This window comes from Algoriphagus aquimarinus, from assembly GCF_900112005.1.
Lineage (GTDB): Bacteria > Bacteroidota > Bacteroidia > Cytophagales > Cyclobacteriaceae > Algoriphagus > Algoriphagus aquimarinus.
In genome coordinates this window covers 100,194-157,864 of the sequence record NZ_FOKK01000008.1, presented here as the reverse complement: position 1 = coordinate 157,864, position 57,671 = coordinate 100,194, and the positions used below count along the sequence as shown (strand labels likewise).

52 protein-coding genes (2 of these 52 cut by a window edge) are annotated in these 57,671 nt (G+C 40.1%); 21 read left to right on the top strand and 31 right to left on the bottom strand.

The genetic code is table 11. The annotated features are described in order from the left end of the window. Positions 1-505: the 5' portion of a HEAT repeat domain-containing protein gene (locus tag BM291_RS12285; protein WP_092897804.1), read on the bottom strand. Its footprint begins 23 nt before the window's first position; only the first 505 of its 528 coding nucleotides appear in the window; its start codon is at positions 503-505; its stop codon lies off the left edge, out of view. Between the two features lie 48 nt (positions 506-553). Here BM291_RS12285 and BM291_RS12280 point away from each other — a divergent pair, with 48 nt between their 5' ends. The 6 genes from BM291_RS12280 (at position 554) to BM291_RS12255 (ending at position 7,043) form a co-directional block, all read left to right on the top strand. Beyond that, complete coding sequence (locus BM291_RS12280) at positions 554-1,264, top strand: hypothetical protein (protein WP_092897802.1); 711 nt, start codon at positions 554-556, stop codon at positions 1,262-1,264. Between the two features lie 517 nt (positions 1,265-1,781). Beyond that, positions 1,782-3,221: an alpha-L-fucosidase gene (locus BM291_RS12275; RefSeq protein WP_092897800.1), complete on the top strand. Its 1,440-nt coding sequence runs from the start codon at positions 1,782-1,784 to the stop codon at positions 3,219-3,221. 32 nt (positions 3,222-3,253) lie between these two features. Beyond that, entirely contained in the window at positions 3,254-3,718 is a 465-nt protein-coding gene (locus tag BM291_RS12270; protein WP_245786855.1) for a GNAT family N-acetyltransferase, read from the top strand. A 126-nt stretch (positions 3,719-3,844) separates the two neighbouring features. Continuing rightward, complete coding sequence (locus BM291_RS12265; protein WP_217647314.1) at positions 3,845-4,696, top strand: alpha/beta hydrolase; 852 nt, start codon at positions 3,845-3,847, stop codon at positions 4,694-4,696. A 205-nt stretch (positions 4,697-4,901) separates the two neighbouring features. Further along, complete coding sequence (tyrS, locus tag BM291_RS12260) at positions 4,902-6,194, top strand: tyrosine--tRNA ligase (protein WP_092897796.1); 1,293 nt, start codon at positions 4,902-4,904, stop codon at positions 6,192-6,194. Positions 6,195-6,341: 147 nt separating this feature from the next. Continuing rightward, positions 6,342-7,043 (top strand): TetR/AcrR family transcriptional regulator, encoded by a 702-nt coding sequence (locus BM291_RS12255; RefSeq protein WP_092897794.1) that lies wholly within the window; start codon positions 6,342-6,344, stop codon positions 7,041-7,043. A gap of 117 nt (positions 7,044-7,160) precedes the next feature. Here the strand turns inward: BM291_RS12255 and BM291_RS12250 are convergent, their stop codons facing one another. Beyond that, positions 7,161-8,660, bottom strand: coding sequence for a peptide MFS transporter (locus tag BM291_RS12250; RefSeq protein ID WP_394333451.1), 1,500 nt, complete (start codon positions 8,658-8,660; stop codon positions 7,161-7,163). Positions 8,661-9,006: 346 nt separating this feature from the next. Here BM291_RS12250 and pckA point away from each other — a divergent pair, with 346 nt between their 5' ends. Continuing rightward, positions 9,007-10,605, top strand: coding sequence for a phosphoenolpyruvate carboxykinase (ATP) (pckA, locus tag BM291_RS12245; protein WP_092897792.1), 1,599 nt, complete (start codon positions 9,007-9,009; stop codon positions 10,603-10,605). Between the two features lie 144 nt (positions 10,606-10,749). On the opposite strand, the gene BM291_RS12240 is transcribed toward pckA, so the two are convergent. The 6 genes from BM291_RS12240 to BM291_RS22590 form a co-directional block, all read right to left on the bottom strand. Continuing rightward, a complete protein-coding gene (locus tag BM291_RS12240; RefSeq protein WP_092897790.1) occupies positions 10,750-10,980 on the bottom strand; it encodes an acyl carrier protein in 231 nt (76 codons plus the stop codon). 67 nt (positions 10,981-11,047) lie between these two features. Further along, positions 11,048-14,206: an efflux RND transporter permease subunit gene (locus tag BM291_RS12235; protein WP_092897788.1), complete on the bottom strand. Its 3,159-nt coding sequence runs from the start codon at positions 14,204-14,206 to the stop codon at positions 11,048-11,050. A gap of 3 nt (positions 14,207-14,209) precedes the next feature. Continuing rightward, positions 14,210-15,262 (bottom strand): efflux RND transporter periplasmic adaptor subunit, encoded by a 1,053-nt coding sequence (locus tag BM291_RS12230; RefSeq protein ID WP_092897786.1) that lies wholly within the window; start codon positions 15,260-15,262, stop codon positions 14,210-14,212. A gap of 129 nt (positions 15,263-15,391) precedes the next feature. Next, positions 15,392-16,759: a TolC family protein gene (locus BM291_RS12225; RefSeq protein ID WP_245786854.1), complete on the bottom strand. Its 1,368-nt coding sequence runs from the start codon at positions 16,757-16,759 to the stop codon at positions 15,392-15,394. A gap of 70 nt (positions 16,760-16,829) precedes the next feature. Further along, on the bottom strand, positions 16,830-17,291 hold the full coding sequence (locus tag BM291_RS12220; RefSeq protein WP_092897783.1) for a GbsR/MarR family transcriptional regulator: 462 nt from the start codon (positions 17,289-17,291) through the stop codon (positions 16,830-16,832). Between the two features lie 159 nt (positions 17,292-17,450). Beyond that, positions 17,451-17,723 carry a hypothetical protein gene (locus BM291_RS22590; RefSeq protein ID WP_175499694.1) on the bottom strand — a complete coding sequence of 91 codons (273 nt, stop codon included), beginning with the start codon at positions 17,721-17,723 and terminating at the stop codon, positions 17,451-17,453. A gap of 313 nt (positions 17,724-18,036) precedes the next feature. Between BM291_RS22590 and BM291_RS12210 the strand changes: the two genes are divergently transcribed. The 4 genes from BM291_RS12210 (at position 18,037) to BM291_RS12200 (ending at position 19,789) form a co-directional block, all read left to right on the top strand. Then, entirely contained in the window at positions 18,037-18,708 is a 672-nt protein-coding gene (locus BM291_RS12210) for a CAP domain-containing protein (protein ID WP_092897779.1), read from the top strand. Positions 18,709-18,835: 127 nt separating this feature from the next. Continuing rightward, positions 18,836-19,213, top strand: a complete 378-nt coding sequence (locus BM291_RS12205; protein WP_092897777.1) for a DUF937 domain-containing protein — start codon at positions 18,836-18,838, stop codon at positions 19,211-19,213. Continuing rightward, positions 19,214-19,342 (top strand): hypothetical protein, encoded by a 129-nt coding sequence (locus tag BM291_RS22415; RefSeq protein WP_262481219.1) that lies wholly within the window; start codon positions 19,214-19,216, stop codon positions 19,340-19,342. A gap of 129 nt (positions 19,343-19,471) precedes the next feature. Further along, complete coding sequence (locus BM291_RS12200; RefSeq protein WP_139229089.1) at positions 19,472-19,789, top strand: hypothetical protein; 318 nt, start codon at positions 19,472-19,474, stop codon at positions 19,787-19,789. A 69-nt stretch (positions 19,790-19,858) separates the two neighbouring features. On the opposite strand, the gene BM291_RS12195 is transcribed toward BM291_RS12200, so the two are convergent. The 9 genes from BM291_RS12195 to BM291_RS12155 all read right to left on the bottom strand — a co-directional run bounded on the left by BM291_RS12195 (position 19,859) and on the right by BM291_RS12155 (position 29,579). After that, positions 19,859-21,199, bottom strand: a complete 1,341-nt coding sequence (locus BM291_RS12195) for a Gfo/Idh/MocA family protein (RefSeq protein WP_092897773.1) — start codon at positions 21,197-21,199, stop codon at positions 19,859-19,861. Positions 21,200-21,335: 136 nt separating this feature from the next. Then, positions 21,336-22,103: a 3-keto-disaccharide hydrolase gene (locus BM291_RS12190; RefSeq protein WP_092897771.1), complete on the bottom strand. Its 768-nt coding sequence runs from the start codon at positions 22,101-22,103 to the stop codon at positions 21,336-21,338. 381 nt (positions 22,104-22,484) lie between these two features. Then, complete coding sequence (locus BM291_RS12185; RefSeq protein ID WP_139229088.1) at positions 22,485-22,955, bottom strand: copper resistance protein NlpE; 471 nt, start codon at positions 22,953-22,955, stop codon at positions 22,485-22,487. A gap of 86 nt (positions 22,956-23,041) precedes the next feature. Further along, entirely contained in the window at positions 23,042-23,467 is a 426-nt protein-coding gene (locus BM291_RS12180; RefSeq protein WP_092897767.1) for an energy transducer TonB, read from the bottom strand. Between the two features lie 90 nt (positions 23,468-23,557). Continuing rightward, entirely contained in the window at positions 23,558-24,337 is a 780-nt protein-coding gene (locus tag BM291_RS12175) for a hypothetical protein (protein WP_092897765.1), read from the bottom strand. 119 nt (positions 24,338-24,456) lie between these two features. Then, positions 24,457-25,728: a M56 family metallopeptidase gene (locus tag BM291_RS22275; protein ID WP_092897763.1), complete on the bottom strand. Its 1,272-nt coding sequence runs from the start codon at positions 25,726-25,728 to the stop codon at positions 24,457-24,459. Further along, a complete protein-coding gene (locus BM291_RS12165; protein WP_092897761.1) occupies positions 25,725-26,099 on the bottom strand; it encodes a BlaI/MecI/CopY family transcriptional regulator in 375 nt (124 codons plus the stop codon). The genes BM291_RS22275 and BM291_RS12165 overlap by 4 nt, the downstream gene beginning before the upstream one ends. Positions 26,100-26,338: 239 nt before the next feature. Beyond that, complete coding sequence (locus tag BM291_RS12160; RefSeq protein WP_092897758.1) at positions 26,339-27,175, bottom strand: DUF4249 family protein; 837 nt, start codon at positions 27,173-27,175, stop codon at positions 26,339-26,341. 1 nt (position 27,176) lies between these two features. Then, positions 27,177-29,579, bottom strand: coding sequence for a TonB-dependent receptor (locus tag BM291_RS12155; RefSeq protein WP_092897756.1), 2,403 nt, complete (start codon positions 29,577-29,579; stop codon positions 27,177-27,179). 142 nt (positions 29,580-29,721) lie between these two features. On the opposite strand from BM291_RS12155, the gene BM291_RS12150 reads away from it, so the two are divergent. The 9 genes from BM291_RS12150 to BM291_RS12110 all read left to right on the top strand — a co-directional run bounded on the left by BM291_RS12150 (position 29,722) and on the right by BM291_RS12110 (position 37,461). Further along, positions 29,722-30,687, top strand: a complete 966-nt coding sequence (locus BM291_RS12150) for a vWA domain-containing protein (protein ID WP_092897754.1) — start codon at positions 29,722-29,724, stop codon at positions 30,685-30,687. Next, complete coding sequence (locus tag BM291_RS12145; protein WP_092897752.1) at positions 30,688-31,332, top strand: hypothetical protein; 645 nt, start codon at positions 30,688-30,690, stop codon at positions 31,330-31,332. Continuing rightward, entirely contained in the window at positions 31,322-31,942 is a 621-nt protein-coding gene (locus BM291_RS12140; RefSeq protein WP_092897750.1) for a hypothetical protein, read from the top strand. The genes BM291_RS12145 and BM291_RS12140 overlap by 11 nt, the downstream gene beginning before the upstream one ends. Before the next feature lie 94 nt (positions 31,943-32,036). Further along, complete coding sequence (locus BM291_RS12135; protein WP_092897943.1) at positions 32,037-33,215, top strand: acetyl-CoA C-acyltransferase; 1,179 nt, start codon at positions 32,037-32,039, stop codon at positions 33,213-33,215. A gap of 56 nt (positions 33,216-33,271) precedes the next feature. Continuing rightward, complete coding sequence (locus BM291_RS12130) at positions 33,272-34,357, top strand: toxin-antitoxin system YwqK family antitoxin (protein WP_092897748.1); 1,086 nt, start codon at positions 33,272-33,274, stop codon at positions 34,355-34,357. Positions 34,358-34,416: 59 nt separating this feature from the next. Beyond that, positions 34,417-35,355: a phosphoribosylaminoimidazolesuccinocarboxamide synthase gene (locus BM291_RS12125; protein WP_092897746.1), complete on the top strand. Its 939-nt coding sequence runs from the start codon at positions 34,417-34,419 to the stop codon at positions 35,353-35,355. A 20-nt stretch (positions 35,356-35,375) separates the two neighbouring features. Continuing rightward, positions 35,376-35,759 (top strand): STAS domain-containing protein, encoded by a 384-nt coding sequence (locus BM291_RS12120; RefSeq protein WP_092897744.1) that lies wholly within the window; start codon positions 35,376-35,378, stop codon positions 35,757-35,759. After that, positions 35,756-36,673, top strand: coding sequence for a ribonuclease Z (locus tag BM291_RS12115; RefSeq protein ID WP_092897742.1), 918 nt, complete (start codon positions 35,756-35,758; stop codon positions 36,671-36,673). The genes BM291_RS12120 and BM291_RS12115 overlap by 4 nt, the downstream gene beginning before the upstream one ends. Further along, positions 36,670-37,461, top strand: coding sequence for a queuosine precursor transporter (locus BM291_RS12110; protein WP_092897740.1), 792 nt, complete (start codon positions 36,670-36,672; stop codon positions 37,459-37,461). The genes BM291_RS12115 and BM291_RS12110 overlap by 4 nt, the downstream gene beginning before the upstream one ends. 18 nt (positions 37,462-37,479) lie before the next feature. On the opposite strand, the gene BM291_RS12105 is transcribed toward BM291_RS12110, so the two are convergent. The 10 genes from BM291_RS12105 to BM291_RS12060 form a co-directional block, all read right to left on the bottom strand. Continuing rightward, positions 37,480-39,201: a sodium:solute symporter family protein gene (locus BM291_RS12105; RefSeq protein ID WP_092897738.1), complete on the bottom strand. Its 1,722-nt coding sequence runs from the start codon at positions 39,199-39,201 to the stop codon at positions 37,480-37,482. A gap of 103 nt (positions 39,202-39,304) precedes the next feature. Then, on the bottom strand, positions 39,305-41,761 hold the full coding sequence (locus tag BM291_RS12100) for a PIG-L family deacetylase (RefSeq protein ID WP_092897736.1): 2,457 nt from the start codon (positions 41,759-41,761) through the stop codon (positions 39,305-39,307). A gap of 82 nt (positions 41,762-41,843) precedes the next feature. Then, entirely contained in the window at positions 41,844-42,974 is a 1,131-nt protein-coding gene (locus BM291_RS12095) for an acyloxyacyl hydrolase (RefSeq protein ID WP_092897734.1), read from the bottom strand. A 173-nt stretch (positions 42,975-43,147) separates the two neighbouring features. Continuing rightward, positions 43,148-44,359 (bottom strand): tetratricopeptide repeat protein, encoded by a 1,212-nt coding sequence (locus BM291_RS12090; RefSeq protein WP_092897732.1) that lies wholly within the window; start codon positions 44,357-44,359, stop codon positions 43,148-43,150. 27 nt (positions 44,360-44,386) lie between these two features. Continuing rightward, positions 44,387-46,960, bottom strand: a complete 2,574-nt coding sequence (gene gyrA / locus BM291_RS12085) for a DNA gyrase subunit A (RefSeq protein WP_092897730.1) — start codon at positions 46,958-46,960, stop codon at positions 44,387-44,389. A 96-nt stretch (positions 46,961-47,056) separates the two neighbouring features. Next, complete coding sequence (locus tag BM291_RS12080) at positions 47,057-48,079, bottom strand: hypothetical protein (RefSeq protein WP_092897728.1); 1,023 nt, start codon at positions 48,077-48,079, stop codon at positions 47,057-47,059. Positions 48,080-48,173: 94 nt separating this feature from the next. Beyond that, positions 48,174-48,683 (bottom strand): hypothetical protein, encoded by a 510-nt coding sequence (locus tag BM291_RS12075; protein WP_092897726.1) that lies wholly within the window; start codon positions 48,681-48,683, stop codon positions 48,174-48,176. 113 nt (positions 48,684-48,796) lie between these two features. After that, positions 48,797-49,456: a ribulose-phosphate 3-epimerase gene (gene rpe / locus BM291_RS12070; RefSeq protein WP_092897724.1), complete on the bottom strand. Its 660-nt coding sequence runs from the start codon at positions 49,454-49,456 to the stop codon at positions 48,797-48,799. Between the two features lie 54 nt (positions 49,457-49,510). Next, positions 49,511-51,175: a S8 family serine peptidase gene (locus BM291_RS12065; protein WP_092897722.1), complete on the bottom strand. Its 1,665-nt coding sequence runs from the start codon at positions 51,173-51,175 to the stop codon at positions 49,511-49,513. Further along, positions 51,162-51,821 carry a hypothetical protein gene (locus tag BM291_RS12060; protein ID WP_245786853.1) on the bottom strand — a complete coding sequence of 220 codons (660 nt, stop codon included), beginning with the start codon at positions 51,819-51,821 and terminating at the stop codon, positions 51,162-51,164. Before BM291_RS12060 ends, BM291_RS12065 begins: the two co-directional genes overlap by 14 nt. Positions 51,822-51,949: 128 nt before the next feature. On the opposite strand from BM291_RS12060, the gene trpF reads away from it, so the two are divergent. Further along, the gene (trpF, locus tag BM291_RS12055; protein ID WP_092897720.1) at positions 51,950-52,570 is read left to right on the top strand and encodes a phosphoribosylanthranilate isomerase; all 621 of its coding nucleotides are present in this window, start codon (positions 51,950-51,952) and stop codon (positions 52,568-52,570) included. Between the two features lie 79 nt (positions 52,571-52,649). Here the strand turns inward: trpF and BM291_RS12050 are convergent, their stop codons facing one another. The 4 genes in view from BM291_RS12050 to BM291_RS12035 are tightly spaced (at most 56 nt apart) and all read right to left on the bottom strand, a layout consistent with a single transcriptional unit that may run on beyond the window. Next, a complete protein-coding gene (locus BM291_RS12050; RefSeq protein ID WP_092897718.1) occupies positions 52,650-53,603 on the bottom strand; it encodes an aldo/keto reductase in 954 nt (317 codons plus the stop codon). Between the two features lie 56 nt (positions 53,604-53,659). Beyond that, positions 53,660-55,066 carry an NAD-dependent epimerase/dehydratase family protein gene (locus tag BM291_RS12045; RefSeq protein WP_092897716.1) on the bottom strand — a complete coding sequence of 469 codons (1,407 nt, stop codon included), beginning with the start codon at positions 55,064-55,066 and terminating at the stop codon, positions 53,660-53,662. 54 nt (positions 55,067-55,120) lie between these two features. Further along, positions 55,121-56,491, bottom strand: coding sequence for a putative oxidoreductase C-terminal domain-containing protein (locus BM291_RS12040; protein WP_245786852.1), 1,371 nt, complete (start codon positions 56,489-56,491; stop codon positions 55,121-55,123). 12 nt (positions 56,492-56,503) lie between these two features. Beyond that, positions 56,504-57,671, bottom strand: partial view of a Gfo/Idh/MocA family protein gene (locus BM291_RS12035; RefSeq protein ID WP_092897714.1) — the 3' portion only. 203 nt of this gene lie beyond the right edge of the window; the window shows 1,168 of its 1,371 coding nt (coding positions 204-1,371); its start codon lies beyond the right edge, outside the window — the gene reads right to left on this strand; it ends in the stop codon at positions 56,504-56,506.

Below are 57,671 nucleotides of genomic sequence, written 5' to 3'. Positions count from 1 at the left end.
TAATTTCTGTTAAAATGGGTTCCACCTCAAGTTTTTTTACTTCCAAACTTCCTTCATCCTCGGGATTGTGCAAGTAGTGATTCCAGTGTTTTTCAGCCTTTCGTAGGGTACGCGGAGTCATATCAAATTCAACCTCATCCAGATACATCTTGGCAAGTGTTTGAGCTTTGAAATTACCGAAAAGGAAAACTCTAAAAATATCCACAAAACGAAGGCTCAAATCAAACTCTTCCAACACTTGAACAAATGCTCCTTGGTGTGCTCTATTTTTCTTGTCATTGATCGCCTCAAAAATCGCGTCGAGAGATTCCTCATTGAATGTAGATTGTGAAAGTGCTCGACAGGCCAGGTACGCAACTTCCCAGTTGTCGCCTTTCACTAGTTCGATCACTTTATCTCTTCCGCTTTCATCCAGATTTTTTCCCAGTTTGTCTGCAAAATAGAAAGCTTCCTTTTCTTTAGGATCGCTCATGCGCTTGATTAAGCCTTGGATTTCCTCGTCCATGATTTTTCGGTTTATTTGTGCAAATATAATCGAAAAGCCTCCCCCGCTATGATTTCCGGCAATCCAAAGTTAATTAGTCTTGAAAAGTACCAGTCCATTCTGGAAGTATCCGAAAAGAAAGGATTGCAGGGTACCTTCGAAGAGCCTAAGCATCAGTGGGTAATTTCTGATTCGGACGCTTGGCTTGCCAAAGTTTCACTTCCGTGGAATATGCAGACAAGTGCCTCCGGGATTTTATCTGTAAAGGATGATTTTCATCTTGCTTTGGTGATGATAAGAGCGGGAATTGCCGTTACTGGATACTTTCACAACGGTGAAATGTTAGATCACAAAGTATTCCGAGCCTATATGGTTCGCCAAAAGCAGGGAAAAAGTCAGATCAAATACCTGAAAACTAAAGGGAAATCAAGAGCTGGATCCAGACTGAGACTGGGAGAATCGGAACTGTTTTTTGAGGAAATCAACGAACGTCTACAGCAGTATAATAATGATTATGCTATTACCACTTGGGGGATCAGCTGTGGCAAAACCCTGTGGCCGTACTTCTTCGGAAGTAATATGCCTACTCCTTTTTCGAAGAATGCAGAAAACCTGATCAGCATCCCCTTCCATGTGCAGCAACCTGACTTTGCAACCTTGCAGGAAATCCACAAGAAGTTGAATGGGATTCATTTGACACTTTCTGAAAAAGGGCAAGAGATTTTTGATCAGCCAGATACCACAGAATCAAATAACCTTGATGATGAGGATGATTGGTGAGAGAATGGTTAATAGGCAATGGTCAAATTTCAAATTCAACGATCAAAAACCTTCATTCTCTTGCTGACTTTTGTGGTAGAGATTTTTTTCACCACATAGGAACAAAGAAATCAAAGTCTTAGAATGGGAATTAACCGCCTCTAATATATAATACCTATGTTTTCCAATGTGTCTATGTGGTTTGAAAATGATCAATGGGCAATTTTCAAATTCAATGATCAAAAACCTTCATTCTCTTGCTGACTTTTGTGGTAGAGATTTTTTTCACCACATAGGAACAAAGAAATCAAAGTCTTAGAATGGGAATTAACCGCCGCTATTTTTTAATACCTATGTTTCCTATGTGGCTATGTGGTTTGAAAATGATCAAGGAAATAGACTCACCTATACAAATTGAGTTTTAGTACCCTCTATTTAACCACTAGGCAATTCAAAGGATAAGAATTAGAATAGATTTCCCTTTTGACTCTTTGCTTTCCATTTTACCTTTAAGAATTCATTCACCTTTTCTTTTCTCATGTCCCAAAGATTCAATTGGCTACTCGTGATTGCACTTGTGATCACTTTTCAAGCCAACGCACAAAACACTCTCCATCCTACTTCATCCGAATACGAATACCCCACTGATCCCAAAGTTGCTGAGAAACTAGAGCAATGGAGAGATCAGAAATTTGGTATATTGATTCATTGGGGAATCTATGCAGTGCCCGGAATTGTAGAATCCTGGAGTATCAATAACGAGGTTTGGATTAATAGAAAAGATACCACTCAGAGCTATGAGGACTATAAGAAATGGTACTTTGGATTGAGTGAAAAGTTTAATCCACAGGGATTTGATCCGGATCAGTGGGCTGATGCTGCGGATAAAGCCGGAATGAAATACGTGGTCTTCACCACCAAGCACCACGATGGTTTCAATATGTTTGACACCCAATTTACTGACTATAAGATCTCTAATGGGCCATTTGCAAGTAATCCTAAAGCCGATGTAGCCAAATACGTCTTTGATGCATTTCGCAAAAAGGACATGATGATCGGAGCTTACTATTCCAAACCTGATTGGCATTCACAATATTACTGGTGGGACTACCGTTCTACACCAGATAGAAATGTCAACTATGACATCCGCAAGAATCCTTGGAGATGGAATCAATATGTACAGTTCACGCACAACCAACTCAATGAAATCACAAGCAATTACGGTAATATAGATATCCTTTGGCTAGACGGAGGTTGGGTAAGGCCAAAGTCTACTATCAATGATGAAGTTTTAAGTTGGGGAGCTCCTATCCCTGATTTCGATCAGGAAATCAATATGCCAAAGGTGGCTGAGACAGTTAGAGCAAATCAAGAAGGGATTTTGATTGTTGATCGTACAGTTCACGGGCCGTTTGAAAACTACCGAACTCCTGAGCAAGGAATTCCAGCAGAAATGTCTTCAGATCCTTGGGAAAGTTGTATCACGTTGGGCGGTGCTTGGGGATACGTACCCAATGATAAATTCAAACCTTCAAGAAAAGTCATTCACTTACTAATTGAGATTGTGGCCAAAGGCGGGAATTTATTGCTTGGAGTTGGACCAACTGCTGACGGGATTTTCCTACCTGAGCAAGTTTCTAGATTGGAAGAAATCGGGCAGTGGCTTGAAGTGAATGGAGCAGGAATCTACGATACCCGTGCAATAGAAAACTTCCAAGACGGCAAACTATATTTCACCCAAGGGAAAGCCAAAGAAATGTATGCGCTTATGCCTTTAGCAGAAAATGAAAAGCTTGAAGAAACAATCTCTTGGACGCTAAACCCTCCTAAAAAAGGAAGTAAAATCAGAATCTTAGGAGAGAATAACTCACTTAACTGGAAAACAGTGGATGGTAAAATAGTAGTTTCTCTTCCAAAGAACCTTCAGGATAAACTTTCCAATACTTCGGCTATCGTATTGACTTACGTTTCCGAATAAGGTCACTGAAAATCTTATAATTAAGCTATTTCATGTCTACTAAATCAATGGAACTGACCACAGTAATAAAATCTTTTGAAGAACTCAGCAATCATGAATTGTATGCCATTATAAGACTTCGTAATGAGGTCTTTGTAGTAGAGCAAGACTGTGTTTTTCAGGATGCTGACAACAAAGATCAATTAGCCTACCATGTCATGATCAAATGTGGTGATCTTCTAGCTGCTTATGCCAGAGTATTACCTGCTGGAGCCACTTTCGCAGAGGCTTCTATCGGACGTGTAGTGAGCGATAAACAAGCTCGAGGAACTGGTGCAGGAAGAAGGTTGATGAAAGATTCTATTTCCTTTGTTAAATCTGAATACGGATCCTGCACGATTAGAATTGGAGCTCAAACCTACCTGAACGAGTTCTATAAATCTCTTGGATTTGAGGACGCTGGAGAAAGGTATCTAGAGGATGGTATCGAGCATGTGGAGATGACAATGGAGGTTTAGTTTTCCCATACAGTCTAGCTAAGTATGTCTAGTGGCCCCCACTGTATATATTGTATTTAACTAGCTGATTGTTTAAAAGATAATGAGTTAAAGTACCTTGATATCTTTAAATTTTGACATAAAAATATGACTAGAATTACCTCAAAGTTTCTGATTGGTTTTACGCTTCTCTTTGCGACTAGTACGTTCTCATTTGCTCAAGAGCTGTTTTTATACAAAACAGTTGACACCACCGAGCTTTTTATGGAGGTACACTATCCTGAAAAAATGAATCCTTCAGAAGAATATCCAGCATTGGTTTTCTTTTTTGGCGGCGGCTGGAATTCAGGCAGCAGAGCGCAGTTTGAGCATCAAGCAGCATACTTCGCCAAAAGAGGATTAGTTTGTTTTTTGGTGGACTATCGAACCAAAAATGAGTATAAAACTTCTCCTTACGAATCAGTTTCAGATGCCAAATCGGCAATGAGGTATGTGCGTGAAAATGCAAGTAAATTTCATATTGCTCCAGATAAAATCATTGCTTCAGGAGGTTCTGCCGGTGCACATTTGGCAGCAGCTACGGGCTTGATCGAGGGATACAATGAACGTACTGACAACCTAGAAATCAGCCCTATTCCCAATGCCATGATACTTTTCAACCCGGTGATTGACAATGGTCCTGGAGGATATGGTTTCGAAAGAATTGGTGATCAGTACAAGGACTTTTCTCCTTTGCACAACATCAAAGCCGGTGCTCCTCCTACCCTGTTTTTGCTGGGTACCAAAGACAATCTTGTCCCAGTCGTGACTGCTCAGTATTATCAGATGGTCATGGAAAAAGTGGGAAGTCGATGTGAGTTGATACTTTACGAAGACCAACCTCATGGTTTTTTCAATTACACCAATTTTGAGTATTACAAAAAGACGGTTCAAGCATCGGATGATTTCCTTCAGTCTTTAGGCTATTTGCAAAAAGAGCCAAATGTGACTATAGAATAATTAGCTAAATCTATGTTGCAACAGCGTGACGAAAACCTAAAGTAAATTATTACCTGTAGTATAAGAACATGTGTAATTGACAGCATTTACACGAAGTGAATTTAATAGACGCTTTGAATCTCAAATAATCGCTAATGCTTTATCGCTTTCCTTCTTTCCTTTGGCAGACAAGACTATATTTGCACCTCGAAAAATCAACGATTAGATGAACTCATTCATAGAAGAATTACGCTGGAGAGGCATGCTTCAGGACATGACCCCGGATATAGAAGAACACCTCACTAAAGGAATGGCTTCTGCCTATCTAGGTTTTGATCCAACGGCTGATTCACTACATATTGGTCACTTAGTTGGAGTGATGACACTTTTACACTTCCAACGAGCTGGTCACAAGCCATTTGCTTTAGTAGGTGGTGCAACGGGGATGATCGGTGATCCTTCTTTCAAGTCGGCAGAACGTAATCTTTTGGACAAAACCACACTGGATCACAATATCTCTTGTATTCAGGATCAACTAGCCAAATTCCTTGATTTCGCTGGTTCTACTACAAACAAAGCCGAGTTAGTCAATAACTACGACTGGATGTCTGAGTTTAGCTTTTTGGACTTTATCAGAGACATAGGCAAGCACATCACTGTAAACTATATGATGTCCAAAGACTCTGTAAAAAGACGTCTAGAGGATGGAAATGGACTTTCTTTCACTGAATTCACCTATCAATTGATCCAGGGCTATGATTTCTATCATCTTTGGAAAAATGAGAATTGCTCTATACAGCTAGGAGGTTCTGATCAGTGGGGAAATATCGTCACAGGTACGGAATTGATCAGAAGAATGGGCGGCGGATCAGCTTATGCTTTGACTGTTCCTTTGATCACGAAGGCGGATGGCACCAAATTCGGTAAAACGGAAGGTGGCTCGGTTTGGCTAGATCCTGAGAAAACTTCACCTTATGCATTCTACCAGTTTTGGCTGAATGTATCTGATGAGGATGCTTCAAAATACATTCGAATTTTTACGATTTTAGACCAATCAACTATCGAGAATCTGGAGAAAGAACATGCTGAAGCTCCTCATCTACGTACTTTGCAGAAGGAAATAGCAAAGCAAATCACAATCATGGTTCATGGCGAATCGGATTTTGAAATGGCAGTAAAAGCTTCTGATATTCTGTTTGGAAAGTCATCTACTGAAGATTTGGCAGCTTTGGACGAGCGTACCTTTCTTCAGGTTTTTGAAGGAGTTCCTCAGGTTCAGATAGACAAAACTGAATACACTTCCTTAGGCTCAATTTTGGATCTTTTTGGAGAGATTACTCAGGGAGTTGTATTTGCTTCTAAAGGAGAAGCCAGAAAAATGATTCAAGGCGGAGGAGTAAGTATAAACAAAGAGAAGCTCAGTGATCCAAATGCAGCGATAAACTTGACTTTACTTCAAAATAAGTACCTACTGGTACAAAAAGGCAAGAAAAATTATTACATAGTGGAAGTGAAGTAAGTCAGTGATACTCATACGAAAAAAGGCTTTAGGAAATCCCTAAAGCCTTTTTTTATGAAATTAAGCTAAATATAAAGTGTGTAAATCTCAGTATTTGACCCAAGTTTAATATCTTTGATTTCAATTTTTGGAAAAAGAAAAAAACTCATGGCAGGAGAGAAAAATAAAGAAAAACTCATTTTAGATTCAGCTGTTTCATTATTCAAATCTAAAGGTTATTTGGCCACCAGAATGGAGGATGTAGCCAAATCTGCTGGGATAAGTAAAGGCCTCACCTACTTTTATTATAAAAACAAAGAGGATCTGTTTATGGCTTTGACCAAAAAAGCCTTCGACCAATTCAAGGATGAGTTCCGAGATGAATGGTCTAATAGAACTAAAGGAAAAAATGGATTGGACATGATTTCTGACCTTTTAGTAAAAGTCGTTGTTTTTGCGAAAGCAAATCAAGTCTATTACGATTCTATTCTTAATTTTCTAGACCTTCTTAAGAAATACAACAACCCAGAAACCCGTAAGTTAATAGATCCGAAAACCTTGGAATCTGTTCACTTTCAGAAACTCCTAGAGATCCATCACGAGCCTGCTAAAATCGGGATTATGATGGTAAGTCAGGGAATTAAGGACGGAAGTATTCGTGCTGAACTTCAGCCAGACATCACCTTTTATACTATCTGGAGTATGATCATCGGCTATGAGAAAATGCTGGGACCTATAGAATACGAAGGAAAGGACCTTAAAATCCACTCCGAAAACTGGGAGCCGGGATTCCTTCGATTGATGCAGGAAATGCTAAAAGGCACTATTCAGGCAGCCAAGAAAACCACCGTGCAAACAAGTCTTTTCTAAATTCTAATTGATTCTCCAGCATCTCAATTAGCAGATTCTACAAACAATAATGGCTGTCGATACTATATCGACAGCCATTATTGTTTGTAAGTATTGAGACTTGAAAATTTCTACTTATCAATGCACTTCTCCCATCATCCTTCTGATCAGAGGCTTCAGCAAGAATAGCAGTGCTGCAGATCCGAAGACCGTGTAAACGATCAACATGTATTGATCTGGCATTTGAGCAAGAGCTTCTTCAGTTCCGCCACTTGCCTCACCAGCAATCAGTCCAGCGATCAAATTACCTAGCGCTACTGACAAGAACCAGATACCCATCATTTGTCCTCCGTATCCTTTTGGCGCTAGCTTGGTTACCAAACTCAAACCTACTGGAGATAAGCTCAACTCGCCAAACGTATGTAGCATGTAGGTAATCAACAACCAGGTCGGGGCAGCCAAATCACCTGAAGCGGCAATTTTGGTAGCGAAATACATCACGAAAAAACCAATAGCTAGTAGTAAAAGTCCGAAGGTGAATTTCATTGGAGAACTTGGCTCCATGTTTCTTCTACCCAGCCAAACCCAAAGAGCTCCGAAGAAAGGAGCGAAAATGATGATGAAAAGTGAATTAACAGATTGGAAATAACTGGTAGGAATCTCCCAACCTAGTATGGTTCTATCTGTAAAACGATCAGCGAAGAGATTCAAAGTAGATCCTGCTTGCTCGAAACCCGACCAGAACATTGCAGAAAACAAGAAGAGTATAGCGATTACCCCCACTTTGTTTTTATCAGCTTTATTCAATCCTCCAAAGGCTATCACATAACCTAAGTAGCCAAAAGCAACCAGGGCAATGACTGTACCTGATGCACCTGCTATCGCTGATACATTGATAGGAATCACTCCCATAAATAGTACCCCAACTACAGCAACCAAACCAATTCCTAAATAGGTAACGATAGACTTAAGTTTCTTTTGACTAGACACCTCTTCTGCCGTCTCGAAAACTGGCACTTCTCCATGACCTTCTAATAAAGCACCTGATAGTTTATATTGAATCAATCCGAAAACCATACCTAAACCCGCAAGGCCAAAGCCAAGGTGCATATCATAAGTAGCTAGTGTACCACAAGCAATCGGAGCTATAAAGCCACCGATATTTATCCCCATATAGAAGATAGAGAAACCTGCGTCCCGCTTCGTACTTCCCTTTGGGTAAAGCTGTCCTACAATAGAGCTAATATTAGGTTTCAAAAGCCCTGTACCCAATACAATCAATATCAAACCTAGAAAGAAGGATGAAGTATCAAGCGTACTCAATTCAGGTTTGATCGAGTGATCACCTGTAATCAAAGCCATCACACCTGGGAGAGCCATAGTAAAGTGACCTATAGCGATAATTATCCCTCCGTACCAAACGGATTTTTTCAGTCCAAAAAGTCTATCAGCTAGCCATCCACCAGGCAAAGCCAGCAAATAAACTCCCATAGTATATAAGCCATAGATAGCACCAGAAGTCTGATCATCGAAGCCCAGTCCGCCTTCAGCTACTGCCATGGTCATAAATAATATGAGCAAGGCACGCATGCCATAGTAACTGAATCTTTCCCACATTTCTGTGAAAAATAGTGTCATCAGTCCTTTTGGATGGCCGAAAATAGTTGGCCCATCAAATTCAGGAGTAAGTTGTTTTTCCAAGGATAGTTTTATTTGGGTGAAATCAATTTTACAATGATAAACCTTTTTAGCCCTTGTTTCCAAAGTTAAAGCCGCTGAATTGTAGGCTAATCACTAAATAGTCCACTATTGTAAAACTGCGGGTAATTCAGTAGCAATTACATAAAAAATCGTTGCCAAATAAAAAGTTGTTTTTAACCTGCAATCGATTGTATTTAAAAATAAAGCACATTTTATTGTTTTATGTAGAGGGGATTTTACTAGTTTTGTGAAGACAATTTTCAGATTGTAAACCCAAATATGTATGCAGGAACTAGATCTGGACACCCAGACTTCTCCCCTGGCTTTTCTTAGCCCTACAGCTTTTAGAAAAGTTCACACCAATCTTCCACCAGCAGAACTGGTGGAAATTGCTTTAGCGCGAAATGAAGGAAAACTCACTTCTACTGGCGCTCTGATGGCTGACACCGGTAAATTCACCGGTAGGTCCCCAAAAGATCGGTACATCGTCTTAGACGATAAAACTAAAGACGCTGTCTGGTGGGGTGATATCAACATCCCTTTTGATACCGAGAAATTCCATTTGCTTCTGGAGAAAATGAAAGCATTTTTGGCTGACAAAGAACTTTTTGTCCGTGATGCTTATGCTGGAGCAGATGTGAATCATCGCCTCAAATTGAAAGTGATCAACACCAAGGCTTGGCATAATCTCTTTTGCCATAACATGTTCTTGAGGCCATCCGAGGATGAATTGAAAAATTTCGAACATGATTTCACGATCATATGTGCACCGGAATTTGAAGCTAATCCTGAAACTGATGGTACAAAAAACCCAAACTTTGCCATCTTAAATCTCAGCGAACGAATCATCCTGATCGGCGGAACGGGCTATGCAGGAGAAATGAAGAAAGGAATTTTCTCTGTTCTCAACTTCATCCTTCCTCATGAAAAAAATGTGCTCTCTATGCATTGCTCAGCAAATGTAGGAACACAAGGAGATACTGCGATCTTCTTTGGTCTTTCAGGCACGGGCAAAACAACACTATCAGCAGATCCAAAAAGAAATCTAGTTGGTGACGACGAGCATGGCTGGACAGAGAATGGTATTTTCAATTTCGAAGGAGGATGCTACGCAAAGGTCATTGATCTCAGTAAAGACAAGGAACCTGAAATTTGGGATGCTATCAAATTTGGTTCAATTGTAGAAAATACCCGATTCAAAGGAAATTCCAGAGAAATAGATTTTGCAAACAAGTCCGTCACTGAAAACACAAGAACGGCTTATCCTATAGATTTCATTTCTAATGCCTTGAATCCATCGATTGCAGGCATTCCTAAGAACATATTTTTTTTGACTGCAGATGCATTTGGGGTGATCCCTCCCATCTCTAAATTAAATAAAAGCCAGGCCATGTATCATTTCATTTCGGGTTACACAGCAAAAGTAGCGGGCACTGAAATGGGAGTCACTGAACCGAAATTAACATTTTCAGCTTGTTTTGGAGCGGCCTTCTTACCTCTTCATCCAACAGAATACGCTAGCCTGTTTGGTAAGAAAATGGAAGAGCATGACACTAATGTGTGGTTAATCAACACTGGCTGGACTGGGGGTTCTTATGGAGTAGGTTCTCGAATGAAACTAGCTTACACTAGAGCCATGATTACAGCTGCTCTTGAAGGGAAGTTAGATAAGGTCGACTACAAACAACATCCAGTTTTCGGAATGGATGTACCTCAGGATTGCCCAAATGTACCTTCGGAGATTCTTAACCCGAAAACTACTTGGGAGGATAAAGAGGGGTACGATAAACAAGCAAGAGAACTTTCAGCTGCATTTAAAAAGAACTTTGAGAAATTCAAGGACTTTGCTTCTGAAGATATTTTGATGGGAGCGCCACTTTAAAAAGATCTATAAATGAGATGATTGATTATATATAAAACGAATGATTTACAGATCATTATCTCTAATTATACTAAAAAAAAAGAGTCCCGCACGTGTGGGACTCTTTTCGATAGTACGAGCGAAAGATTTTCGCTCGTACATTAATTAACTCATCAACAATTCTATTATTTGAGCTGGTGCTTGCACCTCCTCAACCTTATCATCCGCGATCTGTTTTCTCAATTCGTATTCTAACTCGAAGATCAAACCGGAGACAAATACCTTATCCATTCTCAAATCGCTTTCGAAGGACGCGTACTTTCTTTTACCTGTCAGATCTATTCCATATTGTTGGAAGACCTTTGAGATTTTGCGTAAATCAGTATAATTTTTCATTGGGTATGTAGTTAAATAACCCTTGCTAATCGTGATGACCAGCAAGGGTCGTGTATTCTATTTTAATCTAAACGTAAGCGGCTGCTTCGGATTCAAACTCTTCAATATTTGTATCTTCAAGCTCTATTACCTTCTTTTCGCCCTTACCTATTTTCGCCATAAATCTGTCGAACAGATAATAAATCACAGGTACAACGATCAAGGTCAGGAACATGGAAGAAAGCAATCCACCGATGATCACCCAGGCTAAGCTGTTTTTCCACTCTGCTCCAGCACCGGTAGCCAAAGCAATCGGCATCATACCAATCACCATCGCTATCGTAGTCATCAGAATCGGACGGAATCGGATTTTCACAGACTTCTCAAGAGCAGCCTTCACCTCTACGCCTTCTTCTTTCAACTGATTCGTGAAATCGACCAAAAGAATCGCATTTTTGGCAACTAATCCCATCAACATAATCAGACCCATGATAGAGAATATACTGAGCGTTCCTTTAGTAAGCGCCAAGGCCAGCAATGCTCCAATCAGTGCCATAGGAAGTGAGAACATCACTACTAGCGGATAGACATAGGAATCATAAAGAGCAACCATGATCAAATAAATTAAGATAATCGAAGCCAATAAGGCTATGCCTAAAGAGCCAAAACCTTCTGCTTGATTTTTCATATCACCATCATAATTGATTTGAACCTGCTGAGGAAGGTCCATCGCTTCAATAGCTGCGGTCAATTCTGCACCTACCGTTCCCGATGGAACTCCAGCAACCTGAGAGGTGATTTTCACAGAAGAAACTCTATCTCTACGTTCCAACTTAGTTGGACCTTCAGACTGATTTACTGTTGCAAACTGCTCTAGCTTCACCAGTTTCCCACTTCTATTTAAGAACGTAAGGTTCTGAACATCTGAGATAGACTTTCTGTCAAACTCATTCAACTTCACCAAGATGTCATATTCGTAATCACCGTCCGTGTATTTAGAATCATCATTGCCATTGAACGCTACTTGAAGTGCTCCACCTACCATATCCATGGATAGTCCAAGCTCATTCATTTTGAAGCGATCTACTTCTACTCGGATCTCTGGGTTTCCATCTTCAAGTGAACTTTCGACTTTACGAGTACCTTTCAATCCCGCTAAAATCCCTTCAATTTTCTCAGAAACGATCTGAATAGAATCTTTGTCTGGACCAGAAACAATTACCTGTATCGGTGCATCATTGGCTGTACCCATGATCGAAATAGGAACGCCGGTATACTCTGCACCCGTGATATGCTCTTCCAGGTAGTTTTCTAGGTTTCTTGCATAGTCAGGACCAGACATAGATCTAAACTCAGGTTCTACCAATTTCACCAAAATCTCAGAAGTAAATGGAGAGGATTGAGAACCTGTGAACTGACCACTCGCCACACCTACCGTAGTAAATACTTCTGTGACTTCCGGTAGTGTTCTTAGGTAATCTTCCACCTCACGAGTTTTGAAGTTAGTCTGCTCTAACGTTGCATCTTTTGGAAGCTCTAGTCTAAGCAAGAATTCACCTCTATCTCCTTCAGAAACGAATTCTGAACCGATAAAACCTTTGATCACAAGGAAGAAAGAGGAAATAAATAGAACTACAGTAATTCCTAACAAAGCTGCCTTATGTGCAAAACCCCATTTCAAAATATCTATCATCCAATCAACAAAAGCATCCAAACCAGCTTCAAATCCATAGACAATTTTCCCAAAAAAGGAGTTTTTATCTAAATGTTCGAGCTTTGAAAATCTCGAAGTCAGTAGCGGAATCAAGGTGAATGCAACTAATAAACTGATCAAGGTAGCCGTAGCCACTGTAATACTAAACTGTGCCAAAATACCTCCAATCAATCCTCCTGTCATAGCTAGTGGCACGAATACCACGATAATAACCAAGGTGATAGATACTACAGTGGCACCGATTTCACGCACACCATCGTAGGATGCTTGAGCGATGGTTTTACCCATTTCCAGGTGACGATATATGTTTTCAATAACCACAATTGCATCATCGACAAGGATACCTACCACAAGGGAAAGGGCCAGTAATGACATCAAGTTCAGAGTAAAACCTGCCAAGAACATTACGGTGAATGTTGCCACAATAGATGCTGGAACTGCCACCATTACGATGATAGCATTTCGGATACTATGCAAGAACAATAGCATGATCAAAGCCACCAATACAATAGCAATTATCAAATCTGTAATCACATGATTTGCTGCCTCCAGAGTAAATTCAGATGTGTTTTGAGAAATCTGGAATGAAACTCCTTCTTTAGTATAGGTTTGTTCTAAAATATTAAGTTCCTTGACCAACACATCAGAAACCTCAACTGCATTCGCGTCAGACTGCTTTTGCACGGTAAGGCCAATGGCCGATTTACCGTTTAACCTGGTCAAAATATCTTCGTCCTTATAGGAATCTTCTACCTCTGCTACTTCTTTCAACTGGATTGGAGATTCATCCGTACGGTAGGCAATCACTAGGTTTTCTATATCCTGAATAGTCTGAAACTTTCCTGCAAGGCGTATCAAAACCTGCCCTTCATTGTCCTTCAATCGGCCAGTAGGGAAATCTAGGTTACTCGCATTGATTGTTTGCGCGACGCTGATTGGTGAAATACCGTAGCCGTCCAACTTGTTTCTATCCAAGTTTACTTTGATCTCACGTTCAGTACCGCCTAGCATATTCACTTGGGCAACACCTTTGATTTGAGCCAAAGAAGGCTGGATCTTATTTTTAATCAAATCATAGAACTCCGAAGGGTTCAGATCTGAATAAACCGCCAATTGCATAATAGGCAAATCATCCAGGTCAAACTTACCCAAACTTGGAGGATCAGCATCTTCAGGAAGATCTCCCAAGATAGCATTGATTTTACGCTGCGCATCTTGCATAGAATAATCTACATCAGCTCCAGCTTCCAGCTCAATAGTGATAATAGACACACTCTCCTGAGAGATAGAATTCATGGATTTGATGCCTTCGAGAGAAGCTACAGCATCCTCAATCTTTTTAGTCACGGATGTTTCCACCTCCGAAGGCGCTGCTCCAGGATAGACCGTAGAAATGGTAACCACATTGGTTTCCATTTTTGGTAAAAGCTCGTATGACAGTTGTGTATAGGAGAAAATCCCCATCAAAGTCAATACGGTAAACAGTACGACCACCATGGTCGACCGTTGTATGGATATTTTAGTGATTTGCATAGTTTACTGAACTTTGACTTTTGTCCCCTCTTTCACATTGATCAAACCTGAAGCGATCACTTCGTCACCGGCTTTTAGACCTTCCAAGATCTCTACAGATCCATCATCCAAAGGCTTGATTTTCACTTTCTGATAAACCGCTACTCCGTCTTTGATCAAGTAAACTCCTGGATCTTTTAAGCTTCCAGAGATAGATTTTCTGTCAATCTTCAGTACTTTTTCTTCCTGAGAAAATTCAAATTGAGCTGTCCCAAACATACCTGGCTTGATTTGATCTTGATTTTTGCTATTCATGATCAACTCTACTTCATATTTAAATGAAGCATCAGCCATATCGGAAATAAAATTCACCTTTCCGGTAAACTCCTGAGCAGAGATTGCATTCACACTTACCTCGATTTGATCACCTTTCTTTACTTTGGCGATTTCGCTTTCAGTCACATTCACCGCTAATTTCAATGGATTCTTATTGATGATATCTGCCAATGGCATTCCTGGACTAACGAGTGTTCCCAATTCGTAGTAGTCTTCGTTGATAAAGCCGGCAATAGGTGCCGTCACCTGCGTGTCGTCCAGTCTTTTCTTCAAAGCACCTAATTGAGCATCAGCAATTTTGAAAGCATTCTCATTTTCTTCCAATTGCTTCTTAGTGATCGCATCTGTTGACGCTAGGTTTTCAAAGCGTTTCAAGTCTTTCTCTGCTTGATCTCTATTCAGTTTCGCGATAGTATATTCAGAGCGGATTAGACGATCATCAATCTGCACCAGCAAATCTCCCTTACGTACATAATCTCCTTTTCTTCGTTGGATCTTTACAATCGCACCAGAAGTCTCAGACATGAGTTTCAATTCCTGAGATGGTTCAAAAACCCCGTTTGCTTGAAAATTCCTGTTGACAGTTTTCTCCTCCACTTTTTCCACAGTCACAGAAATATATTCGCTGGACTTCATGGCAAGCGTAGCAGCTTCATTCATTTCAGTCTTGTTGTTGTATAGCGTGAAAGCTACTGCTCCTACTCCTACCAGAAGTAAGGCTATGATGATTAACTTTTTCATGTGTTTATATATGTTTTTATGGTCACCCCGATTAATCGGGGCAGGCTATGGAATCTCGCATGGCTGATAACAATCCCAGTGTGGGGCGCCTGAGACGTGCTCGATTTCATTGTTGGTATGAGTTTTCGGTTACAATAAAAGATTAGAGATTTTTCCAGTTGAATTAAGAATCTCCAATTGAGCGATCCGAACCTGAATTATTTGATTGTTAAAGTTGGCTTTTGCTTGTCTCTGCGTAGTCTCAGCATCCAGCAAGTCCGTAAGTGGACTTAATCCCTCTTTGTAAAGCAAAGTTGTTTCGCTAAACACATCATCTGCGAGATCTAGATTGCTATCTAGAGAAGCTAGCGTATTCAGAGAATTGTAGTATTTGTTCAATGCATTTTTGTATTCCAATTCTGCCGCATCTTCTGCTTGAAGACGATCTAGGCTTAGCTGTTGAGCATTAACTTTTGATTGAGCAGCCTTGTATTTGGTTTGCATCCCATCAAAAATCGGAATCTGCAATTTTAAGCCGATTAAAAATCCCTGATACCAAACTTTATTCTGGCTTAGAAAATCAAAATTCTGAGAGAAAGCATTCTTGTTGAAATCAGCAAATCCAACCAACTGAGGCTGATGAGCCGCTTTGATGTTTTTGTATTCGTACTCATACAGCTGCTCTTGAACGCCCAAGACTTGGATATCCTTTCTATCAAATAGGTTGAATTCCTGAATTTGGAAATCTTTCACTTTCTCATCCATATCAGCTACTGATTGATCAAGATTAAGCTCAGTATCTATAGGAATACCCATTAATAGCTTCAAATAACCTTCTTGCTGAAAAATTGCAATCTCAAGGTTATCCAATTCACTTCGAATGGAAGTCAAATTCACCTTCACACGATTTAGATCCACTTTGCGCGCTAGATCATTGTCGTATTGAGATTGAAGAATTTTCTCAAGGCTTTGTAACTGGTCGATATTTGCCTGCAAATTTTCCTTCTGAAGTTCCAATTGAATCACCCCTAAGTAATTCAAAGAGATTTCGTGAATTACATCTTGTTCAGATTGCTCAGACAAAATTCTGTAAAACTCCTCCCCTGTTTTTGCTGCTTTCAAACCTATCAAATAGGAATTACTGAAAATCAACTGATTCAATTCAAAACCAGCTTTCAAAGACTGGGGAACACCTAAAGAAATCACCTGAAGTTCATTGGGGTCTCCTCCAAAAATCCCTCCTGGCACCGCCTGTGGGAATACATCCAAAAAGTTGTTGTACTGCCCATAAGCAGAAAACTGGGGAAGACCAGCTCCTCTGATTTCGTTTCTCTGATACTTCGCCTTCTCTTCATCAAGTATGGCTTTCTTCAGCGTTCGGTTGTTCTCCAAACCGATCTGTATACTCTCTTTCAATGTAAGCGTATCTGGAAGTGTAAATTCCGGCACTGTTTCCTGCCCCATTGCCATTATAGGAGCTATTAAGAAAAATGCATACGTTAAATACTTCTTTAACATGTCTGAATACTAGTTGGTTATAAAATATATAGTTGGTTCTGTTTTTTATGAACTAATTGTTCAAATTTTTTTATACTTGTTGTTTTTTAAATCGATCAAACAAGGCTGGAATTTCCTTTTTGAAAAAACCTAAGAAATCGGAGAAGTCTCTCATTCTACAATTAAATTCAGGATTTTTATTAGTTCTAACTTCCAACACTTCATCAATAAACTTTTGAATCTCCGCGATGTTTTCAAGCTCCTTCTCAAAGTCTTCTCTCCAATCACTCACCTTCATGGCAAAGTATCTTTTCCGGTCACCGGGACGGGTAGAATAAACACAGCGACCTTTGGCCTGAAGAAAAGTCAGAGCATTACTTACAGCGCTTTTACTTACACCAAGATTCTCTACGATTTCGTCAAACGAAACTTCGCCTTCCTCATGAACCAAAAGCAAGCCTATAATTCTCCCTACTAATGGCTGCATTCCCTTATGCTCATGGAATACACCAATTCTTTCGATCAGTTCCTTATGTTTTTCAGTTAAAATCATCTTCAAATAATTTGGGTTATGCTCTGACAACGGCACAAAGATAGCATAAGTTCAGTTAGTTCTGCAAATACAGAACCAATAAAAATTTCATTTATATAGAGCGCAGAGGTAATTCACTGAGTTAGAATTAGATAATCACCGATGAATCAATTTTCAATCCTATTCACTGGTGTTTGGAATACTAATTTTCTTTATTTCTGGAGTAGCCATGCCTTGTCTGGAGTAGCCATGCCTTGGCTGTGGGGTTGTAGAGGTGCTGTAAGTTTGGCGACTATTGGAGCAGGTGCATGCACCTACCCTTGTTGGCACAGTGAAGGAAGCTGCTTTAGGTGCAAGTTCCGAAGTGATCGCATTGAGGATTGCAGCAGGAGTGGTAAGGACCATTGTCTGACATATAAAAAATGGCATCACCAATCCACATCGAAAGTTCATCGTTTACAGAGTTGTTTGCAATATATTCGATTGATATCCTGCCAAATCAAAAAGCAAAATATCGGGAGCAGTACCACCTCTATACCTTTTCCAGTATGATAGATAGAATAAACAAAACCACTGCCTTCAAAATCAATTTAAATAATTGATACTAAGTAAGCTATACACCCCCATTTAAATCTCACTGGCACAATTCCGAAGATTATTTTTGTTCAAAATCATTCAAACAGTACAAATGGAATAAAATATTCCAGCCAATAATTCGTCTACTATTCAGATTATTTCTCCTGAAACCACTTAAGACATACGTATCTTGACTTTACGATTTCTCTCTATACTTCTATTTTTTATCTCTAATTCACTGGTAGCTCAAACCTGGATTCCTTCTGATTACAATCGCTTTACACCTGCCCAATTTTTCCAGCTTGCGGCGGTAAACCAAACCATCAATTACAAAAAACTAGACAGAGGTTTGTTGCAAGCAGCGATGTTCCACCTGACAAATGAGGAAAGAATCAAATATGGTCTTAAGCCATTCACTCATTCAGATGCTATGGAAAAGGTCGCCTCCGAACATGCCAATGACATGGTCAATTACAACTTCTATTCACATGTCAGCAGAGTAAAAGGCAAAAAAAACATAGGTGACCGATTTGCTCTTGAAGGACTTAATCGAATGCTTATAGGCGAAAACATCAGTTCAAGCATAGGCTTGCAATATCAGGATGGCAGGAAAATCAATATTCCACGCAGTGGCGGAATGTATACCTACGCCAATTCTACTCGGGAGGTGATACTTCCTCATACCTATTTGAGCTATGCACGTGAAGCGGTACAACTCTGGATGAATTCGCCTTCGCACAGGAAAAGTATTTTGAATCCGAATTTCGAGCAACTTGGATGTGGGTCTCAGGTCTTCAGCAATCGGGAATTTTTCAATGTCCCCTATTTAATGGGTGTGCAATGCTTTGGCAGCGAAAAATAACTGAGTTTTCAACAGAAACTTCCTAGACACATAGGGTAAGGAAGGCTCTTTACATATGATTTTTTGTATTTTTTGTTGGATTACCTCCTTTAAAAGGGGAAATTACCTGAAACAAAACAATAAAATTATGTTAGATCAATTGATGAAATTGGCAGATGGGCCGCTCCAAGAAATGCTGGCTGGTATGAATCAGAACCAATCTGGTGCCTCTGCAGAAATACTGAAAGACACCATCACTTCCAGCCTTCAAAAACAAGTTGCCTCGGGTAATATAAGTGCAATTCAAGAAATGTTCTCTGGTAAAGAGACTTCTCCTGGTGACTCCGTAATCAATAATCTACAAGGTGATGTATCTGAGAGCCTGATAGAAAAATTAGGAATATCTAAGGAGCAGGCCATGGGAATCGCTGCGGCGGCTTTACCAATGATTATGAATTTCTTTAACAAAAGAGTGAATGATGCTCCACAGGATAATAATGACATTATGTCGTCAGTTGTATCCTAGTTGCAGGGCGGTCAGGGAAACATTAATGCTGGTGATCTTCTGGGTTCATTGCTTGGTGGAAGCGGAGGAGGAAATGGTGGAATGGATTTAGGCGGCTTGATGAATATGGGCAAAGGACTATTCAAGTAGAACTCAAGACTATTATTTTCATAAGTTTCTCCCTACATCAACATGTTCAAAATCAAACTCCTTCTAAGCATTGCACTCTTAGCTGTTCTTGTAACAACTGTAAATGCACAGAGTATTAAACCCCAAAAAATGGATTTACCTGAGATGGATCTTTCGTCTCAAGTATTGGGAATTCTGAATGACACTAAGGGTCTGGATCTTAATTCGGATCAAAAGGATAAACTTAGTCAAGACAACTCAACTTTTGTAGACAATCTAATGAAGCTGAATAGCAGTGAGGCCTCTGAAGAAGACAAAAAAGCTGGATTTCTAAAGATGAAAAACAATAGATCCAAGTTACTAACTAGTCTACTTGGTAATGACCTTTTCAAAAAATACTCAAAACAGGTATTGAAATCTATCAGCCCGTTTAAGAGTAAACTAGGCCTGGCAGCCTTAGCTTTTTAAGTAAGCACAAATCTTAAAATCAAAAGCCGCAGCGATTTGGTCACTGCGGCTTTGCTATACAACTATAAATTAGATTTTAGGCAATTTCCATCCATTGTGATAATGAGCTTTCATTAGATCATTGGCAGCCGAAGATGTAAACTTATTTTTCTCTGCATTCCAATATACCTTCTCTCCAGTCTTGTATGCAATGTTACCCATCTGGGCGTTTATCGCTGCTATACTACCTGTTTGAATCGCGCAGTTCAGCAATTTAGGATCGTTGGCAGTCACCGCTTCCACAAAGTTTACAGCATGAAGATCTAAGGCATTTCCTACTCCTTTGGTATGAGGAACTTCGGCGACTTTATTTACTCGCTCGCCGTCTTTGCTTTCAGTTTCAGGGATTACTTTCCACCCCCCTCTATTCACCACCAGCGTAGCATTGTTGCCAATAAAGGCAATTCCTTCTGTAGTACCGTAGTTTCCACCATCAATACCAGTAGCATGCTCCCAAAGCATATTGAAACCTTCGTATTCATATACGGTCTGTAAGGTATCGGGTGTCTCTGATGCATCATCAGGATAAGCAAACTTACCTCCTGAGGCCATCACAGATTTGGGAGCACTTACACCCATTGCGAAAAGCGCAATATCGATTTCATGCACTCCCCAATCCGTCATCAATCCACCTGCATAGTCCCAAAACCATCTAAAATTGAAATGAAAACGGTTGGGATTGAATGGCCTTTCCGGTGCAGGACCTAGCCACATTTTATAATCTACTCCTGCTGGCGCTGGTCCATTTGGCAAAACAGGCACAGGTTTCATCCATCCTTGATATGCCCAACATTTGACCAAACGAATCTGTCCAAGTTTGCCCGATTTCACATAGTCGATAGCTTCCGCGTACTGAGATCCAGATCGCTGCCATTGTCCTACCTGAACAATTTTCCCGTAGCGTTCCTGAGCTTTCACCATCAGCTGGCATTCTTCAATCGTATTGGCAATTGGTTTTTCTACATACACATTTTTGCCTGCCGATACGGCATCGCACATGATCAGGCAATGCCAATGATCAGGCGTGCCTACAATCACAATATCGATATCAGGATCCTCCAGGAGCTTTCTATAATCTTTGTATTGCTTGGGGCGATTTCCCCGGAGTTTGAACACATCCTCCGTTCTCTGATCGAGTACGCTTTGATCAACATCCGCTAGCGCTACACAGTTTACCTGAGGCATTTTGAGATGTGCGTTCATATTGGACCAGCCCATTCCTTTACAGCCTATGAGGCCATAATTTAATTGATCTGAGGGTTTAATTTTTCGGGTAAACCTCCCGAAATCTGCGGCTGTGAGAATGTTAGGCATGCCCAACCCCGCTCCTAGCAACATGGTATTTTGGATAAATTTTCTTCTTGAGGACATAGTATTTTGGGTTGTTAAGTTGAAAAAAAGATGAATCGATCTCAAAGAAAAAAAGTAAGTAATTTTGGCAACAGATCACCTAACTACTTACTTTTCATTTATTTATAAAACGGATATTTTCCGATCTTATCTCGCATTATAGCTCTCTTACCCAGATATTTCTGAATCTAACAGGGTTACCGTGGTCTTGAAGCTTGATAGCCAATTTCTCAGGATGCGCCTTGTAATTTGGAATACCAATGTATTCGGTAGGGCCTTTTAGAATCACGTGATTTTGAACCAAAACACCATTCATCAGCAAAGTGACCGTAGCTGGAGAAGTCAAAATCCCATCCTTATTGAAACGAGGAGCTTTGAAGATGATGTCATAATAGTTCCACTCGCCAGCTGGTCTCAATGCCATTGCTAGTGGAGGATGCTGCTTGTAAATACTTCCAGCTTGGCCGTTTGTATATGTTTTGCTCTCGTAGCTATCCAATACCTGTACCTCGTAAATACCCATCAAGAAGAAACCTGAGTTACCTCTACCCTGGCCTTCGCCTACGATTTCGGTTGGCGCAGACCACTCTACGTGATATTGGGCATCGCCAAATGGCAACTTGGACTGTATATCACCTTTTCCTTTGGTAACTACCAATTCACCGTTTTCAATAGTCCAAGCCGCTGGACTTGAACCATCCTTTGCACTTACAAAACCATTCAGGCTAGTACCGTCAAAAAGCACTATCGCATCAGAAGGCGGGGCAGTATTGTGTGCTCCTGGAGTTACTTTCGGAGGAACTGGAGTGTAGAATTCCGTAGCCTCAGGCTTCATCGGAGGTGGAGTTTTCTCTTGGGCGTTTGCCAAAGAACTCATAGTCAATGCACCAGCTGTAAAAGCTAGTGTTAAGATTCTCATGTTCATAGGTTAGATTATTTAGGGAAAAGAACTTAGGAGGATAAATTACTCCAATTTACCTTCAATCAAAAAACCATTGATGGATTTTATGAAACCGAAGATAGATTCATTGGCTTTTCAGAAAAAAATCCAAACTTCTAAAAGTCATTAAAATGGGTTGCGGAATTACATTTTGAGCTGGTGCTCAAGATTCAAAAAATAAATCATTTTAGGTTTTATGTATATCCGCTTTTCTGCCAGTAAAGCAATTAAAGCATCCCAGAATTTGGTAAAGATTTGCATTTAGGCCAATTCGGTCACCGGTCTTCCGTCCTATAAAGCAAAGAAACTATGGCTACTGGCATCATTGCGGCTAATCAGATTAGGTTTTTACTAGTTCTAGTGTTCCTATCGAGTGTATGATAAGGTGATTTTACCAGATAATTCCCCACTAGGTGTGTCCATACTTACGTCATGGATGGTCACCAGTTCATTTTCAGTGACTTTGAGAAGGGTGTAATTCAACTCGTTCCCATTATTATCTAATAAGACCAAGTTATCGTCTTCCAACATCCATATACCAGATCCATTGTCATATTCGCCCACAAGTTTCTGGTAGGTCCCATCTTCATTAAGATTCAAAGTACTAGCCAAATGTCTTGCTAGTCCCCCGTCAATGGTAGCAACCAAGTCCGGTCCTGTACCTTTGACAAACATATGATCACTTCCTTTCCATTTGCCAACTAATTTTCCTTCCAGGCTTCCACCACAGGAAAACATACTGAACAATAAAATCAGCATGGAAATACTCAATAAAAAAGTAGGCTTGCCGTGACTTGATGGGTGATTTTGGTTTATTGATTGTATTCCTGAATGCATATGGCGAAACTAATTCATTTGCTTAGAAACAAAAAAAACATCCGAAGAAGCTCCAGATGTTTTTTCGACTAATTAAAACTTAACTTTTATAACTTAAACCTAACAGGAAGTCTCATTTTCACTTTGACTATTTCGCCGTCCTTTTTCCCAGGCGTCCATTTAGGCGACTCCTTTACCAGTCGCATCACTTCCTCATCACAGCCTCCGCCTATTCCTCTCAGAATTTCCACATTACTCACTTCTCCTTTTTCATCAACTACAAAAATGGCGATCACAGTCCCTTCTATTTTCCTTTCCCTCGCAGCTTCTGGGTACTTCAAGTTTTGGGACAAATAAGCATTCCACCCTTCATATCCACCTTTTGGCTTTGGCATTTCGTCTACTTCCATTAATACATCCTCTCCTTCAGTTTGAGCCTGCACAGATAGATTAGGCAGTACAGCGAAAAAGAGAAAAGTAATCAAGAATACTGGAATTACTTTAAACTGGAAATTGGGAATTGATAGTTTCATAGTTTATGGTTTAGGATATTTTTTCATTTCTCCATAAAAGACCCTTCAATGGATGTATGGAAAAACTTTGAATGGTTTTTGCAACAGGACTTATTCTTCAGTCAATATAAACGGTAAATTTTCTCTATTTCTTTCGTATTCAGCGATTAACATCTTCTTTAGATTTTCATTATTTCTCATCAACAGAAACATAGCTCCTTGGGCTCTTAGTAACTTTTCGTCCTTATCTATCCCAAGATTTACTTTATAAAGCTCCTTTATAGACTTCACAAATTCATCGTACATATTAAACTCTTCACTTTGGTAATGTTTTAATATGGAAGAAAAGCAAAATGCTTCTACAAATGGTTTTCTGTCGATCTCTGTTTTCTTAATATCATTTAGACCCACACAAACCTTTCCGGCATAATGCCCTTCATCGGTCACTCGCAAGATTGAAAAATACTTCACTGCTATATTTATCAAATTGTCCATGGACAAACTATCCCTTGCAGTTTTCTTATCAATTGTTTTACTGACTAATTCACTCATTACGGAGTTAAACAAACTGTCCTTCTCTAGATCTTTGAAATACGTGTTTCTCAAACTCAAACTATCCGGCAACTGTAATAGAGCTTCATAGTTAGAATTTGAGCTAAAGTTTGTCAATAAATAGTCTACAAATACCGTATTATTAGTTAATAACTGAGAGAAACAACTCTTTCCCTTAGTTTCAATTACGCGCTTTATCAAATAGTCATTCCCATTGTAAGTTGACTTCTGAATTGAAATGAAATCCTCGTAGTGATCTCTAATGTCACACTGATTTTGACCATATCCTTGAATAGTGAGAATGGTCGTTATAACCAGCATTAAGATTGATTTTTTCATTTCTCTATCGTCCTACTTATTTTCATGAAACGAATAATTTATTTTGAAACTGGAATTTCAATGGTATCAGGAAAATCATATGCTGGTTTCATGTGAGGTTTTAATACCTATAAGGCAACTCAACTTAGTTTAAATCTAATAGGCAATCTCATTCGCGTATTTACTGATACTCCTTTTTGAGAACCTGGAGTCCAATTCGGTGCATTTTCTATTGCTCTAACTGCTTCCTCATCAGCACCACCTCCAATTCCACGAAGTACTTCTACATCTGAAAGACTGCCATCAGAATTGACCGTAAACACTAGGATCACAGTTCCCTCAATTCCTAAAGTTCTGGCCTGCGCTGGATAAATTAAGGTTTCGCTTAGATAGGCATTCCATCCTGCCATCCCTCCTACAGGATCTGGTTGCTTTTCTACAACATCATAAATTGGCTCGCCGTCTTTACCATTTTCCATCACTCGTGCTGTTATGTCAGAAGGCCCTATTTTTACGACTTCCTTCACACCATTCATAGTCGGCCCTTCTATATCTTCTTCAGGCGTTATTTCGCAAGAAAATACGAAGAACAACGCCGCCAATACAGGAATAGCAAGCAGGAACCTACGCATTTCCCTTTTCTGGGATTGTGGTTTACTCATCATAATAATTCGTTTTTTGGTTTGAAATTGGTTGAAATTATTCATGAAATGCCAGCCCTGCCCTCCAGTGATCATCTGAAGCAATAGTCCGGAATATTCTCTTTTGGAATAAGTAGATGTCACGCCTTGATCCGCTTGATATTCATGCACTTCTCTAAGTGATCTTTCAAACTGGTAAATCAAAGGATTGAACCAAAAGATGATTTTAGCGAATTGGATCAACAACAGATCCCAGCTATGCTTCAAGCGTACATGAACTGACTCGTGTAGGACGATTTGTCTTTGTTCAGATCTGTCTGGATTGAAGTCAGGCAGCAAAATGTAACTGAAGAAGGAAGCCGGTATAAACTTAGGATGAACCGCTATCCAGTAATCCTGATAGCGCATCAATTTGGACTTGCCCAGCAAACGCTGCGAGGTGAAAAATCCCAAAATCAAATGCACAGTCATCACAACTACTCCCGCTAAGTAGGTGTAAAAAAGCATTTCCTGCCAAGTAAAGCTTACTGCTTCCTGAGCGACTTCTTTGCCTACCAGGAATTCAGGAAGAGTTATTTCTCCAGTACCCAATGAGGTGATTCCAAGCTTAAATGAAAGCATAGGAATGATGAATGAAAGCATCAACATACCTATCAAAATCACACGATTCAACGTGAAAAACGTCAATTCACTCAAAACGATTCGGTAAAAGAGCACCGTGATGGCAACACAAATACTTGCTTCAAGTAGATATATTAGGATAGCATTCATGACTCTGTGGGTTTGTCCATGTCATCTATCATCTTCTGTAAATCTTCAATTTCCTTGTCAGAAATCTTATTTTCCTTCACCATGAAAGAGAGGAAATTCCCCACCGAACCTTCGAAATAATGTTTAACCAATTGATTAACACTTCTCTTGCTGTAGTCAGCCTGTGAGATCAATGGGAAATATTGGTGCGTGGTGCCGTAAGCTTTGTGATCCAAATAGCCTTTCTTCTCAAGTAGCTTAATGGAAGACGCCAAGGTGGTATAAGGCGGCTTCGGATCTGGCAGTTCATCAAGAACATCTCGGACAAGCGCTTTTTCGAGTCTCCAAAAAATTCGCATGATCCTTTCTTCGTTGTTATTTAATTCGTCCATATCCCTAAGGTAAAAACGAATTTTTAATAATCCTACGAATATTTCGTATTACTACGATAAAAATAATAGATTAAAAAATAAATGAATGTCTTAACCAGATTATCCCCCAGAATTTAAGTCAAATAATTACCAGTAAGAAAACCGAAGTATCACGTAGCAATGGCTCTCACAAGTTCTAAATAACCTTAGTAAACTTATTAGCAGAAAAAACTAACTACGATGATTCTGCTATCAAACAATCAGTCATCCTTCCCTTCAATAGCTACTGATTCTGTCAAAATGGAAGCAACGCTAAAATACCCTAAGACATCAGAGGTTCCAGAAATCACCCTAATGTTTGTATCTGGATTTTGAGGTGGAGGACTAAAAAGCCCACCATCGTTATAAAGTAAACTTACTAACTGAGTGAAGTAATCGTAAGGCTCCTTATTCAATCTATATAGCTCCAGTCGCACCTTATCCCCTTCTGCAAAATCGTAGTTCAACTCCAGACCATTTTCAAAAAAAGTAAGCCCAAATGTGTCATCAAAAAGTAAGTAGTCATCACGATCATTCTTCAACGTATCATTTTCTATCACACGGATACGATAGTAATTGTTTTCTTGATAGGGGATTTTACCGTACACTTTAATATAGTATCCTTCATCTCGAAATAATCTCTCTTTTTCGTATTTATAAGTGAGGCTATCTACAATAGGCGGAGCAAGCATGTCTCCAGTTGCCGTAAATTGATTGTCCTTCCACTGAATAAACAACTGGTAACTCTCTCCTATTTCAGCCCTTTTAGTCGTTTCAACAGGTATATAGCTTAGGTTTCCTTGATTAAAACGAAATGGAATTACCTCTTTACTTCGTGTATTAATGATAAACACCTTTGCGTCTTTCACCACACTGATTTCCGTGTTGTCTAAATAATTTTGCGCTAGCGTAATCTTCACTTCATTATAGAATGGCCTATCTGACCAGATTGCCTCAATAACTGGAACAGTAGAATCAATTCTACCCAAAGGAAGGTTAACTTCTTCTTGACAGGAGAAACTAGCGATTGCTAAAAGTATAATGCAAATTCTCTTCATGTTAGAATTGGAAATTATAGGTAATCGATGGCAAGAAGGTAAAGAGGTAAGTCATGACAACTCCTTGTCTGGAAGTCACTATTGGCCCATCTTCAGCACCACTATATTTGATATTATCATTGTAGATCTCTCTGAATTCATACGCAAATGGATTCTTCCTACCGTACAGATTGTAAATACTAAAGTTCCAGCTGCCTTTCCATTTTCTTCCCTTGTCGGCATTTTTCCAAGTGACGGAAGCATCCATTCTATGGTAATCAGGGAATCTATCCTCATTCCTATACTTAGAATAAAGTGGGACTGATTGCAAATCAACATTATAAAGGCCAATCGGGAATGAAACCGCCTGTCCTGTAGTATAAATGAAGGTTAAACCTGCTGACCAAGAAGGAGAAAACTCATGGTTCAGCACCAAAGTCACATCATGCGGACGGTCATAGCGTGGGTTGTATTTCAATCCCTCAGAAACTCCAGGAGTTTTACGCCAAGATCGAGACCAGGTATAAGCCAGCCAACCTGTGGTCTTACCTACATTTTTGCGCAACATAAATTCCGTACCATACGCCCATCCATTTCCTTTGAGGATTTCGGTCTCTATTTTATCAGTAAATAGAATTTGAGCACCATTTCTCAAGTCAATGATATTCTTGAAATCCTTATAGTAACCTTCGACAGAAAATTCCCAACGGTTATTATCGAAATTGCGGAATAAGCCAAGCGAAATCTGATCAGCACGTATCGGCGGCACATATGTCCCAGCCAAAATCCATCGATCTATAGGTAATCCTGCAGAGCTATTTGAAGCGATCTGCACATATTGGAAATTGCGGTTGTAGGCTGCCTTAATAGAAAACTCATCATTGAATAAATATCGAAAAGCAACTCGCGGTTCTAGTCCTTGGTAAAATTGGATGTTTTCGAAACTCTTATAATTCACGGAATCTATAATAGATGAAGCGGGATCAGACACTCCTCCATCGTAAAGGTAATCTACCCCTTTCCCTATTTGATTATAGAATCCCCATCTCAATCCTACTTCCGTGCTCAATTTAGGAGTGATTTCATAGGTCATTCCTGCGAATAAACTATTCAGCACACCATTCTTCGGACTAGTCGCCAACGGATCAATATTGCTATTTTCAGATGGAACAAGTCTTATCGGGGCAAAATGATAAAACTGACTTTGAAATCCCCAATAAGTTTGCAAGGCATCACTTTTAAGTAGAGTCCATATCCCCTTCATTCCTGATTCGGAAAGGTTATTTTTCCACTCAAAGCCATTATCAGGATCATCAAATTCCACTCTGTAATTATACATGGAGTGATATCCTTCCAGATCGAAGAACAACTTATCAGAAATATTTCTGCTCCACTGAGCCGATGAAATCCAATTGGTCCAGCCCAAACCAAACTCATCATCAAGACCAAGAAAATCACTTCCTTGATAACTGGAAACGGTTAGTTTATCACGCTCACTCAATCTAAAAGACAGCTTCCCGCTCAAATCATGGAAATTAAGTTTGTTATTATTGATATCAGGATCATTGGAAAGCTTCAGAAACATATCTGCATAGGTTCTTCTACCAGATATAACAAAGGTCGATTTTTCTGAAAAAAGCGGTCCGTCCAAGGTCAATCGGGAAGATATCGTTCCTATTCCTCCCTCTCCATGAATCTGCTCATTGTTTCCTTCACGAAGTGAAACATCTATCAACGCTGAAAGCCTGCCACCGAATGAAGCAGGCATATTGCCTTTGTATAGCTCCACTTGATCCAATGCATCCGGATTGAAGACAGAGAAAAAACCAAAGAAATGAGAAGGATTGTAGATCGGTGCACCATCTAGTTGTACCAAATTCTGGTCAGCTGAACCACCACGCACAAATAGCCCCGTGGTTCCTTCTCCCGCAGTCTGCACACCTGGCAGCAGTTGTAAGCTTCTTAGCAGATCTACTTCACCAAACAAAGCAGGGATATTTTTAATAGTTGCAATAGGGACTGTTGCTTTTCCAGTCTCCATATTCCGAACGGACTGATCTGGATTTGTCTCCTGAATGATGATTTCATCAAGCGATAAATCTTCTGGTTTGAGAAAAAATCGCTGGGGTTTATCGAAATCTTTTGAAGTAATCACTCGGATGGAGGTTTCAAATCCTATAAAAGAAACTACCAGACGGGCGGGTAAAGTTTTAACACCTATTTGAAAAGTCCCATCGATTTCAGAGACTACCCCTGATGACACATCGTTTTCCCAATAAACACTAGCACCAGGCAGAGGAGATGAATTAGTTACATCAAGCACTTGCGCACTGAAAACCCTATTCTCCTGAGCTATAAGCTCTGAAAAAGGCAAAATGAAAAGGAAAATTAAAAGGAAATTACTTGGTTTGGCAGTTAACCTCATGCTACATAAATAAGGATTGTACCCCAAAACTAGACGCTTCACAATAATTAATGTTTGTTAATTATCAAGATCATTTCAAATTAGGGACACCTCTTATCGCATTCCCCCTTTTAAAGTAAGCTTTATTTTATAATTTCAGGTCATGATTTGGGCTTATCCGGACGTAAAACTCACCCTCTTGCTAGCCGGCATATTCGGTTTGCTGTATTTTATTTATCTATTTCGCTATTGGAAGATCAACCGAAGGCTGGAAGTAGAGAAGCGTAGGCTGTTCACTAAAATGGTCATCAGAACTACATATTTTGTACTATTTCTCATCGCTTTTGCAGGACCTTCTATTGGCACCTCATTGAAGGAAATCCAAGAAGAAGGCAAAGACATCTTCATCGCTGTGGATTTATCTCAGTCGATGAATGCGGCTGACATCGGTCCTAGTCGACTTCAACGCATAAAGTTTGAATTGAAAAACTTAACGAAAAGTTTTCCATCAGATAGAATAGGACTGATTATTTTCAGTTCAGAAGCTTTCATGCAATGTCCCCTCACCTTCGATCAAAGTGTGCTTCAATTGTACATAGATGGATTGAATACTGGCCTGGTTCCTAATTTTGGAACGGATCTCAATGGTCCATTAAGGATGGCTGAGGAAAGATTCCTGAATGATGAAAGTCAAGAGGTGAAGTCAAAAACCATTATTCTAATCTCGGATGGAGAAAATTTCGGTGATGATTTGGAGGATATTGGATCCAGATTAAACAATGAGGGAATAAAAGTATTTTCTCTTGGCGTCGGCACCACTGGTGGAAGTAGCATACCTAGAGGTAATGGCTTGGTGATCGATCCACAAACAGGTAAACCTGCGCAAACAGTTCTTGACCGTGCGCCACTTCAACAAATTGCTGCGGAGACAAATGGCCAATACTTTGAGATTTCTGATGAAGTTCAGGAAATCGGAGATTTAACTGCTGCGTTGGAACGTGTAGAAGGCGGAGTCACTGGATCAAGAGTTGTTGAAGCTTCCGCAAATAAGTATTTTTATTTTCTATTGGCTGGCTTAGTTCTTTCTTTGCTGGACATGATGTTACCGATCAAAACTATCAAACTATAAATGAGCTGGAGTAAGCTAACCTTAGCAGTTTTCCTTCTGATACCCGCATCTTGGACCCGAGTGTCTAGGTTGAATTCCGCAATTGATTTGGCAGGAGAAAGCTACGCCAAAGCTGAATACGAGCAATCTATTACCAATCATCAAGTTCTCATCGATGAATTTGGATATGCTTCCCCTGAGCTGGATTATAATCTTGGCCTCAGCAATCAGTATGCAGAAAAAGTAGATGAAGCCGTTGGCTACTACGATAAGGCATCTATAGCTCCGAACAAGATGCTTGCTTCCTTTGCATTTAATCAAGGAGGAGTACTTCTGGGAAATAAGAAAGAATACGAACCGGCACTGAGTAAATTCAAATCTGCTCTGATTCAAGACCCAAACAATGAAGTGGCCAGACACAATTATGAATTGCTGGCAAGATGGTTGCAACGTGACGAGGAACGTAAGAATGAAGATCAGAATAAACCCGAACCATCGGACTTTGCAAAGCGGAAAAAGGCAGAAGCTGATCGAATGGTGGAACAATTCCGCTTCAAAGATGCGTTGAACCTAATGAATGAAGCTAGGCTTCAAGATGAAACCGTTGATGCGTATAAAGATTTTATGACGAGTCTTCAAGAAATCACTGAAATCGATGAGAAATAAACTTCTAATACTACTAGGATTTGCTTTCACCATAAGCTTATCTACCGGTATAGCCCAAACCTCCGGTGAGTACTTTAACCGAGCTGCACGCTCCTACGTCAAAACTGAGAAAGATCAAGCATTGGCTACAGTTAAGGACGGTTTGACTAAATTCCCTTCGGATGCGAAACTTCAGGCTTTGAAAGAAAAGCTGGAAAAAGAACAGGAAGAGCAAGATAAACAGGATCAGGAAAAGCAAGACAAGCAAAATCAGGAGGAAAAACAACAGCAGGAAGATCAGAAAAGTCAAGGCGAGGATGGAGAGCAGCAAGAATCCAAGGAGGACGGCGACAAAACCAATGAAGATAAAGCCAAAGAATCCCAAGCTGGAGATCCATCCGATAAGAATGAGGACAAGCCAGGCGAAAATGCCAATGACCAGATGGATGCCAATCTAGCTGACAAACAAAAGGCAATGGAGGAATTCAAAGAGAAGCTAAAAGCCATGAACCTCACTCCTGAGCAAGCTGCGCAAATACTCGAAAGCATGAATGCAGCGGAACTTCGCTACATCCAACAAAACAAGAAAAAAGCCACCGAGAGACCAAAAAGAGGTATTCCTGATTGGTAAAATAATAAGACGGAAGCTGGAAGACAGGAGACGGAAGTTTCTTCGGTCTTCCGTCTTCTGTCTTCTGACTTTTAATCAAAACCCAAATATCATGATCAAAGAAGTATATATCGTTTCAGCCGTTAGAACTCCTTTGGGGAGTTTTGGAGGTAAATTAGCTGGACTTACAGCTGTAGAACTTGGGAGTACGGCCATCAAAGGTGCTCTAGCAAAAGCCGGAGTAAAGGCAGAGGAAGTTCAGGAAGTTTTTATGGGAAATGTAATTTCCGCTAACCTTGGACAAGCACCTGCCCGTCAAGCATCTATAGGAGCAGGGATTGGCTATAACGTTCCTTGTACCACAGTCAATAAAGTATGTGCATCCGGCATGAAAGCCGTTATGTTTGGCGCTCAGTCTATTATGCTAGGCATCAATGATGTAGTCGTAGCAGGTGGAATGGAGAGCATGTCAAACGTTCCTTTTTATGTACCTAAGGCTAGATTTGGCTACAAATATGGCAATGCAGAATTCGTAGATGGCTTGGTTAAAGACGGCCTTTTCGAAGTGTATTATAAATTCCCTATGGGGAATTGTGCAGACAATACGGCTAAGGAAATGAACATTTCCCGTGAGGATCAAGATGCATACGCTATTCAGTCTTATCAGCGCTCGGCCGATTCATGGGCTAAAGGATACTTCAAAGATGAAGTGGTACCTGTAGAGATTAAAGGCAGAAAAGGAGAAACAATCGTAATCGACGAGGATGAGGAATATAAGAATGTCATGTTTGACAAAATCCCTTCACTTCGCCCGGTATTTGATAAAGAAGGAACTGTGACTGCAGCAAATGCTTCTACTATGAATGACGGTGCTTCGGCTTTGGTTTTGGTGAGCAAGGAAAAAGCTGAGGAATTAGGATTGAAGCCTTTGGCGAAAATCAGAGGATTTGCAGATGCAGCCACTGATCCACTTTGGTTTACCACTGCTCCTGCCCTAGCTATTCCTAAAGCTATCAAGCATGCAGGATTAACTGCTGAGGATATCGATTTCTACGAGATCAACGAAGCCTTCGCTGCTGTTGCTTTAGCTAATCAGAAAGAATTAAATCTAGACAATGAAAAAGTAAACGTTTTCGGTGGTGCAGTTTCCTTAGGACACCCACTTGGAGCTTCCGGAGCTAGGATCATCAGTACCTTGAACTCTGTCTTGCATCAGAAGAATGGCAAGATCGGCGTAGCAGGAATATGTAATGGTGGTGGAGGTGCTTCAGCACTAGTAATTGAGAAAATGTAAATTCTTTATATCTTAAATGCCGCAAGACTAATTGTCTTGCGGTTTCTTTTTTACCCATGAACAAAATTCTTCTTCTTACAGCATTTAGCTTTCTAGCCAATTTTGCCATGGCTCAGGATACTATTCGCACCTTTCATGATGAGGAAGAAACCTTAATCAAGGAATTGTATTTCATGGTGAATGGCAAAGCCAATGGAGAAATCAAGCGATTTGATGAAGAAGGAAATCTCGTTCAAATAGGTCAACTGATAAACGATCAAAGAAATGGGGACTTTATAGATCTCGATGCTATCTCAGGAGATACCGTGAGAATCATTCCCTTTGTAAATAATAGTAGGTCTGGTATATCTAAAAGCTTTTATCCTGGTGGAACTCTTAAACAAACTTCTACCTACATGAATAATCAGATTGTAGGCGAAGTAATCACCTATTTTAAATCCGGACAAATAAGCGACAAAACCAACTTCCAGCATAACAAGCCAAATGGACTCAGCGAAACTTTCTATGAGTCTGGAAAGCAAGCTTCCAAAGTACACTTCTCTGAAGGCCGATACGATGGACTTTTTGAAGAATTCGCAGAAAATGGTCAACTTTTAATTTCAGCAACTTACTTAAATGGCGTTCTGGATGGAAGGGAAACTCAATATTATGAGGATGGGCAGGTATTATCTGTGATTGATTATTCCAAAGGAATTTTAGATGGAATCTATGAATTGAATTATCCAGATGGCTCGCCCGAGCGAAGAGGAAATTACAAGAAAGGATTTGAAGAAGGAGCCTTGCTGTCTTATCATCAGAATGGTGAACTTAGAGAAAGAGCCATTTTCAAAAAAGGAATTCCTACACAACCGACTGAGAAGTATTATGCTTCTACCAAACTTCAACAGAAAAAGACTTTTGATAAACAGGGAAGTCCAGTTTTAGAAATCAATTACTTTGAAAATGGTCAAGTTCATTTCGCCATCAATTACCTATACAACGAAGCTCAAGGCGACGTGCGGATTTATAGAGAAGATGGCACTTTGGAAGAAATAAGAAGGTTTAAGGACGGGAAAATGACCGGTAAACGAGAATTTTTTGATGAAAAAGAAACGCTCATCATCACAGAATTCTACGAAAAGGGTAACAAAATCAATAAATAATAGATCGTGCAGGGGAAGAAAGGAAAAGCTTTTTCTATTTTTGCCCAAACAATAAAAGGATGAGTAACGCAATCAAAGAAACCCATTTTCAATTCCCAGGACAGCAGGGATTTTACAAAGGTAAAGTTCGTGATGTCTATATGTTTGACAAAGAATTGGTTGTAGTCGCTTCCGACAGAATCTCAGCCTTCGACGTAGTTTTGCCTCGTCCGATTCCATACAAGGGACAAGTCTTGAATCAAATCGCTGCCAAATTCCTGGCTGCGACTTCAGACATAGTGCCTAACTGGGTGACTTCGATACCAGATCCAAACGTGACGATAGGTACGCGATGCGAGCCTTTCAAAGTGGAGATGGTTATTCGTGGATACATGTCAGGTCATGCGGCTAGAGAATACAAGGAAGGAAAGCGAAGCATTTGCGGGGTAGCGATGCCTGAGCATATGCGTGAAAACGATCCTTTTCCGATGCCAATCATCACTCCTACTACCAAAGCTGATCAAGGACACGACGAAGATATTTCTAGAGAAGAAATATTGAAGCAAGGAATCGTCAGTGAGGCTGACTACCTACAACTGGAAAAGTATACCAGAGCATTATTTCAAAAAGGTCAAGATATGGCTAATGAAATGGGCTTGATTTTGGTCGATACTAAATACGAATTTGGTAAAGTCGGCGATAAAATTCTTTTGATCGACGAAATTCATACTCCTGATTCTTCCCGCTATTTCTATGCAGATGGCTATGAAGAAAACCAGGCGAAAGGAATCGCACAGAAGCAACTTTCTAAGGAATTTGTGAGACAATGGTTAATTTCGAATGATTTTCAGGGCAAAGACGGACAATCTGTACCTGAAATGACAGATGAAATTGTAGAAAGCATCTCTGATCGCTATATTGAGCTATTCGAAAAAATTACTGGAGAATCTTTCCAAAAAGCAAACACAACAGAAATTGAGTCTAGAATTGAAAAAGCTATCCTTTCACATCTAGGTTAAAAGACCAACTTAATAACAATATGAAATATTCAATTGATAAAAAAGAGCAGTACGTCATCTTCACCCCACAAGAAGAGAAATTGGATTCATTGCTTGCTCCAGTTTTGAAATCTGAATTATTGACGATTCATGCTGAAGGCTTCGAAAATCTTGTTTTGGACATGAGCGAAGTGAAATATGTAGATTCCTCAGGACTAAGCGCATTACTAGTTGGAGATCGTGAATTCGGTAAAAATGGTGGTGTTTTCATCATCTCTGGTGTTCAGGATCACGTGATGAAATTGTTGAAAATCTCCATGTTGGATAAGAAACTGAACTTGGTTAGCTCTCTAGAGGAAGCAAGTGAAGCTATCTTCATGCATGCCATCGCAAGCGGAGAAGAGGAAGAAGAGGAGGAAGGTTGATACCCGACTTTGAAGTCACTATATTAGGAAACACGTCTTCCATCCCTGTGCATGGAAGGCATCATACTGCCCAAGTCGTTCGATTTGGGCAGGATTTTTTACTGATAGATTGTGGAGAAGCCATGCAGTTGCAAGCTCGTGCATTCAAAATCAAAGTATCCAAGATCAACTATGTTTTCATTTCTCATCTTCATGGAGATCATTACCTAGGATTAGTAGGCCTGCTTTCCAGCTATCACCTGGGAAAGCGAACGAGTCCGCTCACCATCTATGGTCCTCAGGGACTAGACGAAATCATAACCACACATTTTCGCTGGAGCAACACCAAATTGAGCTATCCACTCACTTTTGTTCAAACACATGATGATGGGATGATTCTACTTCTGGATGATCCCAGGTTTGAAGTTTATAGCTTCCCACTCAAGCATAGATTACCTACGACTGGATTTCTTATCAAGGAAAAACATGGACTTAGGAGTATGATCAAGGAGAAATTGCAGCAAAATGAAGTGCCTCTAGCTGCTATTCATTCTCTACGTCAGGGTATAGACTACAAAGACGAAAGCGGTAAACTTTACAAAGTAAAAGCTTTCACGCACCCACTTCCCCCTCTCCGCTCCTATGCTTACTGCTCCGATACGATTTACAATCCGGAACTAAAACAATTCATCCAAAATGCAGATTTACTCTATCATGAATCGACTTTTATGGAAGATAATGTAGAGCGAGCAGCAATCACTTTCCACAGTACGGCGAAGCAGGCTGCCGAGATAGCGAAAATGAGTCAAGTGAAGAAGCTACTGCTGGGACACTATTCCTCTCGATATGTAGATTTGGAGCCACTTTTAAATGAGGCAAAAACTGTTTTTGAAAATTCTATTTTAAGTGAAGAAGGCTCAACTTATTCTCTATGAACAAGTCCCAAAGCTCCAGAAAGACCAATCTGTTTATAATCCTGGGAAGCATCTTCTTGACCAATGCGATTTTGGCAGAAATCATAGGTGTGAAAATTTTCTCTGCAGAGAAGACACTCGGTTTTGACCCGGTTAACTGGACTTTTTTCGGAGAGTACTTATTAGACTTCAATCTTACCGCTGGTGCTGTAATCTGGCCTGTGGTGTTTATTACCACCGATATTATCAATGAGTATTTCGGGAAAAAAGGTGTCAAGAAAATGTCTTTTCTGACGGCCGGACTCATTGCTTATGCCTTCATTATTATTAGCGTAGTTACTGCTTTAACTCCTGCCGACTTCTGGCTGGACGTAAATGCTACAACACCCGACGGAGAGAGCTTTAATATCAGTTATGCCTTTAACACCATTTTCCGCCAGGGAATGGGAATCATCATTGGATCTCTCACGGCATTTTTAATCGGCCAGCTGATCGATGTTTATGTATTCCAAAAGCTAAGAGCTGTAACGGGAGAAGGTAAAATCTGGCTCAGAGCCACTGGGTCTACTTTGGTCAGTCAGTTTATCGATTCATTCGTAGTACTGGGAATTGCTTTTTACATTTTTGGAAATTGGAGCATCACCCAAATCATTGCGGTAGGCGTCATGAATTACATCTATAAAATGACCGTTGCTATCGCTCTCACTCCCCTACTCTATGTAGCTCACGGTATTATAGACAAGTATCTCGGAAAAGAACTCGCTGAAGAAATGATCGAGGAAGCCAGTGAGAATAAAGCTTTTTTATAGGAATTACTCAAGATCGATCTATTCAGGAGAAGTAGGTTTCCCAGGAATCACCAATTGAATCACAGCAGCAAAGAGCATTACCGCTAAGCATCCAATCGGATTGTACCAAAGAAATCCAATATCCCAAAGGTTACCATCAGCCAAGTCTCCATTACTGAAATGCACAAATAAAACCAGTGCTTGAGATAGCAAAGCAGCTATAAATACTGCTTGCCCTTTCACCCATTTCATAAAAAAGGCAACTAGGAAAATACCCAGAATGGTCCCATAAAATAGAGATCCGAGCAGGTTTACAGCCTGTATCAAATTCTCAAACAAAGACGCATAAGTAGCAAAGAGTATGGCTCCGAGTCCCCAGAATGCTGTAAATAACTTGGAAGATTTTAAGTAATGCTTATCACTCGCCTCTTTTTTGATAGATCGCTTATACAAATCAATGGTAGTCGTTGAACCAAGCGCATTGAGTTCAGAAGCTGTAGAAGACATCGCTGCAGAGAAGATCACTGCAAAGAGCAACCCTATGATTCCCTTGGGCAAATTATCCATTACAAAGCGCATAAATACGTAATCCGTATCTCGGGTTTCTGCCACAGGATCATTTGTTACGATCAAATCCTTCACTTCATCACGAATCGCCTTCTGCTCTGATTTTAAGATGGTTAATTTATCACGAATTTCAGTTTCTCTACCTAAATCCTCTTGCTCTATTGCATCAAGCATATCTAAATAGGATGCTTTACTTTTTTCAAAGTTCTCCGCATAATCCGCTTCCAAACCCTCGAACTCACCCGCGTATTCACTTTGGCGAAGCTTATCTGTTTGTACCGTATTAAATACTACCGGAGGCAAAAAGAATTGGTAAAACACAAAAACCATCACGCCAATAAATAAAATAATGAACTGCATTGGGATTTTCAAAAATCCGTTCATAATCAAACCCATTCTACTTTGGGAAAGAGTCTGACCAGAAAGATAGCGCTGCACCTGACTTTGATCTGTACCGAAATAAGAAAGGAAAAGAAAAACTGCTGCGGTCATTCCTGACCAGACATTATAACGATCAGAGATATCAAACTCGAAGTTGACCATATTCAACTTATCCATCTTTCCCGCGACATGCATAGCTTCCTGGAAGGAAATAGGAAGCATTTGAATAACGATTATGCCCGCCAAAATCATCCCACCCATCATCACAGCCATTTGCTGCTTTTGTGTGATAGAGACCGCTTCTGTGCCTCCTGAAACGGTATAAAGAATCACCACAGAACCGATCAGAATATTAGTAGCCGTTAGATTCCAACCAAGTAAGGTTGAAAGGATAATTGCTGGAGCATAAATTGTAATTCCTGCTGCTAAGCCTCGCTGTATGATAAAAAGCAAAGCTGCCAGAGTTCGGGTTTTGAGATCAAATCGATTCTCCAGAAACTCGTACGCCGTGTAGACTTTCAGCTTGTAATAAATCGGAATGAAAACCACCGAGATGATAATCATGGCAAGCGGTAACCCAAAATAGAACTGTATGAACCTCATACCATCCTCGTATGCTTGTCCAGGAGTACTTAGGAAAGTAATTGCCGAAGCCTGAGTTGCCATGATCGATAACCCTATAGACCACCAGTTCATTGAATTTTTACCACGTAGGTAAGAATCCAGACTCTTTGGCCCGTAAGTTTTGTAAATACCATAAGTGGCTATGAGCGCCAAAGTACCAAACAGTACTACCCAATCTAATGTACTCATGCGTAGGCTACTTTAAGCCAGTAAAATAAGGCTATCAAGATAAAAAGACATGCAATTAGCCCTGCATAAAGGTATTTCCAACGTATCTGTTTCTCCTCCAAAACTATTGCTCGATCAAGTTGATGAATAATTTAGTCGCACCAGGCACACCAGCCGGTAATTCTCTAAAGAATGAGATACCTGTATAGATGTAAGTTCCTTTTCCATACTTCGCATAGATCAAAGAACCATTCAATGGATCTTCACCTGGATCTTGAAATGTAAGTGGAGTAGAATATTCTGGGGCTATATCCGTTTCGAAATACAATCCTCTTTCCTGAATCCATCCATCAAAATCTGTATCTGTGATCTTATTTGGCCCAGCCAAAATCGGATGATTCCAGTCTGCCGTAAAAGGAGAATCTTCTACAGTCACTCGATCTCTACTAATATCAAATGGATAGGGCCCAAGTTTCTCTATCAATAATGGACGACTCACATTGTACTGCACCACTACCGTTCCACCGTTCTCTACATACGCCATAAGGTTCTGTTGGTTGGCTGCTAGTTCTGTATTAGTATTGTACGCTCTGATACCTACCACAATACTTTTGAATTGAGAAAGATTTGTTAAACTGAAATCAGAGACCTGAGTTACTTGATACCCAAGGGAAGAAAGTACAGCGGGTACGTCGTCTCCTGCCCCCATGATGTAGCCAATTTTTGCACCAGACACCTTCCAATCCTCCTGAATTAAATTCATGGAAGCAGGTGAAAAATACGTCAAATTAGGAATGTGTTTATAGGATATCCGATGGGTGATTTGATCATAAACCTTCTTATCAGCAGTGGTAAATTGAGCGACTACTTCCCGCTTTTCGTTCTTATTCAATTTGAACGATACACTGTATACTTTTTTCTTTTGGCTGATATTATCTTCTGTTCCTACAATTTCAAATTCAGATTTCTTAAGATTTTTAAATGTCAATTCTCCTTTCTTAATGTCACCACTGAAATTCACAGTCACAGTCACAATTGGATTTACACCTGAAATCAAAAATACGTTCTCATCAGAGACTTCAAGGTCAATTTCAGGGACTATGGTAAAAGGTTGCTTCACTTCTCCATCTACCTGATCATTGTATTTGTACTCTAAAGGAATGGAGACTTTGAAGGTCTGCAGATTAATTTTGAAAGTTAAATCGCCACCAACCTTCATATCATTGAAGGGCTTGCCAATCATATGCTGATCTTTTACATCATAGATCGCATCCACCACTGGGTTTTCAAGCCAGTAAGGCTGTGATAATGGAGCCTTTTCGGATATGTTAAACTCTACAGGAACTTGCAGTGGTTTGTTGTTATCTACGGTCTTACTATTTGCATGATAATCAATCCCATTAAGTTTCAAGGAAACATCTGAAATCAAAACAACTGAAGGATTGCTAAACACAAGATTTGCCTTGATTTTTTCTCCTGCAAAACCTAGCTCTTGATTTGTCACGAACTCCATGTTCAATCCTAAGACCTCAAAAATCAATTCATCTAGTTTCGCTTTCTTTTCCAAAACCCAAGAAGTTTTTGAATCAAGAGCTAATAACTTAGATCGAATCTCCATCAACGATTTCAGATTTACAGGGGGATTTTTAAAGTCAAATTTCTCAATTGCACTTTGGATCATTGACTCTATTTCAACACCTCCTGGAATCTCCTTCCAACGGTCAGGAATCCCTTCAAATGCAGATTTATCAAATGATTCCCCTTTGATGAATTGTAGATGATCTTCAGCTTTCCCTACACCGGCTGTAGCTCCAAAGCCCTGTGATTTATGCATGGTTCGACTGTTCGCAGCAATTTGGCTATAGGTTTCTCCTAAGAGGCTATTGAATCCGCCAACTTCGAAAACGGCATATTTCTCAGTTTCAGAAGCTTTAAACTCTCCTCCAAAATTATATGAGTTCCAAAAGATTCTTCGAGGCTGCCAAGTTTCCACATGTTTCAACTGCTCAGGGAATGCATTTGCATCTGCCGCCAATTCAAACGCTTCCTCAGCCAAAATAGCTGAAGTAGTGTGATGTCCATGATTACCTCCAGGTATGGTGTTGAACCTGGTAATGATTATGTCTGGTCTGAAATTCCTTACAACCCATACTACATCTGAAAGTACTTTTTGCTTATCCCAATTTTGCAGTGTTTCATCTGGATTCTTCGAGTAGCCAAAATCCATGGCTCTGGTAAAAAATTGCCTACCTCCATCTGTTTCGCGGGCACGAAGCAATTCTTGAGTTCGGATCTGTCCTAATTCAATCCCCAATTCCTTGCCTAGCAAATTCTGTCCACCATCGCCTCGAGTTAAACTCAAGTAAGCAACTTGTACATGCTCTCCATTTCCAAGAGCTGCAATCAAGCGAGTATTCTCATCGTCTGGATGGGCTGCGATGTAAAGAACTCTTTTGGTTTCCTTGAGCTGAAGAAGTTGGTGATATATTTCAGAAGAAGGAATTGTTTGGGAGAAACAGATCAAACTGATAAGCGAGAAGTAGAGAGCCGCTAAAGATCTGAGTAAAACAGGTTTGGTCATAAATGGGCGTAAATTATCTCTACAAGCTAGAACAAGCCTGATTGAAATTCAAATGTTTTTTGATCAAAGGGGCTATAATCCCTTAAGGATTAACAATTTTTCTCACTTTACCAGGAATAGTATAGCCTACAGTAAATTCAAAAAAGTCAGCTTTGGCTTTGTGTGCTTTGATCTGCACACCAGTAAACACATTATTATTCATTCTGTATCGCACTCCAATTCGCTCGTAAAAGCTAGTTATTTCCTGATTGTAATGCGCCCTGCTAACATAAACTCCAATTGCAATGGGCATATACAAATGTTCAGTCAGCTTCCATTCCCATGAGCCCACCACTGCAAAAGAATTATAGTCTAAAAAAGTAATGTTCTCGTCAGGATATCTCTCTTTAGCTCCGGCTCCATAAAACCAATCTACACCTATCCCTCCTCTATACTTATAAGAAAGCTCCCACAGGTAATTCGCACCCAAGCCACCTCTGAAATATGCTTTCTGTCCGAGATCATAGCTTTTAACTCCTGTGTATGCTGCTATATTCCAAAACCCCCTTTTCTCTAGAGACGGAAACTCAGGCTTTGGACCAGGATTGAATTCCTCCTTGTCAAGATACATTCGAAGTCCAATTGCAATAGGTATGAAATTGATTCCTGCGTTGGGCTTATTTATAGAGCCATTCGAATAATGCTTGGTACCCACGGAAGTGAAGGCTCCAAAGGAATTGGAAAATTGATACGATGCTTTTAATCCAAAATGAATATGTGCATTCACTGCAGTTCCAACAAAGCCATTAATTGGGTTGGTTTCAGCGTTATATGGATTCATATTAAACCCCAATCCGATTTGGGTGTAATAGCTAAAATTAAGTTTTCGATCAAACTTATTCTTACCAAAAGGAAATTCACCAAACCCATAAAGTCCCATAGGTCTGCCTATCTCAGCAAAATAATTCAGGGCAGATGTAAAGCCCACTCCATAGCTAGGGCACCTATTAACGTAATTGATGTATGTATTCCTACTGCTCCGCCAACCAAATCTGGCATCCACTCCTGAATAGGCAATTTTATTAATCAGTTCTTCTGCCCAGTCTTTTTGATTTCCAACAATAGGCCCTTGGTCGTAAGAAACTTCAATAAACTTCTTTGATTGCGCAGCAACTTGACAGGAGATTAATCCAAAAAACATACAAGTTAAAACGGCTACTTTCTGCAATCGCATAGTTGATTTGAATTTTCTGGAGGCAAAGATATAGATATTGTAAAAGCTAGCCTATCTATTTTGAAACTCGATCTACCTCAGCCCTTTAACTAATTTGGCTATAGGTTGGAAAGAACATAAAAAAGCCTCTGAAATTTAATTCAGAGGCCTTATTTCATACTATAAAGTAAGAATTACATATTTTCTTGCCAGTTGGCACCTTTCAATTCGATCAACATTTTGTTGTATTTATCTGCTTCAGCATCGTTTTTCAATCGAGCATGAACTCTAAATAGGATGGCCATCAAGTCAGCATTATCAGGTCTGATTTCCAATGCATTTTCGAAATATGGAACCGCCTCTTTGTAGTGAAGGTTTGCTTCCTCACCCATTGATTTGGATCTAGCTTCCCACTGTTCGTCAGAAAGTGAGTTCAATTCAGCAAGAATTTCTCTTGATTTCTCCAACAGTAGCGCACCAGTGTAATAGTTACCATCGTAGAAAGTAGGATCGGCAGCAACTGATTTTTTATAATCTTCAAGCGCACCATCAATATCTCCAGACTGCTCTTTCAAGTAACCTGATCTCAAAAGGATACCAGCATTATTTGGATCATTTTTTAGAGCCTCCTGGATAGAAGCCATAGCCTCGTCCATTTTGTTCAATTGAAGCAATAACTGGATCTCATACTCAGCAAGAATTTTATCTTCTGGATAATCTTCTCTACCAGCCATCACCATATCATAAGATGCTTCTGGATTTTGCTCTTCACCACTTAAGATTTGAACCATTAAGTAATAAACAGTCAATTTATTGTATTCAGGAACTTCAAGTAGATATCCGAAATGCTTCTTTGCTTCGTCAAACATACCTAGATCATTTGCAATGAAACCAGCATTGTAATGAATAGTAGTATCACTAAGGTCTATTTGGCCAGCTAAGTCAAAGAAATGGTAAGCCATCTCTTTATCATCTTCGTTATATCTTTCTCCACCTTTATCAAATGCTACATTTTTAAGTGTATTGATAGTGAAAGGTCTAAGGTTAACAGGAACACCTGGTAGATCCTCATCAAAGATATCTTTACCTACACCTTCTGCTTTGTTACTTCCACCCATTTCGAAAGCTTTCATAAAGGTAGCCAATGCAGCTTCTCCGATTTTAAGAGTTGATTCTGTATTGGTAGAATCAGAACCAAACATTTTGGTTTCGATCTGAGCTTTCAATAGATAGGTAGCAGGGTCACTTCCAGTTTCTGGATCGTTACTAGCAGCCTCCACATCGGTCATTGCAGCTGCAAGATCTCCAGATTTGAAGTTCTTCTCAGCGGAACGAACCACTTTTTTTTGTGCAAAAGCCAGAGTCGTTGCACCGATCAAGGCCATTGATAGAATTAGCTTCTTCATTTTAGCGTATTTTTCTTGTTTGGTTGGTTATTCGATTATTTCATTTGAATCATCTGAAGAATCTTCGGAATCATCAGTTGAAGGCTCATCAGTAGCTGCTTCAGAATTCTCATCCGTAACTATTGTTGCATCTTCCACTTCCTCCACTTCTTCTTCTTTTGATATTTTCTCTACGGATGAAATCTCATCATTTTCTCCGATTTTAATCAATCTTACTCCTTGAGTAGCTCTTCCCATGATGCGAAGTCCATCCACAGAAATACGAATGGTGATCCCTGATTTGTTGATGATCATCAAATCATCAGTTTCTACTACTTCTTTGATTGCAACTAACGTTCCGGTTTTCTCTGTGACGCTCATTGCTTTTACTCCTTTGCCTCCACGATTGGTGATTCTATATTCATCGAGACTAGAGCGCTTGCCGTAACCTTTTTCCGAAACTACGAGCAACGTTGCATTTTCTTCAGATGCACATACCATGCCAATAACATAATCGTTATCATCATTTAACTTGATAGCCTTCACCCCTGTAGCTGTACGTCCCATAGGTCTTACAGCTGTTTCGTTGAAGTGAATTGCTCTTCCTGATTTAGCAGCGATCACAATCTGCTGATTGCCATTGGTCATCTCTACTTTCACCAATTGATCATCTTCACGTATGTTCAACGCTATGATACCATTGGTTCTAGGACGGCTATATTGCTCTAGCGTAGTCTTCTTGATGATACCACGCTTAGTCACCATCACTAGGAAGTGGTTGTTCAGATAATCCTGATTATTCAAATCTGCAACCTGAATGATAGAACGTATCTTATCATCCTGCTCAATGCTAATCAAGTTCTGAATTGGCCTTCCTTTAGAAGTCTTTGATCCTTCAGGAATAGCGTAGGTTTTCAACCAGAACAATTTCGCTTTATCAGTAAATATCAACAGGTAATTATGCGTAGATGCAGTAAATAAATACTCTGTAAAATCATCTTGCTTGGTACTTACACCACGCGATCCTACTCCACCTCTACCTTGTGTTCTATATTCTGAAAGCGCAGTACGCTTCACATATCCTTCATGAGAAACCGTGATAATCACTTCCTCATTTGGAATCATATCTTCATAGCTGAAATCTTCAGCATTATGCTCTATTTCAGTTCTTCTATCATCAGCATAACGAGTTTTCATCTCTGCAAGCTCCTCTTTGATGATTTCCATTCTCTTATCTTCGCTGGCAAGAATTTCCTTGAGTTCTCCGATCAAAGCCATGATATCATCATACTCTTTGATGATCTTGTCGCGCTCCATTCCAGTCAATCGCTGTAGTCTCATATCGAGAATAGCTCTTGCTTGAATTTCACTCAATTCAAATCTCTCCATCAAGCTATTTCTAGCTGTCTCAGGATCTGCAGAACTTCTAATCAATGAAATCACTTCGTCCAAATGATCTAATGCGATCAAATAACCTTGGAGGATGTGAGCTCTTTTCTCCGCTTCTCTTAACTCATATTCAGTTCTACGAATCACTACCTCATGGCGGTGATTGACAAAGTGAACAATCATATCCTTCAGGTTCAGTGTATAAGGTCTACCTTTTACCAAGGCAACATTATTTACTGAGAATGAAGTTTGTAGCTGTGTATGCTTATAAAGATTATTAAGTACAACACTAGATATAGCGTCACGCTTCAATTCATAAACAATTCGCATTCCTGAGCGATCAGACTCATCACGAATTGCAGAGATTCCTTCGATTTTCTTTTCATTGATAAGCGCAGCAGTTTTCTCTACCATGCTCGCCTTATTCACCATATATGGAATCTCGGTGATGATAATCATCTCCTTACTACCACCATCTTTGACTTCCACATTGGCTTTGCCACGCATCACTACTCTACCACGGCCAGTTTCAAATGCAGCTTTCACTCCATTGTAACCGTAGATAATTCCTCCAGTAGGGAAATCAGGAGCAACGATATGCACCATCAATTCTTCGATAGTAATATCATTGTTATCGATGTAGGCTGCAATCCCGTCAATTACTTCTCCAAGATTGTGAGGCGCCATATTTGTTGCCATACCTACAGCAATACCAGATGCGCCATTCAAAAGAAGTGCAGGAATTTTTGCTGGCAATACAACTGGCTCCTTTAGGGAGTCATCAAAGTTGAATTGGAAATCTACTGTCTCCTTGTTGATATCCACCAAAAGCTCCTCAGCAATACGCTTCAGTCTAGCTTCGGTATAACGCATCGCTGCAGGATTATCTCCATCGACAGAACCAAAGTTACCCTGACCATCCACCAAAGGATATCTCAGAGACCAAGGCTGCGCCATACGAACCATCGTTTCGTAAACAGCAGAATCACCATGTGGGTGATACTTACCGAGTACCTCACCGACAATTCTGGCCGATTTCTTATGGGGCTTATTATGTAATACTCCCAGTTCCTGCATCCCAAAAAGGATTCTACGGTGTACTGGTTTTAGTCCGTCACGGACATCAGGAAGCGCTCTTGAAACAATAACCGACATCGAATAATCGATGTAGGCACCACGCATTTCCTCTTCAATGTTAATGGGTATGATGTTCTCGTTTTCTCCTTGAGCCATATAATGCTATTCACGGGGTCGATTAAGGCTGCAAGATAGTAAAAACAGACTGGTTTTGAAAAGAGATTACAAACACCAAAGTGGATAATCAGGACTTTAGTACCACTGTCCGACTTTCCTGTTCTGAAAATTGAAAATTCCGCTACCTCGAACCTCGATTCCGTTGTGCATATGCTTCATCACTACTCCACACCCACCAATTTTGCATCGCTTAGTACCAGGGAAGGTAACTGCCAACCCAACTTGCATTGCATATACTTTTTGATCAAGGTCTTGAACTTCCGAAAAATCTGATGCCGCATAGGTGAATTTGCGAAAATCCGCTCCTCCTTTTATAAAGACTTTGGTGTAGTCAGAGAAATCGCGTTCGATTCTAAGCCCAAGCCCATAGTAATTCTTATCAGACACAGCAAGTCTTGGCACATATGGATTAGGACCATCGTCAAGTGCAGCATCATAAGCATTCTTCAGTTTCAATTTTCCAAATTCTGCTTCAAAAACAAAGCTCCAAGGATAATTCTGTCTAGCTCTCTGCTTAAGTTCCGACATCATATATAGATTCGAAGAAGAGTAGTTTCTATACCTCCAATTCAAAAAAGCTCTTCTTCTATTAGCATCATATAGCACCAGTCCCACAGTACCATAGAGTTTGTTCACTTGGTAAGTAGCGCCTTCAAAATCAAACTGATAATCTCCCCCTTGCATCGGAGCAAGGTTTCCCCATTCTTGACCAAAGCCTCCACCTATAGTCAAAAGATTGAAAAGATTAATTCTCATTCCACCATTCCAGTTTGGGAATACCCAATCTCCACCTTTCATGTCTAGCGGATTTTCTTCAGAAATATCCAAAGGATCACCTTCCAAATTTTGATAGCGAGAAAAAGGGTAAAGAGCTGGAGTCTCTGAATAAAAGCTAGTACCAAATTGCTGGTAAGCACCACCTCCAGAAAGCTCTACACTGAACATCTCCAACACATTCCTAGCAACATTACCAAGGCCAGATTCACTTTTAGGATTTTTGGCTTTCTGGGATATCCCAAAAATATCATCATCCTGAGCAAACACGGCTGTGAGAACAAAACAAAGAATAATGGAAAGGGGTAGCTTTTTGAAATTCATACTTTTATAAACGAAGGCGTGAAACTCTTGGTGTGAAATTAAAAAAAAATGCCTCCCAATTGGGAGGCATCTTCATAATAACTTGAATTAAATCCTAATTTCCGTCTGTAGGCTCAGGAGTATCTTCTTTCTCAGCTTCTTGCTTAGCTTTCATTTCAGCAATCATGCTGTCTAATTTCTCTTTTACAGCTGGATCCTCTTTAGTTGCAGCCAATACTTTATTGTAAGTACCAGCACCCAAGATTTCGTCATCCATGATCAAGCCTGTTTTGTATTCTTTCAAAACACCCTGAAGAGAACCTTGAAATTCCTTTACTTCTTCAAAAGCAGCTTTTTCTTCTTCTGTAACTTTAGCTTCAGTCATTTTAGCCTCGTCACCCCAAGCAGCCTTGATTTCATTATATCTACCACCACCCTGGAAAATCTCATTTTCCAAAATCATAGCCTTCAATTCTTCTGTTTTTGTATTTACATAATTGTCAAATGTCACCTCTACATTTGCATATTTAGTCAAATCTTCATCTGTGACTTTCTCCTCATCTTGTGCGTAAGCAGCAAGTCCTAGGAACGCGAATAGCGCTCCAAACAACAATACTTTTTTCATAAACTATCTGATTTTAATTTCTGTATAATTCTCAATAAAAAACTCTAAAGCCAAAAATTCAAGTATTTAAGGTGCTTTTTAAGGTTTTTTATGATAAATGGTCAGAGTGAAGGTCAAACCAAGCGAATTGCTTTAAGCTCACTAATCGTCAGTACCGGATCATCGGAATTGAACACAAAGCTTCCTGCTACAAATACATCCGCTCCTGCCGCTAACAGCTTGGGAGCATTTTGAAGGTTCACTCCCCCATCTATTTCGATTTTTGTCTTAGTTCCTTTGGCAAGTATTAGATCCTTCAATCGAGAAACTTTCGAATAGGTATTTTCAATAAATTTCTGCCCGCCAAACCCAGGATTTACGGACATGATAATTACTTGATCAATATCCTGAATCACTTCTGATAATAATTCTACTGGTGTATGAGGATTGATCGCAACACCAGCTTTTACTCCGAGGTTGGAGATAGCCTGCAATGTGCGGTGCAAATGCGTACAAGCTTCATAATGGACTGAGATAACTGCCGCGCCTGCATTTTTAAAAGCTTCCAGGTAATTATCTGGATTCACGATCATCAGGTGTACATCCAGAGGTTTTTTCGCATGGCGATGGATTGCCTCTGTCACTGGAATGCCAAATGAAATATTCGGAACGAAGACTCCATCCATAATGTCCACATGAATGTAATCAGCCTCCGATGAATTCAGCATTTCTACTTCTCTTTGAAGATTTGAAAAATCAGCAGCTAGAATGGATGGGGCTATTAAAGGAGACATGCGTATGTTTTTGTTTTTGTAAAAAAGGTAAAATATTAGGCTGTGCCCAAATTCTTACTGCCTTATTAATTTGCTTCGCTTGATCAAAGTGGAGTCATGCATCTGAAGCACATATATCCCATGCTTGACTCCTTGTAAAAGAATCCTGAAAGGTTCTTGGGCAGTTGCTCTTTTAAGGGTTTCACTTTGTAAGGTTCGACCATTAAGATCAATAAGAGAGAATTCTGCACTCAGACTAGTGCCGAAATGGATATTCAACTCATCACCTACAATCGGGTTGGGATAAACTTTCCAGGAGACTACCTCTTCATTATCATCTACAGCCAGTATTTCTCCATAAAGCGCCGCTAGAAAATTTGGAATACCAAAACCTAACATATTATCTGGTTCGTCAGCTTGTGTTCCACTATTCAACAAACTTTCTATTAATTCATCCTTTGTCCACTCAGGTTTAGCTTCCCAAAGTCCTGCCGCCAAAGCTGAAATCTGAGGAGCAGAAAAGGATGTACCGTTGGAAAACCCAACCTCACCATTAGATCTGATCAATGCTGTACCATCTCCAAAAGCTGCCAAATCAGGCTTTATTCTCCCATCTCCTGTGGGCCCTCGGGAACTGAAACTAGAAACATTAAGCTCTTTATTAACAGATCCAATCGCTAGAATTCCTTTGGCGTCAGAAGGTGAATTTAATGTTGATTGGGATGGACCACTGTTTCCTGCGCTGTTTACTACAAGTATTCCTTTGCTCGCTGCGATACTCGCTCCTCTCGCAATAATAGTAGTCTCTCCGTCTAAATCTGCTATCGTGTAGTTCATCGCAGGATCATCGAAGTCCCAATACCCAAGAGAACTACTGATAATATCTGTACCAAGGCTATCTGCATATTCTGCGGCACGAACCCAGTTGTATTCTTCCACCCAATACTCCGTAGCAATCTCCTCTGTCATCGCAAGTATGTAAGTTGCATCAGGTGCTCCTGCCAGCATTTTCCCTGGTTCTTTGGAAGCGATGAGAGAGAGCACATTTGTGCCGTGCTGATTGTCAGAATACACATTCTGATTCCATGGTCTCACAAAATCTCTCGTTGCGATGATCTGTCCATTTGTTTGCAAATGAACCAAAGGACTTGCAGTATTGGCACCCGGAAATCCCGCGTCAAAAACTGCGATGGTCACACCTTTTCCGGTAAACCCTTCCTCATGCATTTTATCTATCCCAAGCAGTGAATTTTGGAAGTCGTATGTTTCTTCATTTGTTGCCAAAACTCGTGCGCTTTCGCTAGTTGGCATACGGAGTTTACTCTTGCCAGAAACATTACTATTTACTTCAATTTTAGCATTTGGATTGGGAACAAAGCCTCTACCCACCAACTCTACTCTATCCACAAAAGGCAAGGCTTCTAATTCTGCTACTCCAGCTTCATCTGTCACTAGCAAAGTAGCATTAAACCACTTGCTGGAATAAAGAATATAAGTTGACTTCTCGGAGACAGCATCCACATATTTTTGCGAAACAGGAAGATCCAAACTATCAGGAGCCACAGCTTCTCTACTTCTCCTATTCAATGCTTTTTGGCTTAGAAATTCCGATGGTTGGGAAAGGGAAAGACTTTCCTGAGGCTTAAACTTGTAAAAAACAGCATAACGATCCTGGGCAGCTACATTCCAAGAAAATGCTATTCCAATCAACAAACAGGTTAAAAATTTAATTCTTCCCATTTTCGATCAATTTCATATGAATTTTAAATCCTGAATCTATCAGCATATCTCCCAAACAATCATTTCTAGAACAGTAAGTCAATACCTCATCATACTTTTCTGTTAATCCCACACCTTTCTCATACACTTCGTAACGGATATCTCTATACGTCACCAGGTCATCACTCTCCTCCTGATTCACCCGAATAGAATTACCCGAACTGATAAGTTCAAATTCATCTTCTGATCCATTTCTATATATATATCCGTTCCAGACTACTCCATTTTTCGGTGGAAATACCAAGGAAACCAATGGTTGATTTTCTATGGTTCTCACCAAACCACGATCCCGCTGAATCAGAGTGTATTCCAAAACATTACTCCATGCTGAATTAGTAGAAGATTTAGAACGCTGCACTATATACACTGCTTCTCCTTCCTCATTAGTATAAATACTCCTGATCCGATCTTTATAAAAAAACAGCGTTTGTTCTGAGTCATTTTCACCAAAATGAGTAGTCTGATCTACCTCATAGATCCAAAATAAGCCAATTTCCAAAGGCTGGAAATCATAGCCCAAATCCACCTGCCCTTCTTCAATTTCCCGATCACATGCGGTGAAAAATATCAGTACTGCTAATACAAGTATGGATAGGAGTTTATTCATAGGGCCTTTCAATGACTAAAAATACTAGGATTTTCTCAATTATCAGGTAACGACGAATTGATACAGTTTCGAAATACTTTTTTCTAGCCAATCATCCTGATTATCTTAGCCGATTCAAAATTTGAACCATGGCTTTAAGCACTTTTGTAAAAATAAGCGGCATCACCAATCTCTCTGATGCTAGGTATTGCTCCGGAATGTATGTGGATTTATTGGGCTTTTCACTCGAAGGAGAATCAGAAAAATTCATCACCCCTACTCAATTTAATGAAATAACAGGATGGGTTTCCGGTCTTGAATTTGTTGGAGAATTCGTCACCTACCAAGTATCCGAAGTTCAGGAAACACTGATCAATTACCCAAGTGTAAAATGGATCGAACACGATAGAATCGAGCCTCTTGTTGAGTTTGAAGGCAAAGGATATGGTTTGATCTATAAGATGGATTTGCAAGAAGTCAGACACATAGAACAGGAAGTGGCTGAGAAACTCAATGAATCCGGAATCATTTTTCATATCACCTCAGACCGTGAAGAGTTAGATGAAGAGGACTTAAAAGCTATTAAGCTAATCAGCGGGCACTGCAGAGTCATTTTGGGTGTAGGAATAACAGCTCAGAATGTTCTAGAGTTAATAGAAAAGTTAGACCTCTATGGTATCTCTCTTACCGGTGGAGATGAAATCAAACCAGGACTGAAAGACTTTGATGAACTTGCGGATATTTTGGAAGCACTAGAGGTCGAGGATTAAGCACTCATAATATATAAAAAGTAAGAAGGCTATTGGAATTGATCCAATAGCCTTTTTTGATGTCGTTTTACTCTGAAAACTATTCTTGATCGAACAAATCTGAAGGTTCGTAAGGACTGTTATCTCCGGTAAAGAAAGAGCCATCAATAAATCGGTGATTAATTCCAATATCGCGTAATTGCATCATATCGTGCTCATCTAGCTTCACTTCAGTAGCTGCCAAGTTGCCAATAATTCGCTCTTGGTTTACCGACTTTGGAATCACTGCAATATCTCTGGCAATAGACCAAGCAATAAGAACCTGACCTGCTCCTACTTTATGCTTATTTGCAATCTCCTTAACTACTGGATCTACCAACAACTTCGGATCGTTTTCATGTTTTTCAGCTCTAGAATCAGGGGATCCCAAAGGTGAATATGCCGTCATTAATATTCCATGTTCAGCACAAAATTCAACCAATCCTCTTTGAGGAAGATAAGGTTGCATTTCTACTTGATTCATTTCCGGCTTTTGGCCACCTACCTCAAACAATTCATTGAGCTTGTTCTGGTTGAAATTGGAAACACCAATATGCTTTGCAAGGCCCTTTTCTTTTAAGTCCTGCATACCTTTCCAAGTTTCAGAAATAGACACTTCATCATAGGTATAAAAGTCCTCTCTGCTGTTTGGAAATCCAACTTCTGCCTTAAAAGCTATCGGCCAGTGAATCAAATACAAATCCACATAATCCAATCTCAAATCAGCAAGGGATTTCTCCAAAGCTGGAAGAACCTGGTCTTTCTTATGGGAATTATTCCAAAGCTTGGAAGTCACAAAAAGCTCCTCCCGCTTCACTAGTCCTTCAGAAATAGCCTTTGCGATGCCTTCTCCTACTTCATTTTCATTCTGATAAACTGCCGCACAATCTATATGTCTATAGCCAGCCTCAATAGCCCAGTAAACGGCCTGACTAACTTCTCCAGTCTTACTTTTCCAAGTCCCTAATCCTACAATCGGAAGTTTATCTCCGTCTTTAAAGCTTAAGTATTTCATATATTTAAAATTTAGATTTTTGGTGTGAGTTCCTATTAAATGGCATAAGGCGGTGCTTAGTTCACTCGACTCTCCAAATATTTCTTAAATCTATTCATTACCCAAAGGTGAATTTTCGCCTGTGTATTCACATAGATAAGCCAAGGTAATCTCGGAACAAACTCATGGATGGCTGAAATAATATACCTATTGTCCAATACTCCACGAAACTCCAACCAACCATGATCGAATCGCTGTACAAGCCAACCTCCGGAAATGTAAAATAACTGACGGTTTTCCTCACTTCTATCAGGAATAAGGGTCAGTTGCAGCATTGGCTTTTTGCTCCAAAGCAGATAAAAAACAATTTCTCCACTTTCCTTCATTTTTCCATTGATCCAAAACTTGAAAAAAGTAGGAAGCCAGATGTTGTATCGATGTGCGACCCAAGTTGCAGAGTCTCCATGAGGATTTGGCATGCGCTGAATACTTCGAACTGTATTTTTTATTTTATCCAAGGGATGGAAACTTGGCAATTGAAGGGCAACATCTGAGCTGAGTGCTTCTCGCACCGACTCCTCATAAGTAAGGTAAGCTATAGGCTTTTCTCGAAATTTCAGCTCTTCGGATACAGTCAAAGTATGCTTGAGACTCTCTACCAAAGGAGAAACCAATTGAGGAGGTGCTTCACCAAAAAAACCAACCCAAAGCTTAGAAAGCCCTAAAGAGAAGACTGGAACAGAAAACACTAAACGCTTCTTCCCTAGCTCAACGGCTGTCACTTCCAGCATTTTTCTGTAAGAAATAACATCTGGACTACCAATTTCAATTGCTTTTCCAAACACATTTTCATTACCAACACAGGTATCGATAATGTCCAAGGTATCTCGAAGCGAAATAGGCTGAGTTAAAGATTCTGTCCATTGCGGACACATGAGAACTGGTAGATTTTTTACCAAATTCTTGATCATATCAAACGAGGATCCACCAGGCCCTACGATGATAGAAGCACGAATAGCAGTAAGCTTGGCAGATCTAGCACCTAAAGTTTGCTCTACTTCCAACCTGCTTTTCAAATGTCGGGAAAGGTTTTCTCCAGATTCTTTGGGCAAAAGTCCACCTAGGTAAATAATCTGCTTTACCTTATTTAGATGTGCGGCTCTACTAAAATTATCAGCCAAAAGTAAATCTGTGTCCTCAAAACTCCCTTGGTTCAAACGAGTAGAAGCATTCATAGAATGTACCAAATAGATTGCTACATCCACTCCTTTCAAAACCTCAACCGTACTTGATATGGAATACAGTTCTACCTGCTTCCAAGTCACTTCAGGATAGGGATTATCCTTGACCTTGCTTCTACTTAAAGCAATGATATTGTATTTGTGGCGAAAATGGTGGATAAACCATCTACCCACATATCCCCCTGCACCTGCGATGGCTACAGTTGGTTTAGACACAGAAATAGGTTGATCAGTTAATTCCATAAGTAAGAGCTTAACTAACCAACCTATTAATTGGTATTCATGTTTAGAATTAACCTATTTTTTTTCCGCTTTTACCAAAGCTTCTGTAGTAGTGAAATACTTCACAATCATATTCGGAACCTCCCAAGAAGGCATATTCTTTTGGGTGAAATACTCCAAATACTTCTCAGTAACCTGAGCAAAATGAGCTTCATGGCCATTGTGATAGGTTGAAGGAATAATCACTTTATACTTTCCAGTACTGATTTTCTCCAAATCTAAACCTGGAAAACGATCCTGAAGTTTTTCCTTCACTAAACTAGTCAATGCTTCGTCCTGCCCATCCAAAAGCTCTACATATAAGGTAGCAACATAGTTCTCTGCAGCGCCTTGCTGAATAATCAGATTTGCCTTTGTGCCACGCATCATACTATAATGTGTATCTGCTGCACCTTCTGGCGCCTGATAATTCCAGATTACACTCACTTTAGAATGCACTCCTTTCAGCGTATAATTCATCTCACCGTTACTATTCACACTGAGCTTATTATTAGACACGTTTTTCTGAAGAAAATCAGGGAACTCAGCTTTACCCGTTACGAGCTTAAATTGATCCAAATCCAGATCCGTAGACCAAAGCTTTGCTGTCTGCATCTGCACATCAGATGTGTCTAGCGTAACACCAGGAAAAGCCTCCCACTGGATCAAATCTACCAAATGTGTAGTAACATCCACGATACCCGTTCCTTCTATATCCGTATCAAAAAACCAATCTGGTCTAATCAATGGGTTTCCGGAAACATACTTGAAGAAATGATGTACAGACTCCTTAGTAATCGCAGGATTCTCAAGGGTACCTTTCTCCAACTCGCCGAAAACGTCTGGAACCAAGGAAAGCTCTTTCTGCAAAATGGTGCTGATCTCAAAACGCTCGGTCATGATATCGTAAAGCAGCAGATCCTTTTTGCCAGCTTCTTCGAAGGTCTTTACCAACTTCTGAAACCCACTTTTATTAATCACCAAAGGCTTATCAGCATAGACGTTGATACCATTAGAAATAGCGGCAGAGATGTAATCGATCTTTCGATCATTCTTACCAGCTACCATCATGACATTCCCCGGCTTGGTCGATATCATTTTCTCCAAATAATCATCACCAGTGCTAACCTGTAGATTCCAGGCAGTAGCATCTTCCTCACGATTATTGTAGCCAGCGAGGCGATTCATATAATCTTTCAATTCCGCTCCTTCCGGAGCAAAAACGTAGACGGTAGAATCTACCTGTGGATACATAGACTTGTGAATCAGGCCTGCGTGAAAATGTCCCGGATCTAGGGACATAATCGTAATCTCAGAAGTTGATTCAGGTGCTTGATTCACGCTTTCTTTATTTTCGCAGGAAAGTAATAATCCTGCTGCAATAGCTACTAGAGCAGTATTTTTCAAAATAACCTATAATTAAACTTTCACATAATTAGTACCATAAGGAGCTCTTTGTTTTCTTTCCAACATAGAGTTTGCCTCAGCGTCATTGATAAACCTTTCTGCTTTGGCGTCCCATTCTACCTTTCTACCCAACTTCATAGAAATGTGTGTCAATAGACATACTGAACAAGAACGATGTCCGATTTCTGCTGGAGAAAGCAACTCATTATTTCCCTGAATAGCTCCCAACCAGTTACCATGATGCTCAGCACTTCTGATCAACTGAATCTCATCAGGACCAATGACAGACTTTAAGATTTTAGGATCAGATGCATCCAGTGCTTTTGCACTATTGCCCTGAGCTACCGGATCAGAAGCAGAAGCTACATAGCTACCACGAGATACCCAAATCCATCCTTCCGTACCTTCATAACGAATACCATTTGGATACCCGCCGCCTGTGTACATCATGATACCATTGTCATACTCAGCTTTTGCGTAGAAGTCACCATGTACATTCCAAAGTCCTGACTGAGGAAACTCAGCTACTGCCTCAATGTATCGTGGACCAGTCAATTCTGTATCCATACCCCAAGCTGCAGAATCGTAGTGATGCTGACCCCAGCCAGTAATCATACCTGCACCAAACTGCTCTCTTCTTAACCAACCTGGTCTGTCATAGCCTGTTGCAGGATGAACACCGATTTCTGTGTAAGGAACTTCAGGAGTTGAGCCCAACCACATGTCGTAATTCAAATTAGCTGGAATTGGCATTGGATCAGCTTCAGGTCCAGCTGGATCACCTGGAAGACCAATTTTCACTGTGTGAAGCCTACCGATTCTACCATTTCTTACTAATTCGGCAGCATATCTAAATTGCTCACTAGAACGCTGCTGAGTACCTAGCTGCAGTTTCATTCCAGATTTATTCACAGCATCCACCAATTGACGTCCCTCACGAATTGTCAGAGAAGTTGGTTTTTGCACATATACATGCTTTCCTGCCAATACTGCTTCCATTGCTGGCTGAGAGTGCCAATGATCCGGAGTACTGATCACTACTGCATCGATATCCTTGTTCTGAAGCATATCCTTGTAATCTCCGTATTGCTTTACATCCAAATAGGCTTTGCCCATTTTCTTGGTGTAATAATCTTCTACACGTTTTTTGCCATCCGCCATGCGGTTGCTATCCAAATCT

Coding starts and splice junctions, on each gene's coding strand:
- BM291_RS12280 (WP_092897802.1), top strand. CDS start 554: ATGATTTCCGGCAATCCAAAGTTAATTAGTCTTGAAAAGTACCAGTCC.
- BM291_RS12275 (WP_092897800.1), top strand. CDS start 1,782: ATGTCCCAAAGATTCAATTGGCTACTCGTGATTGCACTTGTGATCACT.
- BM291_RS12270 (WP_245786855.1), top strand. CDS start 3,254: ATGTCTACTAAATCAATGGAACTGACCACAGTAATAAAATCTTTTGAA.
- BM291_RS12265 (WP_217647314.1), top strand. CDS start 3,845: ATGACTAGAATTACCTCAAAGTTTCTGATTGGTTTTACGCTTCTCTTT.
- tyrS (WP_092897796.1), top strand. CDS start 4,902: ATGAACTCATTCATAGAAGAATTACGCTGGAGAGGCATGCTTCAGGAC.
- BM291_RS12255 (WP_092897794.1), top strand. CDS start 6,342: ATGGCAGGAGAGAAAAATAAAGAAAAACTCATTTTAGATTCAGCTGTT.
- BM291_RS12250 (WP_394333451.1), bottom strand. CDS start 8,660: ATGACACTATTTTTCACAGAAATGTGGGAAAGATTCAGTTACTATGGC.
- pckA (WP_092897792.1), top strand. CDS start 9,007: ATGCAGGAACTAGATCTGGACACCCAGACTTCTCCCCTGGCTTTTCTT.
- BM291_RS12240 (WP_092897790.1), bottom strand. CDS start 10,980: ATGAAAAATTATACTGATTTACGCAAAATCTCAAAGGTCTTCCAACAA.
- BM291_RS12235 (WP_092897788.1), bottom strand. CDS start 14,206: ATGCAAATCACTAAAATATCCATACAACGGTCGACCATGGTGGTCGTA.
- BM291_RS12230 (WP_092897786.1), bottom strand. CDS start 15,262: ATGAAAAAGTTAATCATCATAGCCTTACTTCTGGTAGGAGTAGGAGCA.
- BM291_RS12225 (WP_245786854.1), bottom strand. CDS start 16,759: ATGTTAAAGAAGTATTTAACGTATGCATTTTTCTTAATAGCTCCTATA.
- BM291_RS12220 (WP_092897783.1), bottom strand. CDS start 17,291: ATGATTTTAACTGAAAAACATAAGGAACTGATCGAAAGAATTGGTGTA.
- BM291_RS22590 (WP_175499694.1), bottom strand. CDS start 17,723: ATGAACTTTCGATGTGGATTGGTGATGCCATTTTTTATATGTCAGACA.
- BM291_RS12205 (WP_092897777.1), top strand. CDS start 18,836: ATGTTAGATCAATTGATGAAATTGGCAGATGGGCCGCTCCAAGAAATG.
- BM291_RS12200 (WP_139229089.1), top strand. CDS start 19,472: ATGGATTTACCTGAGATGGATCTTTCGTCTCAAGTATTGGGAATTCTG.
- BM291_RS12195 (WP_092897773.1), bottom strand. CDS start 21,199: ATGTCCTCAAGAAGAAAATTTATCCAAAATACCATGTTGCTAGGAGCG.
- BM291_RS12190 (WP_092897771.1), bottom strand. CDS start 22,103: ATGAACATGAGAATCTTAACACTAGCTTTTACAGCTGGTGCATTGACT.
- BM291_RS12185 (WP_139229088.1), bottom strand. CDS start 22,955: ATGCATTCAGGAATACAATCAATAAACCAAAATCACCCATCAAGTCAC.
- BM291_RS12180 (WP_092897767.1), bottom strand. CDS start 23,467: ATGAAACTATCAATTCCCAATTTCCAGTTTAAAGTAATTCCAGTATTC.
- BM291_RS12175 (WP_092897765.1), bottom strand. CDS start 24,337: ATGAAAAAATCAATCTTAATGCTGGTTATAACGACCATTCTCACTATT.
- BM291_RS22275 (WP_092897763.1), bottom strand. CDS start 25,728: ATGAATGCTATCCTAATATATCTACTTGAAGCAAGTATTTGTGTTGCC.
- BM291_RS12165 (WP_092897761.1), bottom strand. CDS start 26,099: ATGGACGAATTAAATAACAACGAAGAAAGGATCATGCGAATTTTTTGG.
- BM291_RS12160 (WP_092897758.1), bottom strand. CDS start 27,175: ATGAAGAGAATTTGCATTATACTTTTAGCAATCGCTAGTTTCTCCTGT.
- BM291_RS12155 (WP_092897756.1), bottom strand. CDS start 29,579: ATGAGGTTAACTGCCAAACCAAGTAATTTCCTTTTAATTTTCCTTTTC.
- BM291_RS12150 (WP_092897754.1), top strand. CDS start 29,722: ATGATTTGGGCTTATCCGGACGTAAAACTCACCCTCTTGCTAGCCGGC.
- BM291_RS12145 (WP_092897752.1), top strand. CDS start 30,688: ATGAGCTGGAGTAAGCTAACCTTAGCAGTTTTCCTTCTGATACCCGCA.
- BM291_RS12140 (WP_092897750.1), top strand. CDS start 31,322: ATGAGAAATAAACTTCTAATACTACTAGGATTTGCTTTCACCATAAGC.
- BM291_RS12130 (WP_092897748.1), top strand. CDS start 33,272: ATGAACAAAATTCTTCTTCTTACAGCATTTAGCTTTCTAGCCAATTTT.
- BM291_RS12125 (WP_092897746.1), top strand. CDS start 34,417: ATGAGTAACGCAATCAAAGAAACCCATTTTCAATTCCCAGGACAGCAG.
- BM291_RS12120 (WP_092897744.1), top strand. CDS start 35,376: ATGAAATATTCAATTGATAAAAAAGAGCAGTACGTCATCTTCACCCCA.
- BM291_RS12110 (WP_092897740.1), top strand. CDS start 36,670: ATGAACAAGTCCCAAAGCTCCAGAAAGACCAATCTGTTTATAATCCTG.
- BM291_RS12105 (WP_092897738.1), bottom strand. CDS start 39,201: ATGAGTACATTAGATTGGGTAGTACTGTTTGGTACTTTGGCGCTCATA.
- BM291_RS12100 (WP_092897736.1), bottom strand. CDS start 41,761: ATGACCAAACCTGTTTTACTCAGATCTTTAGCGGCTCTCTACTTCTCG.
- BM291_RS12095 (WP_092897734.1), bottom strand. CDS start 42,974: ATGCGATTGCAGAAAGTAGCCGTTTTAACTTGTATGTTTTTTGGATTA.
- BM291_RS12090 (WP_092897732.1), bottom strand. CDS start 44,359: ATGAAGAAGCTAATTCTATCAATGGCCTTGATCGGTGCAACGACTCTG.
- gyrA (WP_092897730.1), bottom strand. CDS start 46,960: ATGGCTCAAGGAGAAAACGAGAACATCATACCCATTAACATTGAAGAG.
- BM291_RS12080 (WP_092897728.1), bottom strand. CDS start 48,079: ATGAATTTCAAAAAGCTACCCCTTTCCATTATTCTTTGTTTTGTTCTC.
- BM291_RS12075 (WP_092897726.1), bottom strand. CDS start 48,683: ATGAAAAAAGTATTGTTGTTTGGAGCGCTATTCGCGTTCCTAGGACTT.
- rpe (WP_092897724.1), bottom strand. CDS start 49,456: ATGTCTCCTTTAATAGCCCCATCCATTCTAGCTGCTGATTTTTCAAAT.
- BM291_RS12065 (WP_092897722.1), bottom strand. CDS start 51,175: ATGGGAAGAATTAAATTTTTAACCTGTTTGTTGATTGGAATAGCATTT.
- BM291_RS12060 (WP_245786853.1), bottom strand. CDS start 51,821: ATGAATAAACTCCTATCCATACTTGTATTAGCAGTACTGATATTTTTC.
- trpF (WP_092897720.1), top strand. CDS start 51,950: ATGGCTTTAAGCACTTTTGTAAAAATAAGCGGCATCACCAATCTCTCT.
- BM291_RS12050 (WP_092897718.1), bottom strand. CDS start 53,603: ATGAAATACTTAAGCTTTAAAGACGGAGATAAACTTCCGATTGTAGGA.
- BM291_RS12045 (WP_092897716.1), bottom strand. CDS start 55,066: ATGGAATTAACTGATCAACCTATTTCTGTGTCTAAACCAACTGTAGCC.